The following is a 56,033-nucleotide window of genomic DNA, read 5'->3' on the forward strand; positions in this document are numbered from 1 at the left end:
CCCCGGGGCCCTGACAGACATCGGGGCAGCCGCGGACGGCACCGTATGGGGCGTCAACTCCGCCGGAAACATCTACCGCTACACCGGCGACCAGGAAGACGGCCCCTGGAAGCAGATCAGCGGTGCGCTCGTGCGGATCTCGGCCGGGTCCAGGACCAATGTGTGGGGTGTCAACGCGGGCGGAAACATCTACCGCTACACCAACAACGACGCCAACCCCTGGGTACAGATCCCCGGGGCCCTGACAGACATCGGGGCAGCCGCGGACGGCACCGTATGGGGCGTCAACTCCGCCGGAAACATCTACCGCTACACCGGCGACCAGGAGGGCGGCCCCTGGAAGCAGATCAGCGGCTCACTCAAGGCGATCTCGGCAGGCTCCCGCACCTCGGTCTGGGGGGCGAACGCAGGCGGGAACATCTACCACTACACCAACAACGACGCGAGTCCCTGGGTGCAGATCCCCGGCGCGCTCACCGATGTCGGGGCAGGAGTGGACGGCACCGTATGGGGTGTCAACGCGGGCGGAAACATCTACCGCTACACCGGGGACCAGCCAAGCTGAGCCGCACCCCGTCGGCGCCCCGCGCCGGGCCCGGTTGCGTCTTCGTGGCGTGACCGGGCCCGGGCGGGATTCTCCGGCCGCGCCCGGCCGCCTGCAGTCGGAATGTGCGGATGGGTTACTCATGATGTCGGCGGGTTGGTTCCCCGGACGACCTGCCAGCGGGAGCCCGGGCTGGCCGACCTGAGGTGCCGGACACCTCGGCCTCGGAGAGTCACGAGCGCGGTGTGGACGGGGTCGAGCTCCTCGACGGAGCGGTGGTGGACGCGGATCTGCGTCAGTTCCAGGTCGATGCCTTCCACGGCATCGCGGATGCGGTCGAAGCGGGCTCCGCGACGAACGGGGCCGAGTATGCAGCGCACTGTGGCGGTGGCCTCGGTCGCGGTCACGGCGGTGACCTGATCGATTTGCAGTTCCACCTCGACCGCGCGCCTGCCCGGGTCGGTGTGCCCGGTCATGCCGCCACCTCGGCACGTTCGACCCTGCCCTCCGCGTCGTGCATCTCCCGCATCACCTCCGTTGCCCCCGGCTGCGCGGACTTCGGCAGACGGTTTGGGATATTCGAGGCCTCGTGAACCCAGCAGCGCCGGCACCGTGCGGCTCGGAACGCCTCGGTCAGAGCCTTCCACGGGCCCGTCCCTCCCGGCACCGATCCACAGGTTCGGAGCAGTCTCACCACCGCTGGTCAACCGGTTGGTCACACCACAGCCCAGAAATGCAAAAGAACCCCAGATGAACTGGGGTTCCTGCTGGTGTCCGAGGGGGGACTTGAACCCCCACGCCCGATAAAGGGCACTAGCACCTCAAGCTAGCGCGTCTGCCATTCCGCCACCCGGACCAGGTGGTCGGCCCCGGTTTCCCGCGGCGACATGGAAAACAATACCAGGGGTTCGGGGTGTCTCTCACCCACGTTTCCGGTGGTCAGTGCGGTGCGGCCGGTACGGGCGGCCCGGTCCCGCGCCGCCGCCTCCCCCGGCGGCACCGTACGCGTTCACGCCACTACGGAGGGTGCTCCGGGGCGGCTCAGTTCAGGATCCCGGCCTGCCGGGCGGCTCGCAGCCAGGACGGGAACTCGGAGAGGACCCGGTCGTAGAGCTCCTGGTCGGCGATCTTCTCGATGTCGTCGACCGCGAAGAAGCCGACGTTGTCGACCCGGCGGCCCGGCATGGTGTCGAACCGTTCCAGCACCCCGTAGTCGGACCGGCCCAGCCCGACGAACTGCCAGAAGACCGGCTCGTCGGCGGCCGCCCGCAGCTCCTGCTCGATCTCGCGGTTGCGGTGCACCCCACCGTCCGAGAAGAACAGCACCAGGGTCGGTTCGGGCAGCGGGTGGGCGCGCACGAAGTCCCGCACCTCGGCGATGACCTTCTGCTCCTCGTTCTGTATTCCGACCGCGCGCATGTCGACCTGGCCGGGCAGGTGGCCCTTGGGCGGCTTCCTGCGGCCGAAGCCGTAGAGCTGCCCCACGCGTACGTGCAGGCGGATCCAGTCGGGCAGTTCCCCGATGGCGAGGTCGGGGAGCCGGGCGGCGTTGCTGGCGAAGGTCCACGCCTGCATCCGGCCGTCGTCGTCGAGCTGGGCCGCGACGGCCACCATCCGTTCGACGACACCGGCCACCGTGCCCCGCCGGTAGAGCCCGCTCATCGAGCCCGAGGCGTCGAGGACGAGGACGACCCGGGCGCTCACCCGCGGCAGGCCGTGCTTGCTCAGGCTGACCCGGACCTGCTCCTTGCGCAGCGACAGGCGCTCCCGCATCTCCACCGGCAGCCTCTCCTCCCCCGGAACTTGCGCCGCGGGGGCGTGCGCCGGGGGCGGGGGGACCTGGGCGGGGACCGGCGGTACGGGGACCGGGGCGGCGGCCGGGGGCGGCGCGTCGTCGACGCTGATCCCGAAGTCGGTCGCCAGTCCGGCCAGTCCGCTCGCGTACCCCTGGCCGACCGCGCGGAACTTCCAGCCGCCGGCGCGGCGGTAGAGCTCGCCGCCGACCAGAGCCGTCTCGGTGGCGGCGGCGATCTCGAAGCGGGCCAGCTCGGCCCCGGACGCCGCGTCCAGCAACCGCAGGCGGAGCCCCGGCACCTGGCCGAACGTGCCGCCGTCGGCGGAGGCGCAGAGCACGACGCGGTCGATCTCCGGCCCCAGCGCGGACAGGTCGACATCGACCGTGTCCGCGCCGGGCCGCTTGCCGGCGTGGGACACGGCGCCCGAGGCGTGCCGGGGCTGGTTGTAGAAGACGAAGTCGCCGTCGGACCGCACCCGGCCGTCACGGCCCAGGAGCAGGGCGGAGGCGTCCACGTCCGGCACTCCGCCCCCTGCCGGCCATTCGAGCACGGCCCGGGTGGCGGTGGCCGTGACCGGTATGTTGGCGCCCTTGCTCAATGTCGTCATACCGGTCAGTCTGCCCTGAACCCTCGGCGGACGCCGCCGACTCCCCGGCAGCGCCCCTGTTCCGGGGTCAGGGGCAGCGGATGACCTGGCCCCCGTACGAGAGGTTCCCGCCGAAGCCGAAGAGGAGGGCCGGGGCGCCGCTCGCCACCTCGCCCCGTTCCACCAGCTTCGACAGGGCCATCGGGATCGAGGCCGCGGAGGTGTTTCCGGAGTCCACCACGTCCTTGGCGACGACGGCGTTGACCGCGCCGATCTTCCGGGCGACGGGCTCGATGATCCGGAGGTTGGCCTGGTGGAGCACGACGGCGCCCAGTTCCTCGGGGGTCACACCGGCCTTCTCGCACACCCTGCGGGCGATGGGCGGCAGCTGGGTGGTGGCCCAGCGGTAGACGGACTGCCCCTCCTGCGCGAAGCGCGGCGGAGTGCCCTCGATCCGGACGGCCCGGCCCATCTCCGGCACCGAGCCCCACAGCACCGGGCCGATGCCGGGCGGGCCGTCCCCGTCCGGCTCCGCGACGACCACCGCCGCGCCGGCGCCGTCGCCGAGCAGGACGCAGGTGGATCGGTCGGTCCAGTCGGCGATGTCCGCCATCTTGTCGGCGCCGATGACCAGGGCGCGGGTCGCCGCCCCGGCCCGCACGGCGTGGTCGGCGGTGGCGAGGGCGTGGGTGAAGCCGGAACAGACCACGTTGATGTCCATCACCGCGGGCGAGCCCATCCCCAGCCGGGCGGCGACCCGGGCCGACATGCTCGGCGAGCGGTCCATCGCGGTCGAGGTGGCGACCAGCACCAGATCGATCTCGCCCGGCGCCACCCCGGCCGCGGCCAGCGCCTTCCCGCCCGCGTACGCGGCCATCTCGTCCACCGGCTCGTCCGGGCCCCCGATGTGGCGGGTCCGGATGCCGACCCGGCTGGTGATCCACTCGTCGCTGGTGTCGACCATCGTGGCCAGTTCGTCGTTGGTGAGTACCCGGGCGGGCTGGTAGTGGCCGAGCGCCACGACACGTGAGCCGGTCATGTACGAAGTCCCCTCGCTACATATAGGGCAGGAACCATCCAGTCTTGGTCGCTACCGTCCAGTACGGGGTCAAGGGTTCCCACAGGAATCACGGCGGGCCGTTGGAGACTTGACAACAGCATGTGCCTGACATCGTCCCTGGTACGGCAGTTCTCGCCGGGTACAGGACAATGGGCACTGCACTCCGGGTTCGCAGGACCGGCCCGGGTACGGGAACAACGTCGGTACGCACAGAGACAGGGATCGGGTTCACCGCCATGGGACGGGCCACCACGCGCCACCGCACCATCCGCATCCGCGACGGTGCCGTATCCACCCGCCCGGACACGCTCGTCGCCGAGGAGCCCCTGGAGATCCGGCTGAACGGCAGACCGCTGGCGATCACGATGCGCACACCGGGCGACGACTTCGCGCTGGCCGCCGGGTTCCTGGTGAGCGAGGGAGTCGTCGGGGACGGCTCCGAGGTCCGGTCGATCGTCTACTGCGCCGGGGCGACCGACGACGGCGCCAACACGTACAACGTCGTGGACGTGCGGCTCGCCCCCGGCGTCCCGGTCCCCGACATCACGCTCGAACGCCATGTGTACACCACGTCGTCCTGCGGGCTCTGCGGGAAGGCGAGCCTCGACGCGGTGCGCACGAGGACCCGGCATCCGGTCTCCGACACGCCCCCGCTGCGGGTCGCGCCCTCCCTGCTCTCCGCCCTCCCCGACCGGCTGCGCGCCGCGCAGCGGGTCTTCGACCGGACCGGCGGGCTGCACGCCGCGGCGCTCTTCTCCGGGACGGGCGAGCTGCTGGACGTCCGGGAGGACGTGGGGCGGCACAACGCGGTGGACAAGCTGGTCGGCCGGGCGCTCACCGACCACCGGCTGCCGCTGTCCCGGGCGATCCTGCTGGTGTCGGGGCGGGCCTCGTTCGAGCTGGCCCAGAAGGCGGTGATGGCCGGGATCCCGATGCTGGCGGCGGTCTCGGCGCCCTCGTCCCTCGCCGTGGAGCTGGCGGCCGAGACCGGACTGACCCTGGTCGGTTTCCTCCGGGGCGCCTCGATGAACGTGTACGCGGGCGAGCACCGCATCGATCTGGACCCCGCCGCCGACCGGGCCTGAGGGCGGCGGCCGCGCTCAGCCCACCGCGGCGGCCGCCCGGGGCCCGGCGCCGCCCGCCGGACCCTGCGCGAGCTCCTCTGCCTCCTCGGGAGCGTCCTGCGCACGGCGCCGGGCGATCACCGCGCACACCATCAGCTGCATCTGGTGGAAGAGCATCAGCGGCAGCACTGCCAGCGACGCCTGCGCCCCGAACAGCACGCTCGCCATCGGCAGCCCCGAGGCCAGGCTCTTCTTCGACCCGGCGAACTGGATGGCGATCCGGTCCGCCCGGCCGAAGCCGAGCCGCTTGGCCCCGTACCAGGTCAGTGCGAGCATCGCGGCGAGCAGCAGCGCCTCGACGACGAGCAGCACCCCGAGCCGGGCCGGGGTGATCCGGTGCCAGATGCCCTCGACCATGCCCTCGCTGAACGCCGTGTAGACGACGAGCAGGATCGAGCCCCGGTCGACGTAACCGAGGACCTTCTTGTGGCGGGCGACGAAGCCGCCGATCCAGCGGCGCAGCACCTGCCCGGCGGCGAACGGCAGCAGCAGCTGGACCCCGATGCGCAGCAGCGCGTCCGCCGAGAAGCCGCCGCCGTCGCCGCCGAGCAGGGCGGCCGCGAGGAGCGGGGTGAGGAAGATCCCGGCGAGGGAGGAGAAGGAGCCCGCGCAGATCGCGGCCGGCACATTGCCCCGGGCGATCGAGGTGAAGGCGATCGAGGACTGGATGGTGGACGGGACGAGGCAGAGGAAGAGGAGGCCCTGGTGGAGATCGGGGGTCAGGGCGTACGGGACCAGCCCCCGGGCCGCCAGCCCGAGCAGCGGGAACACCACGAAGGTGCAGACCAGCACGGTGAGGTGGAGGCGCCAGTGCCGCAGCCCGTCCATCGCCTCGGTGGTGGAGAGCCGGGCTCCGTACAGGAAGAAGAGGAAGGCGACCGCCCCGGTCGAGGCGTCGCCCGCCACCCGTGCTCCGGTGCCCGACGCGGGCAGTATCGCCGCGAGCACCACGGTGCCGATCAGCGCCAGGAGGTACGGGTCGAGCGGCAGCCAGGACGGCGGCTTCGGGATGCGGCGGGTCATCTCTTCCATGTTCTTCCGGTCGCGGTCGGGGTCGCCCGGCCGCCGTCGGTACCTGACGGGCGCGGTCGGGGCCGCCCGGCCGCTGTCGGGTGCGGCCGGGCCCGCCCCATGCTGCTCCGGAACGGTGCGATCGGGAATCCCGTACACCGCTCTCACTGTCATCATGGATCGCGATAGCCTGGCGCCATGTACGACCCCGCGCAGCTGCGTACGTTCCTCGCCGTGGCCCAGACGCTGAGCTTCACCCAGGCCGCCCGGCGGCTCGGGCTGCGGCAGTCCACGGTGAGCCAGCACGTGCGGCGGCTGGAGGAGGCGGCGGGGCGGCAGCTGTTCACCCGGGACACGCACCGGGTCGATCTCACCGTGGACGGCGAGGCGATGCTCGGTTTCGCCCGGACGATCCTCGCGACCCACGAGCGGGCGGCGGCCTTCTTCGCCGGGACACGGCTGCGCGGGCGGCTGAGGTTCGGGGTCTCCGAGGACTTCGTGCTGACCCGGCTGCCGGAGATCCTGGAGGCGTTCCGCCGCGACCATCCGGAGGTCGAGCTGGAGCTGTCGGTGGAGCTCTCCGGGACGCTGCACCAGCGGCTCGCGGCCGGCCTGCTCGATCTGGTTCTGGCCAAGCGGCGCGTAGGCGACTCGCACGGCGAGCTGGTCTGGCGGGACACGCTGGCCTGGATCGGCGCGCCGCAGCTGCGGATCGACCCGGACCGGCCGGTTCCGCTGGTGCTCTTCCCGCCGCCCGGGATCACCCGGGCCCGCGCCCTGGAGGTGCTGGAGGAGCACGGCCGGTCCTGGCGGGTGGCGTGTACGAGCACGAGTCTGAGCGGGCTGATCGCGGCGGCCCGCGCCGGTCTGGGCGTGATGGCGCACAGCCGGGGGCTGGTCCCGCCCGGCCTGGCGCCCCTCCCGGCCCGGGCGGGGCTGCCGGAGCTGGGCGGGGTGGACTTCGTGCTGTCGCACGACCGCCGCCGGGGCGCGGCGCAGGAGGCCGCGGACGCGCTGGCGGCGGCGATCCTGGCCGGTGCCGACCGGCTGGTCCGGGGCGCGGGCACGCTCGGTCCGGCCGACGGCACGGACATCGTCTGACCTCCGCCCCTTCTCCGCTTATGGGGCGAGCGGGAAGATTCCGCCCCGGAACGGGAATGGCCGAGGCGTACAGATTCGGTGGAGATTCCACCTCCCGTCGCTTACGCGGCGGCCTCAGCCGCGCCCGGGCCTTGCCCATCTGGCCGGATTTCGGCGGCCGGGCAGTGCATATGCCACCTTGTCCACCGGTACGGGGCCCTCCCGCCGCGCCGCCGCTTGGGGTAGCGTCACGGCGCTGTGCGGAGCGCCACAAGGAGCAGGTCATTGCGCGAGTTCACTGTCCCCCCGATGGCGGCCGCGCCCCTCGTGGGCGGCCTGGCCGACACCGTGTTCGACCATGCCGAGGAGGATCCGGGCCGGGTCGCGCTCTGCCGCAAGGACGCGCACGGGAACTGGCGGGATGTCACCGCGGCGGCCTTCCGTGACGAGGTGCTTGCCCTGGCCAAGGGGCTGATCGCGCAGGGCATCAGGTTCGGTGACCGGATCGCCCTGATGGCGCGCACGTGTTACGAGTGGACGCTCTTCGACCTCGCGCTGTGGACGATCGGCGCCCAGTCCGTGCCGGTCTACCCGACGTCCTCGGCCGAGCAGGTGCTGTGGATGCTGCACGACTCCGGGGCCTGTGCCGTCGTGGTCGAGCACGAGGACCACGCGATGACCGTCGCCTCGGTGATCGACCGGCTCCCCGGGCTGAAGCGCCTGTGGCAACTGGACGCCGGAGCGGTGGCCGAACTGACCGGGGCGGGGGCCGACGTCGAGGACTCGGTGGTGCACCGGCACCGGCGCGCGGTCACCCCGGACTCCGTGGCCACGGTCATCTACACCTCGGGGACCACCGGACGCCCCAAGGGCTGTGTGCTCACCCACGCCAACTTCATGTTCGAGACGGACACCATGGTGGCCCGCTGGAAGTCGGTCTTCCGGTCCACCCGGGGCGACGAGGCGGCCACCCTGCTCTTCCTGCCGCTGGCCCATGTCTTCGGCCGGATGGTCGAGGTCGCGGCGATCCGGGGGCGGGTGAAGCTGGGCCACCAGCCGCAGCTGTCGGCGAAGGCGCTGATGCCGGACCTGGTGTCGTTCCGGCCGACGTTCGTCCTGGCGGTGCCGTACATCTTCGAGAAGGTCTTCGACGCCGCACGGCGCACGGCGGAGGCGGAGGGGCGGCTCGGGCCGTTCGACAAGGCCGTGGACATCGCGGTGAAGTACGCCGAGGCGATGGAGGCCCGGGCGTTCGGAACGGGGCCGGGGCCGTCCGCCGGACTGCGGATGCAGCACCAGTTCTTCGACAAGGTCGTGTACAAGAAGGTCCGCGACGCGATGGGCGGCCGGATCAGGCACGCCATGTCCGGCGGTTCCGGGATGGAGCGGCAGCTCGGACTGTTCTTCGCGGGCGCGGGCGTCACGGTGTACGAGGGCTACGGCCTGACCGAGACGACCGCCGCGGCCACGGCCAATCCGCCGGAGCGCACCCGGTACGGCACGGTCGGGCTGCCGATCCCGGGGACGACCGTGCACATCGCGGAGGACGGCGAGGTGTGGGTCCACGGCGACCATGTGTTCTCGGGCTACCTCGGCGCCCCCGAGGCCACCCGGACGGTGCTGCGCGAGGGCTGGCTGGCCACCGGGGACCTGGGCGCGCTCGACGCCGACGGCTATCTGACGATCACCGGGCGGAAGAAGGAGATCCTGGTGACGTCGGGCGGCAAGAGCGTGTCGCCGGTCGCGCTGGAGGAGCGGGTGCGGGCGCATCCGCTGATCGCCCAGTGCCTCGTGGTCGGCAACGACCGGCCGTACATCGCGGCGCTGGTCACGGTGGACCAGGAGGCGGTGGACCACTGGCTGGCGATGCAGGGGCGGGCGCTGCTGAAGCCGGAGGAGCTGGTGCGCGACCGGGAGCTGGAGACGGAGATCCGGCGGGCGGTGGTGGCGGCCAACACGGCGGTCTCGCAGGCCGAGTCGATCCGTACCTTCCGGATCCTGGCCCACCCCTTCAGCGAGGAGCACGGCCTGCTCACCCCGTCGCTGAAGCTGAAGCGCCGGGCGATCGAGACGGCGTACGCGGCGGAGGTCGCCGCGCTGTACCGCTGAGGCGACCCGGGCGCCCCAGCGGTACGGCGGTTGCGGCGAGGCCCGTTCTAGCTGATCGAGACCCGGAACAGCTTGTCCGAGCCGGCCGGCTGCTTCCCGTTGTTGTCGCAGTTGGTGGTGGAGAGCCAGAGCCGGTCCGCGCCGGGCACCTTGGTGACCGTGCGCAGCCGCCCGTACGTGCCGACGTAGTAGGCGCTCGGTGTGCCGACCTCCTCGGTGTCACCCGTGATCGGGATCCGCCACAGCCGCTGCCCCTTCAGGGCGGCCATGTAGATGACGTTGCGGACGATGGCGATCCCGCTGGGCGACGCCTCGGCCACCTTCCACGTCTTCTTCGGGTTGGTCATGCCGGCGGTGGTGCAGTCTCCCTCGCAGACCGGCCAGCCGTAGTTGCCGCCCGGCTCGATGAGGTTCAGCTCGTCCTTCTTGCTGTCGCCGAACTCCGCCTCCCACAGCCGTCCGTTGCGGTCGAAGGCGAGCCCCTGCGGATTGCGGTGCCCGTAGCTGTAGACGTAGGTCCCGAAGGGGTTGCCCGGGGCGGGCTCGCCGTCGGTGGTCAGCCGCAGGATCTTGCCGTTCAGCGAGTCCTTGTCCTGGGCGAGGTCGGGGGTCTGCGCCTCGCCGGTCGACGCGTACAGATAGCCGTCCGGGCCGAACAGCAGCCGTCCGCCGTTGTGGTACTTGTTCTTCTTGATCCCCTTGAGCAGGACGGTGTACCCGCCGAGCGAGCTTCCGTCGTACGTCATCCGCGCGATGCGGTTGCCCTCGGCGGCGGTGTGCATGACGTACACGTAGTGGTTGTCGGCCCACTCCGGGTCGGCGGCGATGCCGAGCAGCCCGCCCTCGCCACCGGTCGTGACGGCCTCGGGCACGGTGCCGACCTGGGCCTTGGTGCCGTCGGGGGCCGCCTTGAAGACCTTGAAGCTGTCCCGTTCGGTCACCAGCGCGCTCGTGCCGTCCGGCATCCAGTGGATGCCCCAGGGGATGGTCCAGCCCTCGGAGACGGTGGCGACGCCGGACGGAGCGCCGCCGTCGGGGGGCTCCGCCCCGAACCGGGGGGCCGCGGCGGCCGGTCCGGGCACCGCCTGCACCAGTGCGGCGCAGAGCAGCAGGGACAGGGCCGCGGCCACCCTCGTCCGCGCCGCAGCCGACGTTCCGGTCCGCATCCCGGCGCCCGTCACGGGACCCAGTAGTTGCCGGACGCGACGATCATCGACTGGAGCTGGACGCTCCCGCCGTAGTACAGGTCCGGGTCGATCGAGGTGCCGGCCAGCTTCTTCCACAGGGCGTCCAGCCAGGCCTGGGACCCGGAGTCGGTCATCGCGGTGACCACGAACGGGGCGGTGAAGGCCATGTCCTTGCCGCTGTCGAAGGCCGAACCGTTCAGGTGGTACCCGCTGACGATCTTGTCCGGGTTGCCGCCCGTCTTGGTCTTGATCCAGGAGTTCAGCTTGCGGGCCGAGGCGAGCGAGGCGCTGTCGCCGCTGGTGACGGCGTCGGCGCCGATGCGCCACGGGTCACGGCAGGCGTTCCAGGAGTAGTCGCCGTCGTTGGGGCCCTCCAGCACCTCGCCCGGGGCGGGCTTGGCGGTGCCGTTGGTGTTGACGACGAAGTCGGCGAGCAGCCCGGTCGAGGAGGCGTACGAGGACTGCTGGCCGGTGATCAGCTTCTGGTGGGCGGTGCGGACGGTGTCCCAGGTGGAGTCGCCGGTCGCGGCCTTGAAGGCGCGGAAGTGGTCGATCATCCAGTCCGAGGAGCGGGTCATCCAGTAGTGCTCCTCCCCCGAGTCCGACCAGTCGCCGAGGAGCGTCAGACGGGTGGTCGGGTTGATCTCGCTCTTCTTGATGGCGTTGATGTGCTTGACCGCGAGGTCCTTGTAGTTGTACGTGCCGCCGGAGCCCCACTGCCGGTCGGCCAGGAGCAGCCCGTACGCCACGTCCAGGTCGCCGTCGGTCGCCGAGTCGGAGCCGTCGACGCTCTTGCAGGAGGCGTCCTGCTCGGCGGCGAGGAGGTTGGCGTTGTTCACCGAGGGGTGCGCGAGCATGTACTTGACCATGCCGTCGAAGACCGTCTTCGCCTCCGGGTCGGCGCCCGCCATCGTGGCGGTGACGACCATTCCGTAGCCCTGTGCCTCGGCGACGTAGGGGTGGTCGGCGTCCGGCGAGATGACCTCGTACCAGCCGTTGCCGCAGTTCTTCCTGACGAACGCGGCCTTCCAGGCGTTGTAGGCCTTGATCACGGCCTGGTCGAGCGCCGACTGCGTGCCCGAGGGCTTCAGGGTCCCGGCGGCGTAGGGCTTCGTGTGGCTGCCGAAGGGCACCGCGGGGGTGTCGGCGGCGGCCTTCGCGGGGTCGACGGCGGCGGAGGCCGCGTGGGAGCCGAGCAGGGGCAGGAACAGACAGCTGACGCCCGCGAGAGCGGCCGTCAGACGGCGTCGGGGGGTGGCAGGGTGCACAGTGGTCCCTTCCGATCCGGTGTTAGGAAAGGTTCCTAACCGATACAGCATGGGATTCCCTGCGGAGCCTTCTGTCAATGCCTCTCGCGGGCCCAAATCCCAAGTGCCGAGGTGGCGGGGTGCCCTCCGCACACGGTCAATCCCCCGGACGGATGACGCCGGACGAATGATCCCGAGCCGCCGACCGCGGGCCGACGAACCCGGACAGGTGGTGACGGACGGGGGCGGCTTACCCGCGGCACCGGACGGCGGCCCGGCGGGCGGGAATGCTGGGCGGTCGATGATCGTTGGGGTGGTTGAACAAGACCGACGACGTAAGGATCGACCGCTCGTGAGCAAGGTCCCCTCCATCACCCTCAACAATGGCGTCGAGATGCCTCAGCTCGGTTTCGGGGTCTGGCAGGTGCCGGACGACGAGGCCGCGAAGGCGGTCGCCACGGCCATCGAGGCCGGGTACCGGAGCATCGACACCGCGGCGATCTACGAGAACGAGCGGGGCACCGGCAAGGCCGTCGCGGCCTCCGGCGTCCCCCGCGAGGAGCTGTTCGTCACCACCAAGCTCTGGAACAGCGAGCAGGGCTACGACTCGACGCTGCGCGCCTTCGACGCCTCGCTCGACCGGCTGGGGCTCGACTACGTCGACCTGTACCTGATCCACTGGCCGGTCCCGGCCAAGGACGCGTACGTCGACACCTACCGGGCCTTCGAGAAGATCGGGTCCGAGGGCCGGGCCAGGGCCATCGGCGTCTCGAACTTCCTGCCCGAGCACCTGGAGCGCCTCATCGGCGAGACCTCCGTGGTCCCCGCGGTCAACCAGATCGAGCTCCACCCCCAGCTCCAGCAGGCCGACTCGCGGGCCTTCCACGCGAAGCACTCCATCGCGACCGAGGCGTGGTCGCCGCTGGGCCAGGGCAAGGGCCTGCTGGAGGTCCCGACGGTCGTCGCGGTCGCGCGGAAGCACGACCGCTCGCCCGCCCAGGTGGTGCTCCGCTGGCACCTCCAGACCGGCAACGTGGTGATCCCCAAGTCCGTGACGCCGTCCCGGATCAGGGAGAACCTGGACGTGTTCGACTTCGAGCTGGACGCGGACGACCTGGCCGCCTTCGCCGCGCTGGACGAGGGCAAGCGCATCGGCCCGAACCCCGGCGAGTTCAACCTCGGCGCCTGATCGCGCCCGTACACGACAGCGGCCCGCCGCCCGGCCACGGAGCCGGGCGGCGGGCCGCTGTCGCGCTTCGGCGCTCCGTTCAGCCCCGGCGGCCCAGGTGCACGGTGCGCGCGGAGAGCAGGTAGACGTCGGGGCGCAGCCGCAGCCCGGCCGGGTCCTCGGGGTCGAGCAGCCGGTCGAGGGCGGCGGCGTCCTCGGCCGGGAGCTCCTCCCGGAACATCTCGCGCCGCCGGGCGAACTCGACGGTGATGTACTCGCGGGCCCGGTCGTCGAGCGGTGCCGGAAGGTCCAGCAGGAAGCTCCGCACGCCCTGCGGGGTCAGCCCGACCGCGGCGAGGAGCGCGCTCCAGTCCTCGGTCTCCCGCCTGCTGCCGGGCAGCGCCGCCCGCATCTCCTCGAACTGGTCCACGTGGATCGCCTCGAGCCTGGCCTCCAGCCCGGGCCGGCCGAACCCGAGGTCGCGCGGGAGCCGGCGGGGCTGGAGTCCGCCCTCGGCCAGGGCGACGATGCCGCCGGGGCGCAGCAGTCCGGCGAACCCGGCCAGCACGGCGCGCTGGTCGCCGATGTGGTGGAGGGAGTTCCCGGCCCAGATCAGGTCGGCCTCGCCCAGTCCGTCGAGACCGTCCTCCAGGTCGGCGTGGTGGGTACGGAACCGGTCACCGAGGCCGAGGCGCTCGGCGTGGTTCCGGGCGCGCTCCAGGAGCGCGGGGGTGCCGTCGACGGCGACGACCTCCGCGTCGGGGAACACCTCGGCGAGCAGGCAGGTGATCAGCCCGGGGCCGCTGCCGATGTCGAGGATCCGGCGCACCTCCGGCGCCTCGGGGAGTCCGGCTATCCAGCGGGCCGCCTGCTCGTACTGGGGCCTGCTGATCTCGGCCTCCAGTTCCAGCACCGGCCCCATCACGTCCCAGTCGATGTCACCCGCGTCCTGCTGGTGACCGTGGTGGTGGCCGGCGTGGGCGGCGCCGTGGTGGTGGCTGTGCGCGGTGGATGCGCGGGGTCCGTGTCCGGTGTCCTGGCTCATGGCAACCAGCGTCACCGCGGGCCCGGAGTACGGCAAGTTTTGTTGCCGGTTCGGCAACCGACTGTTTCCGGACGTACGCGGCCGTCCGGCACCGGCCGACTCCGGGGCGTATCTCACGCAATGGACACCTGCATATTGCCGGTAGGCCTCCGGGCCCATAACTTGCGTTTATGGAGCTGGAGTTGCGCCATCTGCGAACCGTACGTGCCATAGCCGACACCGGCAGCCTGACCAAGGCCGCGGCAGCGCTCGGGCTTGCCCAGCCCGCGCTCAGCGCGCAGCTGCGCCGGATCGAGAAGGCGCTCGGCGGTCCGCTCTTCGACCGCGACCACACCGGGGCCCGGCCCACGATCCTGGGCGAGCTGGTGCTGGAGCGGGCCCGGGTGGTGCTGCCGGCGGTCAGCGAGCTCCAGGAGGAGGCCGTCCGCCTCGCCAACGCGTGGGGGGCGATGGAGCGCTTCCGGCTCGGCGGGACGCACGGTCCGCTGCTGGGCGGTCTGGTGGACCGGCTGGTCTCCTCGCACCCGGCGGCCCCCGTGTCGACGTACACCTCCTGGTCGGTCACGGAGATCGCCGCCCAGCTGGTGGACGGGCGGCTGGACTTCGCGCTCATCGGGACGTGCGGGGAGAGCCCGCCGCCCGCCCACGACCGGCTGACCTGGCAGGTGATCGGCGTCGACCCGGTCTTCGTGATGCTGCCGGAGTCCCACCGGCTCGCCGGGAGGACGGAGCTCGACCTCGCCGAGCTGGCTCGGGAGTGCTGGGCGGACGTGCCGGGCGAGGGCTGCTTCGCCGACTGCTTCGTCGGTGCCTGCGCCCGGGCAGGCTTCAGCCCCGTCTCGGTGTACGAGACGGACACCGCGTCCGTCGTCCATCTGGTGCAGGTCGGGCGGGCGGTCGGGCTGTGCCGGGCGACGTTCCCCCCGGCTCCGGGGGTGGTGACCCGGCCGATCACCGGCTCGCCGCTGAGCTGGCGCCATCTGCTGGGCTGGCATCCGCGTTCGGCGGCGGCCGGTGCGGCGGCGGGCTCGGTGAGCGGGTACACCCGGGCGGCGTACGACGAGGCGGTGCGGCGCAGCGGGAGCTACACCGACTGGCTCGCCGCGCACCCCCGCTTCGGCCCGGCGGCGTGACGCGGCGCTACCGCGCGCCGTGGGCGGGGGCGATCGCCGCCACCCGTGCGGCGAGCTCCAGGTCGTGGGCGGTGACCGCGCCGCCCGCGTCGTGCGTGTTCACGGAGAGGGAGACGGTGTTGTAGCCGAGGGCCAGGTCGGAGTGGTGGTTGAGCTCGTTCTGGATCGCGGCGACGTGCTGGACGAACGCGGCGGCGGCGATGTGGTCGCCGAACCGGTAGGCGCGGGCGATCCGGTCGCCCTCCAGCGACCAGCCGGGCAGATCGCCCAGCCGGTCCTCGATCTCCTGCCGGGACAGCGGTACGGCGGGCATGGGGCGGCTCCCTCTTCGGTATTCGGTTCGGTCGGCGGTGCCGGTGACGTTACGGTCTGGGTATGACGACTGTCGCGCTCGACACGGGGGTAGGGACGCTGCTGCGCAGTTGGCGTGAGCGGCGCCGGATCAGTCAGCTGGAGCTGGCGCTGCGCGCCGATTCCTCGGCCCGGCACATCTCGTTCATCGAGACGGGCCGCTCACGCCCCAGCGAGGAGATGATCCTGCGGCTGGCCGACCGTCTCGACGTTCCGGTCAGGGAGCGCAACGCCCTGCTGCTGGCCGCGGGTTACGCGCCGCACTATGCGCAGACCCCGCTGGACGACCCGGCGTTCGGCCCGCTGCGCGAGGGGATGGAACGGCTGCTGGAGGCGTACGAGCCGTATCCGGCGATCGTCGTCGACGGCACCTACCACGTGGTGGCGGCCAATCGGGGGATGGCGGTGCTGGCGGAGGGGGCGGCCGAGCATCTGCTGACGCCCCCGGTGAACGCGATGCGGCTGACGCTGCATCCCCGGGGGCTCGCCCCGCGGATCCGGAACCTGCGGGAGTGGCGGGCCGACCTGCTCGGCCAGATGGAGCGTCAGATCGCCCTGGTGCGGTCGGCGGAACTGCGTGAGCTGTACGAGGAGGTCGCGGCCTATCCCGTACCGGAGGGCGGCGCCCCGGGTCCCGTGCCGTCGCTGCCCTTCGCGCTGCCCCTGCTGATCGAGCACGGCGGGCGGACGCTCTCCTTCGTCTGCTCGATCGCGACATTCAACACTCCGATGGACGTGACGGTGGCCGAGCTGGCGATCGAGACGTTCCTGCCCGCCGACCGGGCCACCGCCGACCATCTGCGCGCCCTCATGCCCTGACGGCCGCCCTCCGGCGGCCCCGGGGAGCCGGGGCCGTCGGAGGGGGCGCGGTCCTACACGCGTGCCCCGTTGTCGTACGGGTCGCGCTGGGGCTTCTTCGTACCGGAGCGGCGGCCCGGGGACCGCTTGCGGGCGGGCGGCGGGGCCTTGCTGCTCCGTTCCAGGACCAGGGCGGCGGGTACGGCGGTCAGCACCGAGGAGTACGTGCCGACGCAGATGCCGATGAGCAGGGCCAGGGCGAAGTCCGCGAGGGAGTCGCCGCCCAGCACGGCGAGTGCGACGAGGATGAAGAGCGCGCCCATCCCGGTGTTGACCGTGCGCGGAACGGTCTGGACGACGGCCCGGTCCGCGACGACGGGCAGTGGTGTGCGGCGGGCCTTCGCCCAGATCTCCCGCACCCGGTCGAAGACCACCACCGAGTCGTTGACGGAGTATCCGATGACGGTGAGGAGCGCGGCCAGGAAGATCCCGTCGACGGTCCGGCCGAGCCAGGCGAAGGCCCCGACCAGGATGATCACGTCGTGGACCAGGGCAGCGACCGAGCCCAGGGCGAAGGTCCAGCGGAACCGGACGGCCAGGTACGCCAGCTGCACCAGTACGGCGATGGCGAGCGCGATCAGCGCGTTGCGCCGCAGTTCGTCGCCGAGGCTGGGGCCGATGAGCTCGTCGCGGACCTTGGTGGTCTCGCCGCCCTCCTTCGCGAGGGCGGCGCGCACGGCCCGCTCGTCGTCGTTGCCGAGTCCGGCGGTGCGTACGGAGAGGTCGCCCGCGCCCGCCGTGGTGACCTCGGCGTCACCGAAGCCCGCGCCCGCCAGGAGGGTCCGGGCCCGCTCCACGTCCACGGGCCGGCTCGTCGAGTACTCGACCAGGCGGCCGCCGGTGAATTCGACGCCCAGGTTGACCCCGCGCACGACGATGCCGAGGACCGCGACCGCCACCAGGACGGCGGAGACCGTCAGCCAGCGGCGCGGGGACTTCATCAGCCGGGGGTCGCGGCGGGTCAGCCAGGTGCGGACCCGGCCGGGGATCCCGATGCCGTTGATGCCCCGGTAGTCGTTGACGAACCGGGATCCGGTGGCGATCTCGGTGAGCGCGCGGGCGATGACCAGCGCGGAGAACATCGAGGCGAGCACACCGATGGCGAGGGTGACACCGAAGCCCTTGACCGGCCCGGAGCCGAGGAAGAAGAGCAGCCCGGCCGCGATGAGCGTCGTCACGTTGGAGTCGGCGACGGCGCTCCAGGCCCCGCGGAATCCGGCGGTCAGCGAGGAGCGCAGGGTCCGGCCGGGATGCTGGGCGTGCTCCTCCCTGGCCCGTTCGAAGACCAGGACGTTGGCGTCGACCGCCATCCCGATGGCCAGCACGAACCCGGCCAGGCCGGGCAGGGTGAGGGTGACGCCGAGGGCTACCAGGGCCGCGTAGGAGATCAGCCCGTAGGCGGCGAGCGCGACGGCGGCCAGTGCGCCGAAGAGCCGGTAGACGATGGTGATGAAGAGCGCGGTGGCGGCGGCGCCGATGAGGGCGGCGCGGGCGCTGGCGTCGATGGCGGCGGCCCCGAGCGTCGGACCGACGGTCCGCTGTTCGACGATCTCGACGGGCAGCGGCAGGGCGCCGCCCTTGATCAGCAGGGCCAGTTCGCGGGCCTCGTCCGCGCCGAACGATCCGGTGATCTGGGTGGAGCCGGAGGGCAGCCCCGCCTTGCAGGCGACCGAGGGGGAGACCTGCGGCGAGGAGATGATCTGCTGGTCGAGGACGATGGCGACGCGACGGCGCTCGTCCCCCTCCGGGTAGCAGGCCGCCTCGCCGGTCAGCCGGGTCCAGTCCTTCCCGGCCTGCTTGTGGAAGTCGAGGGAGACGGTCCAGCCGGCGCCCTGCTGGGCGTCGAACTCGGCGGCGGCGTCCTTGACGCCCGCCCCGGTGAGCCGGACGGGGCCCAGGTCGAGGGCGCGTCCCTGCTCGTCGCGGAAGGTCGGACCGTCCTTCTTCTCCTTCCCGGCGTCCTTCTCCTTCCCGGCGCCGTCCTCGGTGCCGGGGCCCTGGACCGCGTGGAAGCCGAGCTGGGCGGTGCGGCCGATCACCTCGGCGGCCTTGCGCGGGTCCTGGACGTCCGGGAGTTCGACGATGATCCGGTCCTCGCCGGAACGGGTCAGGGTCGGTTCGGCCACGCCGAGGGAGTCGATGCGCTGGCGCAGCACTTCGAGGGTGCGGTCGGTGCTCTCCCGGTCCGCCTTCGCGGTGTCCGAGTCCTTGGCCTGGAGCACCATCCGGGTGCCGCCCTGAAGATCGAGGCCGAGTCTGGGTGACATGGTCAGCGTGATGAGCACGGAGACGAGCAGTACGGCCGCAGCCAGAACCGCCCGCACCGTGGTGGCGCGAGTCATGGGTTTCCTCCGAGGGGGCGCCGGCCGCCCTCACCTCGGCGGGGACGGAACGGCGGTGCTGTGGGACGGGGCCGGTGGCAGGACCGGTGGACGGTGGACGGCCGTCCTCGGAGGTCCCCGTACGCCGGGGAGCGCGACGCGCGGGCGCCCGGCGGCGCGCGGCGGCGCGGCGGGGGCGGGCTGGTGGAGACGGAGCGGGGGGAGGCTGCCGGGGGTGCCGGGCGGCAGGGCGGCGGGGCCGGGGGGCGGCGGGAGGTGGTGCGCGGTACGGGCCTGGTCGCGGCCGGCCCGGGGCTGCGGGGCGGGGCCGGTCTGCGGGTGGATCGTGTGCCCGGCCGTCGCGGCGGTACGGGCCCGGCGGAGGTCCTGGGCGGTACCGGCGCCGGTGCCGGCGGTGCGGTCGGTGTGCGGGGTGGGCCGGTGGGCCCCGGGGGTGTACGCGGCGGAGGGCGGCACCCCGGCGGAGGGCCGGGCGGGCAGCACGGAGCCGGTGGTGGAGGGGACGCCGCCGGTGACGGCGAGCGCGGTGAGCAGGAGGGCGGCGAGGAGCAGCCGGGCCGCCCGCGCGGCGCGGTGGTGTGCCGGGACGTCCGGCCGTGCCCTCGGGGGCACGTTCCCCGGGGGCGGCCCCGGGAGGGGGGTCACCCGGCTCGGCCGGTCGGGAGGGCGACCGTGGCGGCTTGGCGGAGCACGGAGCTGAGGACCATCCCGGCGCCGCGGACGACGGCGGTCGCCGGATCGTCGGCGAGGCGTACCGGGGTGCCGAGGCGGGCCGCGATCCGGTCGGTGATGTCGGGGCGGGCGGCGCCGCCTCCGGTGAGCAGCGGGCCCTTGCGCAGGGCGCCGAGGACGGCGCCGTGCCGGTCCTGCTGCCACATGTCCAGGACCATCTCCAGAACGGCGTGGACGACGGCGGTGGGCGGCCCGGCCGGGTCGAGATCGCCCAGCCCGGTCTCCGCCTGGCGGGCGTCGCGGACCCGGTCGTCGACGAGGAGGGTCGCCTCGGTCAGCCCGGCGCCGATGTCGACGACGAGCAGCGGGCCGCCGTCCCGGGGCCCGGCCGACGCGGCGGCGGCCCGCGCGCTGTCGAGGGCGATCACCGTGGACGGCCCGAGGGCGGCGAGCAGTTCGCGCGCCGCCGCGCGGTGCCGGGGACCGGTGAGGACGGGGTGGCTGAGCACGATCACGGTGCCGGTGCGGTCCGCACCCAGGGCCGTGTCGGCGATCCGGCCGAGCATCCGGCCGCAGGAGTCGGGGTCGACGATCCGGCCGCGCCGGACCGGGCGGCCATGGCCGGCGCCCGTACCGGACGGGCCGTCGGCGCCGGGGGCGCCGTGGACGTCCGGGTCGGGCAGGACACCGTGCCCGGGTACCCAGACCCGGGTGCGGGAGCTGCCGAGATCGAGGGCGAGACCGCGGGTGGCGCCCCGATGGTCGCGGTGGGCGGACGGGCCGAGCCGCGGTCCGCGGTGCAGTGAACGCATCGTCCCTCCCCCGGCTCGCCCACGCGGCCGCACACACCCATGCGCCCGCTGATTGCGAGGCATGGCCGAGCCCTCACTATGCAATAGGGAGGCAAAGAAAGCCACTCCCGATCAGATTCCAAGGGCTCGGCCGCCCCGTCCGGATCCGGTTCCGCTGCTTGCCCGGCCCCCGTGTGCCGGGCGGGCGTGGGAACCGGACCCGGACCGGCTCACACCGGCTGCGGCAGGAAGTCGGCGATCAGCCCGGCGAACTCGTCGGGCGTGGCTATCCGGATGCCGAGGTCCTCCGCCTTGGTGCGCTTGGAGCCGGCCTTCTCCCCGGCGACCAGGAGCGAGGTGCGCTTGGAGACGCTGGAGGAGGACTTGCCGCCGGCCCGCTCGATCAGCTCGTTCATCTCGTTGCGGGAGAGCTTCTCCAGGGCTCCGGTCATGGCCCCGGTGACCACCACGGTCATCCCGTCCAGCGGCAGCCCCTCCCCGGCCTCGGCGCCTTCGTCCGCCCCGGTCTCCTCCCCCGGCGGGGGCGGCGGCGTGGCACCGGGCTCGGTCATGTTGACCCCGGCGGCCACCAGCTTCTCGATCAGCGGGGCCAGCTCCGCCAGCTCGGCGACGACCCCGGCGGCCTTCTCCGTGCCGATGCCGTCGACCCGCTGGAGCTCCTCGGCGTCGGCCGCCCTGATCCGGTCCATCTCCGCGAAGTAGCGGGCGATCCGCCGGGACATGGAGCGTCCCGTGCCGCGCACCCCGAGCGCGCAGAAGACCCGGGAGAGCGGCTGCGTCCGTGCCGCCCCGATGGCGGCGAGCAGGTTGTCGGTGCTGGTCTCCCCCATCCGCTCCAGACCCAGCAGCTGCTCGCGGTCGAGGGTGAACAGGTCGGCGAAGTCCGTCACCAGGCCGGCGTCGACGAGCTGGACGACCCGGGTCGTGCCGAGGCCCTCGATGTCCAGCTGGTCGCGGCCCGCCGCGTACGAGATCGAGGCGACCAGGCGGCAGGCGCGGCCCCGGACACAGCGCCAGCGCTGCTCGCTGGTGTCTATCTCCGAGCCGCACTGGGGGCAGGCCCCGGGGAACTCGATCGGCTTCTCCTCGCCGGTCCGCAGATGGGCGACGGGCGCCTCGATGCGGGGGATGATGTCGCCCGCCTTGTAGACCATCACCCGGTCGCCCAGGCGCAGGTCACGGCGGGTGATGTCGGCGGGGTTGTGGAGCGTGGCGTAGCTGACGGTCGAGCCGTCGATCTCGACCGGCTCCAGCACGGCGCGCGGCGCGATGATGCCCGTCCGGCCCACGTTCCACTCGACGCCGAGGAGGCGGGTGACCTTCTCGACGGCCGGGAGCTTGTACGCGATGGCCCAGCGCGGGGCCCGGGTGCCGGAGCCCGCCTCGCGCTGGTCGGCGGCGAGATCGGCCTTGATCACGATGCCGTCGATGCCGAACGGCAGGGTGGCGCGCCGGGCGGCGATCTCCTCGACCCCGCTCTGCACCTCCTCGACGGTGGCGACCGTGCGCGGCGCGACGTCCGTGTCCGCGGCGGTGTGCACGCCGAGCCGGGCGACGTGTCCGAGGACCTCGCTGTGCGGGAGTTCGGCGAGGGTGTCGGCCAGCTCGCCGGACCCGGGCAGCGGCAGCGCGCCGTAGGCGAAGAACGTCATCTCGACCGTGTACGCCCGGTCCTTGGCGCGCAGGGTGCCGGCGGCGCCGTTCCTCGGGTTGGCGAAGGGGGCGCCGCCGTGCTCGGTGCGGACGGCGTTGGCCCGCTCGAACTGCTCGGTGGTCATGAGGATCTCGCCGCGCATCTCGATCGTCACCGGCTCGGCGAGCTGCTCGGGCAGGCCCACCACCGTACCGATCGCGTGCGAGACGTCCTCGCCGGCGGTGCCGTCGCCGCGGGTGATCAGCTGTTCCAGGCGGCCCGCCCGGTAGCGCGCCGCGACGGCCAGCCCGTCGAGCTTCGGCTCCACGCTCCAGGCCGCGACGGGCCTGCCTATCCGGCGCTCCAGCGAGGCCGTCCACGTGACGAACTGCTCGGCCGAGAAGACGTTGTCCAGGGAGAGCATGGGCACCGTGTGCGGGACGTCGCCGCTCGCGGCGCCGCCCGCCACCTTGCCGGTGGGAGAGGCGTCGAGCACCTCCTGCGGGTGCTCCTGCTCGTAGGCGGCGATCCCCCGCACCAGCCGGTCGTAGGCGTCGTCGTCGAGGGTGCTCTCACCCGCGGCGTAGTACGCGGCGGCGGCCCGCGTCGCCTCCTCGACCGCGGCGGCGTAGGCGGCGGTGTCGGCGAGCACAACAGCTGAGTTCGTCATGGCCCCCATCCTGCCGTCCACCACTGACAACGCCCCTCGGCCGCCCGTCAGCCGGCCGCCCGGAGCGGGGGCTCCCCCTCGTCCTCCTCGTCCGGGACCAGCGGGACCTGCGGGCCCGAGCACTCCCGCAGCCAGCGCCGCAGCACCCGGTGCACCTGCTCGGCGCCGACCAGCTCCTCGCCCGGGGCGACCGGCGCGGACAGGACGGACGGCCACAGCAGGAAGGGCCGGGACTGCTCGCCGCCCAGGCCGCCGTGCGAGCCGATCTGCTCCTCGAAGGCGTGGACGCGGCCCGTGGCGCCGTCGTACATCGAGTTGACCATGATGTCGGCGACGTGCGGGAAGGTGTCCGTGCGCCGCACCGCGTCCGCCGCGCCGGGGCCGAAGGGGGCCAGCGGGCCCTCGCCGTCCACCAGCTCCGCCACCGGGACCTCGAGGCCGCCGCGCGCCAGCACCACCGACCCGTGGCGCTCGCTGCGGACCAGCAGGAAGCCGATGCCCGGATGGTTGGCCAGGGTGCCGAGCAGGGCCGGGCGGCTCCGGTCGAGCTGTTCGCGCGAGGCACGCCCCCGGATGTCGGGGAAGGAGATCAGGCCGAGGTTCCCGGAGGCGAGGACCACGGGGTCGGACGGCTTGGCGAAAGGTTCCGCCACGCCTTCGTCGACCGGCCGGTGCAGAGCGATCCGTACCGCGTCGCGCGCCTCGGACGCGCTGTGGGTGCGCTGGGCCCGGCGGGGCACCGGCAGCCCGCAGCCCGCCCGCACCAGCTCCTTGAGACTCAGCCCGTACGCCCCCTCGAAGGTCTCCCCGGGGCTCTGCCCGTGGTCGGAGAGGAGCACGATCCGGTAGGTGCGCGGGGTGTGCTCGGCGACCTTGGCGATCAGCGCGAGCGAGCGGTCCAGCCGGGCGAGCACCTTCTCCGCGTCGCGGCTGTGCGGTCCGGAGTGGTGCGCGACCTCGTCGTACGCGACCAGGTCGGCGTAGACGGCGGTGCGTCCGGCGAACATGTCCCCGATGACGGCGGAGACGACCACGTCGCGTTCGACCACGGTGGCGAAGGCCCGGATGAAGGGGTACAGGCCGCCGCGCTTGACCCGGGGGGTCACCTTCCGCATCCGGGCCCGGGTCGACTGGCCGATCTCCCGGCCGACCTCGGCGGCGAAGGAGAGCGCGGTGCGCACGGCGTTGGCCGGGTCGGAGAAGTACGCGAAGTACCCGGCCCGGGAGCGGCGGCCCTTGCCGAACCGGGCCGCCATGGACAGGACGAGGGCCAGCTGGTCGGCGCCGCCGCTGAAGAGGTTGCCCCGGCTGGCCCCGTCCAGGGTGAGCAGCCCGCCGTCGCGGGTGCGCTCGACGGCCCGGCGCTGGAGCTCCAGGGCGCTGGCGGGGCGGCTGGAGACCATGACGTCGCCGGTCTCCTTCTCGTACCAGCGGAAGGCGGGGACGTCGTGGTTGCTGCCGTGCAGGATGCCGAGCTGGCTGGCACCGGTCTGGCTGGACCAGTCGGTGCGCCACGGGGTGAGCCGGTGGCCCTCCTCCTTGTCCGCCAGCCAGAGGGCGACGGTCGGCATCAGCCCCGTCCCGGCGGCGTGGGTGAGGGCCTCGTGGCCGACCCCGTCGAGCTGGAGGAAGACGGTGCCGGGCGGGCCGCTGCGCCCGCCGTCCGCTCCGCTGCGCCGTCGGCGCCGGTCGGCCAGCCGGGAGAGCCTGCGCCGGTAGGCGTTGTCGTCGCGGACGGCGAGTGCGGTGGAGGTGGCGGAGGCGACGGCGGACATCACGGCGGCGACGACGACCGCGGTCTCCGGGTTGGCGGCGCCGCGCCCGTCCGGGATGAGGCGCAGGGCGAGCAGCAGCAGCGAGCCGTTGAGGAAGAAGACGAGCAGGCCGAGGACGAGCGCGGGCACGATGAGCAGGGCCCTTACCAGGACCGGCCAGACCAGGGCGGAGAGGAGGCCGAAGGCCCCGGCGCCCCAGGCCGCGGTGAACGCGGTCTTGGTGATGCTGTCGCCGTCGGCCGACTGGAGGTGGAAATCGGGCAGGATCCCGGCGAGCACCAGCATCGTGAGCGTCGATGCCGCCCACACCAGGACCACGCGCATCAGGGCGCTGCCGGCCGTCCGCCATCGCCCGTCGACCACGCCGCTCCACCTCTTGTCCGGACCCCGCTGTTCCGGGCCCTGGGCCCCCAGCTTTTCACAGCGGGTCGGCGGGGTGCCGGGCACGGCGGCCGGTGGTCCGGTCAGCAGCCGTCGTAGCCGGCCGTCGGCATGGAGAGTCTTCGGTGCACGTTCGCCTTGGTGCGGGGGGTGTAGCGGGGCTCGTCCAGCCCCGCGATCTCCAGCCCCACCCCGCGCCGCTCGCACTCGGCGGCGAACTCCGGCACCGAGGTGACCGCGCGGGCCAGGACGCGGTCGCTGGCGGCGACGAAGAGCTCCACCTCGCCGCTCTCCACGTCGGTCCATAAGGCGTGGTGGTCGGGGCGCAGCCCGTAGAAGCGCAGCTGGCGGGTGACGACGTACCCCTTGTCCGCGGCCCAGCGGGCGCACATGTCGTGCTGGCCGCGGGTGTCCACGAGGAACGGATCGTCGTCGAGCTCCTCCAGCGGCGTGAGGCTGGCGATGGCCGCCACCCGTACGTCCGTCCTGTCCCCCATGGCCGTCCCCCCTGCTGAGCCCTGTCGGCGACCCTACCGTTCGCACGGCGGCGCAAGAAGGCGCGTGCCGGGACCACGGGGAGGTGCGGGGCGCAGGCCGGGAAGGCCTCCGTGCGCCCCCACCCGGTTCGTTAGGCTCGACAGCAGGACACGGCGGGAACGGCCCGGGAGCGAGGAGGCGGCACGTGCCGGTGGAAGTCACCTGGTGGGGTCATGCCACCTGCACCATCGAGGACTCCGGGGTGCGGGTGCTGACCGATCCGCTGTTCGCGCGGCGCTTCGCCCATCTGCGCCGCCGCCGCGGTGAGCTGCCGGGTCCGGAGGCGGCGGTGGCCGATGCGGTGCTCGTCTCGCATCTGCACTCCGACCATCTGCATCTGCCGTCGCTGGCCCGGCTCGCCCCGGGCAGCCGGCTGGTGGTGCCGCGCGGCGCGGTGCGCGCGGTGCCGGGGCTGCGGTCGCTGGGTACGGCACTGGAGCTGCGGATCACCGAGGTGGTCCCGGGCGACACGGTCCGGCTCGGCGAGGTGCGGGTGCGGGTGGTTCCGGCGCTGCACGACGGGCGGCGGCTGCCGGTGGGCCGGCACCGCTCCCCCGCGCTCGGTTTCGTGGTCGAGGGCGAGGCGCGGACGTACTTCGCGGGCGACACCGGGCTCTTCGACGGGATGGCGGACGCGGTCGGGCCGGTGGACGTGGCGCTGCTGCCGGTGGGCGGCTGGGGCCCGTACCTGGGCCACGGCCATCTGGACGCGGGCCGGGCGGCGCAGGCGCTGGCCCTGCTGTCGCCCCGGTCGGCGGTGCCGGTGCACTACGGCACGTACTGGCCGATCGGGATGGACGGGGTCCGGCCGCACGAGTTCCACGCCCCGGGTGACGAGTTCGTCCGGAAGTCGGCGCTGCTGGTTCCGGAGGTGGCGGTGCACCGGCTGGCGCACGGCGAGCGGATACGGCCGGAGGCCGCCGGGTGATCGCGCAGGTCGTGGGGCAGCTGCCCCCGGAGTCGACGCAGCAGGCGGTCGGCTATCCGTCCCTGTTCCTGCTGGTGTCTCTGGGTGCGCTGGTGCCGGTGGTGCCCACGGGGGCGCTGGTGAGTTCGGCCGGGGTGGTGGCGCTCCACCAGTCGTCGCCGTTCTCCCTGCTGATCGTCTTCCTGGTGGCCTCGGCGGCGGCGTTCGTCGGTGACCTGTGCCTGTACTGGCTCGGTCAGCGCGGGGTGCGGTCGCGGAACGGGTCCCGCTGGCTGAACACGATCCGGGACCGGGCCGCCCCGGAGCGGCTCGCGCAGGCGCAGCGGAAGCTGGACGAGCACGGTGCGATGGTGCTGGTGCTGTCCCGGCTGGTGCCGGCGGGCCGGATACCGGTGATGCTGGCCTGCCTGCTGGGCCGGATGCCGCTGCGCAGGTTCGCCCGTGGCGATGTGCCGGCGTGTCTGGCGTGGGCGGCGACGTATCAGTTGATCGGGATCCTGGGCGGTTCGCTCTTCCCCGAGCCGTGGCAGGGCGTGGTCGCGGCGGTCGGGCTGACGCTGCTGGTCAGCGGCGGTCCGGCGGTGTGGCGGCGGACGCGGGCCCGGTTCGGTCACTGACCGGCGACGGCTCCGGGCCGAGGATCCGCGAGGCGCCGACCGGGAGGTCCCAGAGCAGTTCCCGGGGGTGGCCGGCCCGTTCCCAGGCGGTACGGAGCCGGGCCAGCGGTTCGAGCACGGGCTCCGCGGAGAGCAGGAAGGTGGCCCAGTGCATCGGCGCCATCGCCCGGGCGCCGAGGTCGCGGTGGGCCAGTACCGCCTCCTCGGGGTCCAGGTGCACGTCGCCCAGCCACCAGCGCGGCTCGTACGCCCCGATCGGCAGGAGGGTCAGGTCGATCCCGGGGTGGCGGCGGCCGATCTCGGCGAACCAGTGCCCGTATCCGGTGTCCCCGGCGAAGTGGACGCGCCGGCCGCCGGGGGCGCCGATGATCCAGCCGCCCCAGAGCGAGCGGCAGGTGTCGGTGAGGGTGCGCCGGGACCAGTGGTGGGCCGGTACGAAGTCGAAGCGGACGCCGCCCAGTTCGACCGCCTCCCACCAGTCGAGTTCGGTGACGCGGGTGAAGCGGCGCCTGCGGCACCAGCGGCCGAGCCCGGCGGGGACGAGGAGCGGGGTGTCCCGGGGCAGCCGGCGCAGGGTGGGGGCGTCGAGGTGGTCGTAGTGGTTGTGGCTGATGACGACGGCGTCCACCGGCGGCAGGTCCTCCCAGCGGACGCCGACCGGGGTGATCCTGGCGGGCGTGCCGAGGATGCGCCGGGACCAGACGGGGTCGGTGAGGACGGTCAGCCCGCCGGTGCGGACGATCCAGCCGGCGTGCCCGGCCCAGGTGACGCAGGTTCCGCCGGCGGGGACGGCCGGGAGGGGTGCGGGGGCGTACGGGAGGTGCGGGATGCCGCGCCGTCCCTCGGCGTCGGGCCGCAGGGCGCGCTCACGGACCAGCCGGGACATGGCCATGACACCGGGGAGGGGTGCGGTGAGCCGGTCGGCGAAGCTCCGGGGCCAGTGCCGGATCTCGCCGGGCGGGCGCGGGGCGGTGCGCGGGAGCGTGGTCGCGGCGCGGGGGCGCCCGGTCCGTTCCGCCATCGGTCGACTCCCGTCTCGCGGTTCCCCGCCCGGAACCGCCCGGCGGATCGTCAGCGCAGTTCGGCCAGGGCCGTCCCGAAAATGCTCAGCGCTTCGGCCACGTGCGGCAATTCGAGGGGCGCCACAGCGGTGAGCGACTCCCGCTGCCGTTCCGGCGTCGTCCCGAGCAGCGGGCCGGTGCCCAGCCGTACCCGCAGCGCCCCCAGTTCGTCGCCGAACCGGTGCCCGCCCGGGGTCGGGGTGGAGAGCCGTTCGGTCAGGTACTCCTCCAGCTCCAGCGAGTCCGTGACGCCGCGTTCGGCCAGCCGGGCCCGCAGCGGCCCGAGGTCGGCGTAGAGGTGGCGGCCCGCCTGCGGGGGTCTGGCCAGCGCGCCGGAGGCCAGGACCGCGCGGTGCGCGGCGGCGGCGACCTGGGCCTGGAGCGCGGCGGCCCGGCGGACCCGGTCGGTCACGGCCTCCGGTTCGCGCAGCGCGTGGGCGGCGGCCCGGGCGACCGGTCCGGCGACGTGCGCGCCGAGCGCGGTGAGGATGTCGAGCGTACGGGCGTGGCGCAGCGCGGCCCGCGCGGTGCCCGGGAAGCGGGCGACCGCGACCGGCCAGGCGGCGGGGGCCAGGGCACCCGCCAGGTCGCAGAGGACGGTGACGTCGTCGGGGAACATCTCGGCCGGGCTGAGCAGAACGGTGTCGCGCGGCCGGTGCAGGGTGTCGCGCCAGGTCTCGTCGCTGATGACGTGCATCCCCTCGGCGATCGCCGCCTCGCACGCCTCGCTCACCAGCTCGGGCGGGGCGACGGTGGCGGTCGGGTCGTCGACGACGGAGACCAGCAGCAGCCGGGGCCTGCCGCCCTCGGCGCGCACCCTGCGCACGGTCTCCAGGAGCGCGTACGGGTCCGGCACTCCGCCGCACTCGGCGGGGGTCGGCACCTGGTAGGCGGGCCTGCCGAGCAGCCGGGCCTGCGGGATCCAGCTGGCCGGGCAGGGGCGCGGTACGAGCACGTCGCCGCCGTGCGCGGCGATCAGGGCGAGCAGCAGCGGCGAGGCGCCCGGGGCGGCGGCGACGTGCTCCGGACCGCCGTGCAGTCCGCGCCGCCGCCAGTAGGCGGTCGCGGCCTCGCGCAGGGGCGCGCCGCCGCCGGTCGGTTCGGGTGCGCCGGAGTCGGCCGCCGAGGCGAGCACCGCGGCCAGTTCGGGCAGGACGGGCAGGCCGGGGTCCGGGGCGGGCGGCCCGTAGCGGACCGGGCCCCGGTCCTCGCGTACGGAGCGGTCGTCGGTCCGCCCGGTCGGCCGCCGCGCCATCCGGTCCTCCTTCGCCGCCGCGCCGTCACGTCAGGCCCTTCACACGTCAGGCCCTTTATACGAGGGATCGGGCGGGCGCGCCCGGTGGCGTCAGCCCGCGAAGGCCGCCTGGGGCAGTCCGCGCCCCGCGTCGGGCAGCACCAGCAGTGCGCCGGAGAGCGGGTGCGGTGCGGTGAGCCCGGTACGGGCGGTCGAGATGTAGAGGTCGCGCAGGCCGGCGCCGCCGAAGGCGCAGGCGGTCGGGCGGCGCACCGGCAGCGGGACGACCCGGTCCAGGGCGCCGTCGGGCGTGTACCGGCGCACCGCGGCGCCGTCCCAGAGGGCGACCCAGACGGCGCCCTCGGCGTCGACGGTCAGCCCGTCGGGGAAGCCCGCGCCCTCCTCGACGGTGGCGAACGGGCGCCGCCGCACGGCGTGCGGGCCGTCGACGTCGAAGACGTCGATCCGGCGGGTGGGGGTGTCGATGAAGTACATCAGCCGCCCGTCGGGGCTCCAGCCGATGCCGTTGCCGCAGGACACGGCGGACAGTACCTCGCTCACCGTGCCGTCGGCCGCGAACCGGGCGAGGTTTCCGCCGCCCTCGGCCCCGTCGTACCGCATGGTGCCCGCCCAGAGCGATCCGTCCGGGGCGACCGCCGCGTCGTTGCCCCGCCGGCCCGGCACCGGGTCGCGGACCAGCCAGCGGAAGGCCCCGTCGGGGTCGTACAGGCCGATGCCGTCGCGCAGATGGACCACGAGCCCGCCGCCCGCGCGGGGTTTGGCCGCGCCGACGTGCTGTTCGGTGGCGAGCACCGTACGGCGGTGGCTCGCCGGGTCGTAGGTGTGGACGCGTGCGGAGAGGATGTCGACCCAGATCAGCCGGCCGGTGGCGGCGTCCCAGGTCGGGCCCTCGCCGAGCTCGGCCCGTTCGGGCACGGCCACGTCCAGGTGCGGTGCGTTCACTTCTGCCTCTCGTGCGGTGCGGGGCGGCCGGAGCGCCGAACCCAGCGTAGTCAGCCGCCTTCTGACCCGGCAACGGGCCGCCGTCCATATGACAAGACACGCATCTCACCATGCGACCCCTCGGCGTACGGTGGACGCACCGATCGGCGTTCCGCCGTCCGTGCCCCGGCCGTCGTGCGCCGGGACACGCCCGCCCACGTTCCGGAAAGGACGTACGGCCATGCCCGAGGAGACCGCCGTCTACACCCACGGCCACCACGAGTCGGTGCTGCGCTCGCACCGCTGGCGCACCGCCGCCAACTCGGCGGCCTATCTGATCGACCGGCTCGCTCCCGGCCTCTCCGTACTGGACGTCGGCTGCGGCCCCGGCACCATCACCGCGGACCTGGCCGCCCTGGTCGCCCCCGGCCGGGTGACCGCCGTGGACACCTCGGCCGAGGTGCTCACCGGGGCGGCCGCGGTGGCGGCCGAACGCGGCCTGGAGAACGTGGAGTTCGCGACCGCCGACGTCCACGGCCTGGACTTCCCCGACGACTCCTTCGACGTCGTCCACGCCCATCAGGTGCTCCAGCACGTGGGCGACCCGGTGCGGGCGCTGCGCGAGATGCGGCGTGTGTGCCGCCCCGGCGGCATCGTCGCGGCCCGCGACAGCGACTACGCGGCGATGAGCTGGTACCCGGAGGCGCCCGGCCTGGACGACTGGCTCGCCCTGTACCGCCGGGTCGCCCGGGGCAACGGCGGCGAGCCGGACGCGGGCCGCCGGCTGCTCTCCTGGGCCCGGCAGGCCGGTTTCACCGACATCACCCCGTCCGCCGGGAACTGGTGCTTCGCCACCCCGGAGAGCCGGGCCTGGTGGAGCGGTCTGTGGGCGGACCGCACGGTCGGCTCCTCGTACGCGGAGCGGGCCGTCACCGGCGGCTTCGCGAGCGCCGGGGAACTGGCGGCGATCGCCGACGCGTGGCGCGCGTGGGGCACCCGGGAGGACGCCTGGTTCATGGTCCCGCACGGCGAGGTGCTCTGCCGGGCCTGACCGGGCCGGAACCGGCCTCACCGGATGACACCTGCAACTACCCTTGGCCGCATGGATATTCAGGGAACCACGCTCCGGATCTGCGTCGACGACCTGGAGGCCGCCACGGCCTTCTACCAGGAGCTCACCGGCAGTCCCGCGCTCCGCTTCGAGCGCGGCGGGGTGTCGGTCGCCGCGATCGGCTGCTTCCTGCTGATGAGCGGCCCGGAGTCGGAGCTGGAGATCCTGCGCAAGGTGACGGCGACGATCGCGGTGAAGGACGTCGACGAGGCGTACGCCGACCTCACCCGGGTCGGCGCCCGCATCCTCGCCGGGCCGGTGCCGACGCCGGTGGGCCGCAACCTGATCGCCGTCCACCCGGACGGCTCGGTCTTCGAGTACGCCGACCGCAACCCGGCGCCCGACGGGGCCCGCTGAGCCCAGCCCCGGGCCGGTCCGACCGGCCCGGGGCTCCGCGTTCAGCCGCCCGGGCGCATCCGGAAGTCGTACGCGTCCGGCAGCGGCTCGTCGGTGATCCGGGCCCACACCTCGCCCAGGATCTCCGCGCCCTCGCGCAGATCGGCGACCTCGAAGCCCGCGTCGAAGACGGCCCGGGCGGCGCCCCGGTCGCCCTCGGCGATCAGCAGCCGGGCCTCCAGCAGCCGGAAGCGGCCGCGGCTTCGGACCTCCGGGGGCAGCGCGTCCCACACGGTCCGGGCCGCCGGGGCGCGCCCGGCCGCCAGCAGCGCCTCGACCGCCTCCCGGCCCAGCGCCGCCGCGGCCGCCGTCCACTCCTCGCCGCCGTCGCGCCGCGCGCCCAGGTCGTCGAAGGCCTCGGCCAGCAGATCCGCCGCCCGCTCCCCCTGCCGCCCGTCCCCGGCGGCGACGGCCAGGCACCGCAGCAGCGGCCAGCGGGACGGGGCCGTCGCCAGCCCGCGCTCCCAGCTGCGCACCGCCTGGGCTCGGTCCCCGGCGTGCCACTGGGCGATGCCCAGGTGGTATTCGGTCAGCGGGTCGGCCGGGGCCGTCTCCAGCATGTCGCGCCAGTGCGGGGAGACCAGGGAGGGCCCCGGCGGGACCGTCCGGTCCGGCTCCGCGAAGGCGCCCCGGTCCAGCAATTCCAGCCAGGGGCGCTGCTGTTCGCCGAGGGTGGACTCGGCGAACGGGGTGCCGGGCAGCTCGTACCCGCCGCGCCGGACCTCCAGCGCGCCCCAGCCGGAACCGGTGGCGAGCGACTCGCCGGGGGCGGTGTCGGCACAGCGCCGCCAGGCGGCGTACGCGGCGTCGACATCGGCGCGCGGCAGCGCCTTCGCGAGCCGTCCCTCGGCCTCGGCACGGGCCGCGGCCCAGTCCTCGCCGTGCACGGTGTCCGGGTCCGCGGAGAGCGGGCCGTACGACTCCAGCCAGCTGAACTCGCCGCCCGGCTCCAGCGGTACGTGCTCCAGCTGGGTGCGGGCGAGCCCGGCCTGGATCTCGGCGTAGCCGACGGTGCCGGGTTCGGTGAGCCACTCCTGCCAGCGGCGGCCGCCCGCACCGCCGCCCCAGACGAACAGCTTCCGGCCGCGCAGCAGGTCGGTCGAGGTCTGGACGAGCCCGTGGCCGTGCTCGTCGAGCGAGGCTATCCAGCGGCGGGCGCCGTCGGGGACCTCGTAGAAGTAGTCGGCGGGGAAGTCGCCGCGCAGCGGGTACGTGCGGTCCACGGAGCCGGAGACCGGGACCGGCACCCGGGTCAGGGAGCGTTCGTACCCGAAGTGCCACGCCTCGTCGGCGGGGGCCAGGACGCGGGTGCGGTCCCCTTCGGGGACGGCGATGTTGGACCACCAGTACACCGGTGCGGTGTGCTCGTGCGGATTGCGGACGCGGACCCCGACGTGCAGGAAGTCGGAGTCCTCGGGGAGCCACAGGTCGACCTGGAACGGCAGGTCGCGCAGGCGCTCCCACTCCCAGAGGCGGACCATCTCGCCGCCGTCCGGCGCGGGGACGCGGGCCGCGTGGACGGGGGCGCAGGAGAGGGTGGTGTGGCCCGTGGCGCCGATGTTCCACTCGATGCCGCCGGAGAACCAGGCGCCGTTGAGCGCGAAGTCGGCGGGTTGGAGGACCGGGTTGGTGTAGAGGAGTTCCCGGCCGGTGGGTTTGTGGTGGAGGGAGTGGATCCGGCCGCCGAGGCCGGGCAGCACGGTGGCGCGCAGCCGGTCGTTCTCGATGACGATCGTGTCGATCGCGGTGGGGGTGCGCTCGCGGCCGTAGCCGTCGAGGACACGCACCGGCAGTACGGTGGTCAGGGGCCGGTAGCCGATCTGGCGGGCCATGTCGCGCGGCAGTGCGGCCCGTTCGCGTTCGTCGATGATGTGCATCTCGTCGAGCGGCCGCAGCGCGGGCAGCGGATTCTCCGGGCCCAGCGGTGCGGCGGGCAGGGTCAGTACGGCACGTCGTACGGTCGTGGCCAAGGCAACCTCGTTCCCTCACGCGGGCCGCCGCGGGTCCGGGCGCCCGATGACCATGGAACACGCTCGGCAATTCCCTGACCAGGGGCGCCGCTGTCAGACTTCGGCAAAAGCGGCCGCCGCCTACGGCGCCCGGAAATTCGGATGCGCCGCGCCCGTACCGCCGTACCCTGGCCCCGACCCCGCCCGCGCCGCGAGCGGCGCGGCACATGCACCGGAACGCGGAGTGGAAGACGATGAGCACGCAGCACACCTACCGAGTAATCGTGCGCGGCACCTGGGACGGGCTGACGGACACGGCGCGGGCCCGGCTGCTCGCCGAGGTCGACGAGCACGGGCTGACCGCGATGCGCTTCACCGAGGAGGGCACGCTCGCCTACGACCGGGTGCTCAAGCACTTCAGCTTCCGCTACGTGGTCGTCTCCGACGCCGAGGACGGCGAGGAGATGGCGGGTGCCATCGCCGAGGACCGCGCGGAGACGTATCTGGACGGGCAGGGGTACGGCCACGGCCCGCTGCGCTCCACGGTGACGGACATGGACACCATGAAGGTCAACCACAAGGGCAGGCGGGCGCCGGGGGCGGCGTGACGGCGGGCCGGGGAGCGGCCGGGCCCGTCCCCGCACGCCCACCGGCGGGCGTGCGGGCTCCCCGGGTCACGGAGCAGGGGTCCCGGAGGGCCGCTGCGGTGAGCGCAGGACCAGCAGGGTGATCTCGCTGGGCGCGAAGACGCGGAACGGCGGGCCCCAGAAACCGGTACCGCGGCTGGTGTAGAGCAGTGTGCGGGCGCCGTGGCGGCTGAGGCCGGCGACGGCCGGCTGGTCGATGCGGACGAGGTGGTGGAAGGGCCAGATCTGGCCGCCGTGGGTGTGGCCCGACAGTTGGAGGTCGATGCCGGCCGCGGCGGCCCGGTCGATGAACTTCGGCTGGTGGGCCAGGAGCAGGACGGGCAGGGCGGGGTCGGCGCCGTCCAGGGCTCCGGCGAGGTGGGCGCGGTGACCGGCCAGGCCGGAGGACTCGGCGGTGACGTCGTCCACCCCGGCGACCACCAGGGTGTCGCCGCCGCGTTCGAGGAGTACGTGGCGGTTGCGCAGCGGCTCCCAGCCCAGCTCGTCCATCAGGTCGACCCAGCCCTGGGCCTCGCTGTAGTACTCGTGGTTGCCGGTGACGTAGACGCGGGCGCGGGTGGCCCGCACGGTGCCGAGCGGGGCGGCCTGGGCGCGGCGGCGGGCGGCGGTGCCGTCCGCGATGTCGCCGGCGTGGCAGACCAGGTCGGCCTCCAGGGTGTTGACCGTCTCGCAGACCCGTTCCGACCAGCGGACGCGGTCGAGCGGCCCGTAGTGGGTGTCGGTGACGAGGACGACGCGGGTGCCGTCCAGTCCCGCCCCCAGGCGCGGGAGCGGTACGTCGATCCGGCGTACCCGTGGCACCCGGCGGGCCTCCGCGTACCCCCAGACGAGCAGTGCGGCGGTCACGCCGAGGACCGCCCAGGTGACGGCGCGGGCCCGGTCCTGCCCGTCGCCCATGTCGGCCGCGCCCAGGGCGGGGTACAGCACGACGCCGAGCAGGACGGACCAGGTGAACAGCACCCAGATCGCCCCGAGAAGGGTGTCCCCGACGATGGCCGCCCGGTCCTGCTGCCGCCCGCCGTGGCCGCGGACCATCGCGAGCGGCATGACGGCCAGCCCGAGGACGAACAGCGCGCTGCCGCCCACCCGCACGAGCGGCGGCCAGTCCTGGCCGGCGTGCAGCAGCACCCAGCAGGGCACGGCCCACAGCAGCACGGGGGCGATCAGAGGGACGTAGCGCATGAGGCGGCGCAGCCGGTTCGCTTCCGCCGCGCCGTCCGTGGGCCGGGCCTCGCTGGTGTCGGTCACGCTTCCCCTCCCTGGAACAACCGGACTGCCGCCGCGCGCACTGTACCCGCTGGGGTGTCCCGGCCGGATCGCGCCCGGACGGCGTCACGGGCCGTACGCCGCCCGGCGGAGGGGCGGACCCATCCGTCAGGAGAGCGGGTAGCCGACGATGCTGTGGGTGGCGGCCGGGCTGTCCTCGGTCGTGTAGTAGTGGCTGACCCGGCCGTCGAAGCGGGCGCTGTCCCCGGCGTGGAGCTCGTGGGGCACCTCGTCGACGACGAGGGTGACCCGGCCCGAGACGACCATGACGTACTCCACGGATCCCGTGCCGTGCGAGCTGATCTGGCTCTGGGCGTGCGGGTGGAGGCGGGAGCGGTAGACCTCGAAGCGGCTGTGGCCGTGCGCGGCGAAGAGGAGGTTGACGGCGCTCTCGCCGTCGGGCTCGTCGATGTCGCCGGCCCGCAGGATCTCCGGTTCGCGCAGCGATCCGCGCAGCAGGTCGGCGGGGTCGGTGCGCAGGACGGCGGCTATGCGGGTGACGACGTCCAGCGTCGGGTTGGCCTCGCCGCGTTCGATCTGGGAGAGCAGCCCCTTGCTGATCCCGGTCTCGGCGGACATCTCGCGCAGGCTCCAGCCCCGGGCGAGACGGCGGCGGTTGAGGTTGACCGACAGCGCGGTCCGGACGACGTCGCCGGTCGCGGGGCGGTTCGTCGCCGGGGTGCGGGCGGGTGCGGCTGCGGGCGGCGGGCCTTCCGGCACTGGCATCGCGGACGTCTCCTTCGGCCGGGCGGCGGTCCCGGTGGGCGGCGCCCCTGCTCCTCCGGCTCGGCGGTGCGGTGGCACGGGCCTGGGCGGGCGTCAGTTTAGGACGGGGACACGGACGGGTCCAAGCCCGGTACGGCGTCCAGCATCCGGCGGGTCCACGGATGACGTGGGTCGTCCAGGACCTCGGACACCGTGCCGCGTTCGACCAGCTCGCCCCGGACCATGACCGCGGCCTCGTCGGCGATCTGGCGCACCACCCCCAGGTCGTGGGTGATGAACAGCACCGCGAACCCTTCGGCGCGCTGCATGTCGGCCAGCAGGTTGAGGAGTTGGGCCTGGACGGACACGTCCAGCGCGGCGACCGCCTCGTCGCAGATCAGCAGCCTGGGCCGGACGGCGAACACGCGGGCCAGGGCGACCCGTTGGCGTTCGCCGCCGGAGAGCGCGGCGGGGCGCCGATCGGCGTAGGAGCGTTCCAGGCCGACCTGGTCGAGCAGCTGCCCGACGAGTTCGGTGCGCCGGGCGCGGCGCGCGGCCGCCGAGTCGCCGGTGATCCGGCCGGCGGCGGTCAGTGCCTCGGCCAGGGTGGCTCCGACGGTGCGCAGCGGGGGCAGCGAGGAGAACGGGTCCTGGAAGACGATCTGCACCTGCGGGGCGAGCCGCGCCCGCTCCGCCCGGGTGGGCAGCCGTCCGGCGGTCAGCGGGACGGGGCCGACGTCCACCCGGCCCTCGTCGAAGGTCTCCAGGCCGGCGGCGATGCGGGCCAGGGTGGTCTTCCCGGAGCCGGACTCCCCGACCAGCGCGGTGATCCGCCCGGCGGGCACGGTCAGGTCCACGTCGCGGACGGCGGGGTCGCCGCCGTCCCGGAAGGTGCGGCGCACTCCGCGTATCCGCAGGGCCGGTACGGCGTCCTCGCCCTCGTCCTCGTCCTCGTCCACGGCGGGGACGGTGCCGGTGGCGGCCGGTACGGGGGACGGCGGGGTGAGGTCGGCGCCGATCCCGGCCAGCCGTACGCAGGCGGAGAGCCGTCCGCCGCTGTCCGGGCGGCCCGGGAGCGGGGGCGGCACCCGGAGCGTGACGGCGGTGGTGCGGCATTCCGGGGCCGCGTGCGGGCAGCGGTCGGCGAAGGGGCAGCCGCCGGTCCGCCGCCCCGGCGGGGGTACGGAGCCGGGGACCGTGGGCAGCCGTTCGTGCCGTACGTGGGCCGAGGGTTCGGCGGCCAGCAGCGCGGCGGTGTACGGGTGGCGGGGGGCGCGGCGCAGGTCGGCCGCCGGGCCCTCCTCCAGGACGGTCCCGGCGTACAGGACGTAGACCCGGTCGCAGGTGGCGAAGGCGACCGAGAGGTCGTGCGTGATGAGCAGCAGCCCCATGCCGCGCCGGTCCAGCAGGCCGCGCAGGAGTTCCAGGACGGCTCGCTGGTTGGCGGCGTCCAGGGCGGTGGTGGGTTCGTCGGCGACGAGGAGTTCCGGGTCGCCGGCGAGGGCGGCGGCGGTGGCGACGCGCTGGCGCATGCCGCCGGAGAGTTCGTGGGGGTAGCGGTCGGCGACGTCCGGCGCGAGGCCGACCTCGGCGAGCCGGCGTACCGTCTCGGCGCGCAGGGCCGCGCGGCGGGCGCGCCGTCCGCGGGCCGCGGCGAGGGCGGGCAGGTCGGCGCGGAGCCCGTCGGCGATCTGCTGTCCGCAGGTGAGCTGCGGGTGGAGCATGGTGAACGGGTCCTGCATGAGCAGGGAGATCCGGCGGCCGCGCAGGGCGTGCCGTTCGGCGCGGGGCAGCTGCCCGACGTCCTGGCCGGCCAGCCGGACGGTGCCGCCGGTGACGGCGACGCCCTCGGGGAGCAGTCCGGCGACGGCGCGCACGGCGAGCGACTTGCCGCTGCCGGACTCGCCGACGACCGCGACGCACTCCCCCGCCGCGACGGTCAGGGCGATCCCGTCGAGGACGGTGGCGGGTCCGGACGCGGCCCCGGTCGTGGCGATCCGCAGGCCGGTGACCTCCAGGAGGGGCGCGGTGGCGGTGTGGTCCTCGGTCATCAGGGCCTCCGGTCGGAGAAGTACTCGAACAGCCGGTCGCCGAGGAGGTTGACCACGACCGCGGAGACGATCACGGCGACGGCCGGTGCCAGGGCGGCCGCCGGGTTGTCGTACAGGAGGGTGCGGTTCTCCGCGAGCATCCGGCCCCAGTCCGGGGCCCCGGGCGGTACGCCCAGGCCGAGGAAGGAGAGCGAGGCCAGGGCGACGATCGCGCCCGCGAAGTTGAGCATCGTGTTGGCCACGACGACCGGGAGCACGGTGGGCCAGATGTGCCGCACCATGATCGTCCGGGCGGGCAGGCCGAGGGTCCGGGCCGCTTCCACGTACGGGCGGTGGCGCTGCTCCAGGACGGCCGACCGGACCAGCCGGATGTCCCCGGGCGAGGTCAGCACGATCAGGACCCCGACCGCGAGCGCGTACCCGCCGCCGCCGATCCCGGCGACGACGATGGTGACGAGCAGGGCGGGCAGGGCCAGCAGCAGGTCGGCCAGGCGGCGTACGGCGGTGTCGGCGGGGCCGCCGAAGTAGCCGCCGGCCAGGCCGAGCAGGTTGCCGATGAGCATGGAGCCGACGGCGACCAGGGCGGCCCCGGCCAGGGTGCTGCGCGCCCCGGCGATCAGCATGTGCCAGATGTCCCGGCCGAGCTCGTCGGTGCCGAGGAGGTGTCCGTCGCCGGGCATGGCGCCGGTGGCCAGCAGGTCCTGCCGGTTCCAGTCGGGGAACAGCCACTGTCCGGCGACGGCGGCGGCGACCAGGAGGGCGGCGGCCACGGCGCAGACGGTGGTGAGCGGGCCGAACAGGCGCCGCCCGGTCCGCTTCGCGGGCGTGGTGGCGACGGTGGCGGAGGGGGTGGTCATGCCGTCACCTCGGCGGGCTCGTCCGGTGCGGTCCGGCCGGGGGCGCGGCGGGGTTGGCCGGTGCGCAGCCGGGGGTCGACCAGGGGGTGGGTGAGGTCGGTGGCGAGGTTCGCGAGGCAGATCAGGGCGGCGAGCAGGAGCGCCTCGGCCTGGACGACGGGGATGTCCTTGAAGGTCACCGACTGGACGAGGAGCTGTCCGAGCCCCGGCAGCGCGAAGACCTGCTCGACCAGCACGGTGCCGGCCAGCAGATACGCGAGGACGAGTCCGATGCCGGTGGTGACCGGCACGGCGGTGCCCCGGAGCACGTACCGGACGAGCACGGTGCGGGTCGGTACGCCGCGGGCCAGGGCGAACGTGACGTGTTCCCGGGCCAGTTCGCGGATGACGGCGGCCCGGACGAGCTTGATCAGTACGGCGGTCACGGCGAGGCCGAGGGTGATGCCGGGCAGCAGCAGATGGAGCAGCCGGTCGGTGCCGCCCGCGCCGGGCCCGTACGCGGGCAGCCAGCCCAGCATCAGGGAGAAGACGTAGATGAGGAGCAGGCCGCCGGCGAAGGCCGGGGTGGACAGGGCGAGGACGCCGAGGCTCTGTACGGCGCGGTCGACGGGCCGCCGGGCGCGCAGCCCGGCCAGCACGCCCAGCGGGAGCCCCAGCAGCAGGGCGACGGCGAAGCCCGCGAACACGAGCTGGCCGGTGAGGGCCAGCCGTTCGCCCAGTGCTGCGGCGACGCTCTCGCCGGTACGGATGGAGGTGCCGAGGTCGCCGCCGAACGCGTCGGTCAGCCAGCGCGCGTACTGCGTGAGGAAGGGCTCGTCCAGGTGGTGGGCGGCCCGGACGGACGCCAGCGCCTCGGGGGTGGCGCTGCGGGTGCCGAGGAGCGTACGGGCGGGGTCGCCGGGGGCGAACCGGAGCAGGGCGAAGACGGCCAGCGAGAGGACGAGCAGCAGCCCGGCGGTGCCCGCGAGCCGCCGCGCGACGTGGCGCAGGGGCAGGGCGTCGCGCAGCCGGGTGTGCCAGGGGGGCGGCGGGGCGGCCGGGGGGAGGCCGGTGTCGGTCACGGGGTGTCCTTCGTGCCGTGGCGGGGCGCCGCCCCGGGGGCGGTGTGCCGGGCGAGCCACTGCTCGGCGCGGGCGGTGGCGTCCAGCAGGTGGGCGGGGTCGGTGAACTCGTGGCCCTCGGCGGGGTAGACGTGGAGCTCGACGGGGGCCCCGGCGCGGCGGGCCAGGGCGCGGTACAGCTCGTGCGCCTGGCCGGGCGGGGTGATCCGGTCGTGCTCGCCGTGCAGGACGAGGACGGGGGTGGCGCCGCCGCCCTCGGCGAAGAGCGGGGAGCGGTCGAGGAGGGCGGTGCGGCCCTCGGGGGTGCGGGCGTCGCCGATGGCGTACGTCTCCTCGTACCCGCCGCCGATGACGGAGGTGTGGGCGAAGCTCAGCCAGTCGGTGGGGGCGGAGACCACGACGGCGGCTTGGAAGGCGCCGGTGCGGGCCGCGGCGAGCGCGGCGAGGAAGCCGCCGTAGCTGTGGCCGAGTACGGCGGTCCGGCCGGGCAGTGCCTCGCCCCCGGCGACCAGGTGGGCGACGCCGCTGAGGACGTCGTCGAGGTCCGTCTCGCCGCAGGCGCCCACGACGGCGCGGGCGTGGTCCAGGCCGTAGCCGCTGCTGCCGCGCGGGTTGGGCAGGAGCACCAGCCATCCGGCGGCGGCCAGGGCGGGTGCCAGGCCGAGTACGTCGGCCGGGGCGTATCCGGCGGACCACTGCCAGGACGGGCCGCCGTGCAGCACCACGGCGAGCGGGCGCGGGCCGGGCTCCGGGGCGGGGGCGTCGAGCAGCAGGCCGTGTACGGGGGTGCCGTCCGGGGCGGTCCAGGCCGTGTCGCGGGTCCGGATCCGGGCGAGGTCGCCGTGGCCCCCGTCCCGGCGGGCGGCGGCCGGGTCCGGGGCGGTGACGGGCCGCCAGGTCCAGGCGTCGGGGCCGGAGGTGGGTGCGACGACGGCCCGGGGCGGTTCGCCGGGGGCCTCGCGCACGGTCGCGGCGGTCCGGCCGTCGGCGCTGAGGCTGAGGGCGGGCTGGGCGCCGGCCCCGCCGAGCACGGCCCGCTCCTGGTGGAGCACGGTGACCCTCCCGGCCCGGATCTCCGCGATCCGGCTTCCGGTGCCGCTCCATCCGGCGGTCAGGAGCCGGTCCTCGTCGTCCGGGCGGAATCCCGTCCAGGTGACGTCGTCGGCGCCGGGTGTTCCCGCGGCCGGGGCGGTGGGGTCGTCGAGGTCGAGGAGGAGCGGGCGGCCCGCGACGATGGAGATGCCCTCGGCGACCGCCGCACGGCGGCCGTCCCGGGCGAGCGCGGGCGCCGCGAGCTGCCCCAGGGGTTCGTGGAGGGTGACGGCCGAACCGTCGGCGAGGTCGATCCGGGCCAGCCGCGCGTGGTAGTAGCCGGCGGGCAGCGGTTCCTCGGAGACGGTGGCCACGGCGGTGCGGCCGCCGCGCCAGGCGGCGTTCCAGACGGTCAGCCCGGCGGGGCCGGCGTCCCGCAGCTCGACGGGCGCGGGCAGTCCGGATCCGTCGGCGGGCCGGAGCGGGGCGTGGAGCAGCCGGCGCCGTCCGGCGTCCGGGTGGTGGGAGACCGGTGCGGGGGCCGGGCCGAGCCGGACCGGCAGCCCCAGGTTCATCCCGTCGCGCTCGGCCCCGTCGTCGGCGGCCAGCAGCAGGATCTCGGTTCCGTCGTCGGAGACGTACAGCTCCTCCACCGCGCCGGGGACGGTGGCGAGTTCGCGGTGTTCGCCGGTCCGGGTGTCCCAGGCGGTCAGCACCGGGGGGCCGGGCCGGACCGGTTCGGTGACCAGCAGGACCGTCCGGGAGTCGGGCAGCCAGCGCGGGGTGTGCCGGGACCGTCCGGCGGGGTCGGACGGGGCGGTGGGCAGCGGGAGTCCGGGGCCGTCGGCCGGTGCGATCAGGACGTCGCTGCCCCAGGGCCCGTAGACGGTGACCGCCACTCCGCGTCCGTCCGGGCCGATCCGGCTGTCCGACGGCACGGTCTGCTCGGACATGGCCGTACGGACACGGCGGACGGCTGCGGCCGGTTCCCCGGCGGTGCCGGGTACCGGGAGGGCGGAGGGCATGGGCGTTCCGTTCGTGCTGCTACGGGCTGGGGGCGGACCGGCGGTTCCGGAGGGGTGCGTACCGGGCGGGCTCGGGGGAATTGAGGGGGTTCCCGCCCGGCACGCGGTCTCAGGCGGCCGCCTTCTTGACCCGGGTGGCCCAGGGGCCGACGAGGGCGAAGGGGCCGGGCTCCTCGAACACGAGGTCCTTGGAGAAGGCCGTCGCGGTCTGCGCCCACCACAGCGGCAGGTAGGGCAGATCGGCGGCGGCGGCCGTGACGGCGGTCATCAGCTGGGCGCCGCGCGCGGCCGGGTCGACGGTCTTCCGGGCGGTGGCCAGGGCCTTGTCGACGGCCTTGTTGGCGTAGTGCGGCAGGTTGGTCGGGGTGGCCCCGCTGTCCAGATAGGCGTTGGTCAGCTCCGCCGGGTCGCCGGTGACGGGGTAGTACCAGAGGAACTGGAGGGGCTTCTTGCCGGGCACCAGATCGGCGATCCACTGCTCCAGCGTGGTCTCCTTGACGTTCAGCGTGATGCCGAGTTCCTTCAGCGAGGCCGCCAGCGCCAGGGCCGCCTTGCCCAGCTGGGGTCCGCTGCTCGGGTACGTGAGGTCGACGGTGAAGCCGTCCTTGTGGGCGGACTTCGCGAGTTCCGCCCGGGCCAGGTCGAGGTCGAAGTCCCAGGCGGGGAGCTTGTCGTAGGCGGCCCCGACCGCGTCGGCGGTGAGCAGGTCGCCCCACATGTCGGGCGAGACGAGGGTGGCGGCCACCTCGGCCTTGCCGTGCAGGATGCCCTTGGTCATCCCGGCCCGGTCGGCCGCGTGGGCGAACGCCCTGCGCACGTGCACGTCGTCGAAGGGCGCCCGCGCGGTGTCGAAGGCGAGGGCCACCACGGAGCGGTCGCCGGTGTAGGTGACCCGGGCCTCGCGCTCCCAGCTGCGGGCCTCGTCGGACGGCAGGCTCAGCGCGCCGTCGACCGAGCCGGACTTCATGGCGACGAGCCGGGTCCCGGCGTCGGGGACGAACGACAGCTTCAGCGTGCGCACCGAGGGGCGGTCGCCCCACCAGTGGTCGTTGCGCTCCAGGGCGACGTGGTCGTCGGCGGCGAAGGACGTCACCCGGTACGGTCCCGACCCCAGCAGCAGCGTCTTCGGGGTGCCCACCTTGCCCTTGTTCCGGGTGAGGAACGCCTTGCTGCTGATCAGCAGGGTGCCGGGGGTCGGCGTCCAGGCGAAGGCCGCGTCGGGGTGCTTCAGCCGTACGGTGATCTCGCGGGCGCCGGTCGCCCGGACGGAGGCGACGTCGGCCCAGGCGTAGGCCAGTCCGCTGCCGGTGTCCCGGGCGGCGTCGACGGAGGCGAGCACGTCGTCGGTGGTGACCGGGGTGCCGTCGGAGAACTTCGCGTCACGGCGCAGGGTGTAGACGTACGTCGTGGCGTCGGGCTGCTTCCAGCTCTCGGCGAGACCGGGGCCGAGCTTGCCGGTGGGCCCGACCGAGAGCAGCGACTCCTGGGCCAGGCAGGCCACGACGTAGTTGAGGATGCCGGACTCGCGGCTGACGTCCAGGGTGGAGAGGGACGAGGGCAGCGCCAGGGTCAGCGTGCCGATCGGGGTGTCGGAGCCCCGGGCCGCGGTTCCGTCGGCCGGTTCCCCGCCCTCGGGCCGCTGCGGTGCACAGGCCGAGAGGATCGCGGAGAAGGCGAGCACACCGGCGCCCGCTCCCGCCGCGCGGAGCACTCCGCGCCGTCCGATCCGACCGTACTGTCCTGCGGGTTCCGCATGCATGGGAACAGCCCCTTCGTCCACATCGAGCGTCCACTGAGGACACCCAACTGGGCATGGAAGGTATACGCGAAACTTTGAGAGTGTCAAAGGAGTCCTAGGATTCGATCGAAACAGCCCCCTTTGATGTCTATTTGTCCGCTCTTGTCGGGGGCGGTGTCTCCCCTCGGCCGTCACCGCCCCCGATCCGGCCAAACTCCCGGCACACCGGGGTCCGCCCGGCCCCGCTCTGCGACCATGACCGGCGACCACCCCTGCCGAGGAGCGCAGCGTGCCCAAGCCCCACGTGAGTTCGGCCGTCATGACCCATCCCGTACGCCTCGCACAGGCCCAGGACCTCGCCACCCGGCTCCGGCTCGACGGCCTCGCCCTCGACCCGGACCCGCAGGGGCAGCCCTCCGCCCTGCGGACCGCCCTGGTGGCCTGGGCGGCGGTGGCTCCGGGGGCCGGCCACCACCTGGTCGTGCAGGACGATGTCGACGCCCCGGCCGAACTGCTGGAGATCGTGGGCCGGTCCGCCGCCCGGTTCCCCGACGAGGCCCTGGTCTTCTACACCAACTGGCACGCCCGCAACGGCGCCGCCGCCCGGCTCGCCGCCCTCGCGGGCGCCTCCTGGGTACGGGCCGTGCCGGACGAGTTCACGCCGTCCCTCGCCCTCTGCCTGCCGGTCGAAGGCGCCGCCGCGTTCCGCGCGTACGCCCGCGACAGCGCCGAGCGCCACGACGACGAACTGCTCTCCGCCTTCTTCCGGGGGCGCGGCCGGATGAGCCTGCTCGCCGTGCCGAACGTCGTCGAGCACATCGGCACGACGAGCATCAACGACCACGCGGCGCAGGGCATCCGGCTCGCCGCCTGCCCCACCTCCGCCGCCGACGCCGCACCGCTGCTGGACCGGGGGCGGGTCCTGGAGGAGCCGGGCTGGATCCCGTACATGCGGTACGGCGAGGGGTACGTCCGGCTCGTCGGGCAGGAGAACGGCGCCGACGGCGGACGCGGCCACCACCGCTGGCGCGACGCCCTCCCCGCGACCGGCCTCACCGAGGAGGCCGTACGGGCCCCGCGGATACCGAAGGACCTCGCGACGGAGGTGGCCCGGACCTTCGGCGACGCGTTCGCCGAGGAGCTGTGGATCCACTGCCTGCTCCTCGGGCGGCAGGCGGCCCGCGCCGCCCGAAGCCTGGGGCCGCTACCGGACGGTGTTCCCCCGGACGCGCTGGAGCGGCTGCGGCACTCCGCCGTCGCCACCGCCGGCCCGGCCGGCCTCCCGCCCGAACGCCGCCCCGAGGCGGGCCCGGACGAGGCCCGCGCGATGACCGCCCTGGCCTGGGCGGGCGTCCGCGCGGGCGAGTCGGTGGGTTAGCCGCCGGTCGCATCCCGGCGGACACGGCCCCGGACGCGTCCGCCGGGATGCGGGCTCGGGGTGTCCGGCGGGACGCGGGCTCGCCCTCGAACGCGACGCGGCACTCGAAGCCCTTGAGCCGACCGGCCGTCCGCCCCGTTCGCGCGGCGCCCACGGACATCCCCGGACGCGCCCGCGCGGCCGCCCGCACCGCTCAGGCCAGTTCCCGCAGGAGCGGCTCCGGGTCCGCGAGCAGGAACAGGTGACCGCCGTCGGGGACGGTACGCAACTCGGCCCCGGGGATCTGCGCGTGCGCCCAGCGCGCCACCTCGACGGGGACGTTGCCGTCCGCCTCGCCGTGGAGGAGGAGCGTCGGCACCGAGACCGAGCCCAGCGGGTCCGGCAGCGGACGGGAGTAGCCGGCGAGGTCGGTGACGGCCGCGTCCGCCCCCTGCCGCTGCCCCTCGGCCGTGTCCACCTCGGACAGCGCCCGGCAGGCGGGGTCGGCCATGATCAACCGGTCGGAGCGGGGCCAGGCGTCGAGGTTCGGCTCGTTCCTCGCCCTCCTGAAGACACCCTTCCCCGCGAGCATCCGCCGGGCGACCGCCGGGGCCCGGACGGCGACCAGGTTCACCAGTTTGACCAGCGGGATCCGGCGCGCGTACGCCTCGCGCGGAGCTCCGGGAACGGCGGCACAGGCGAGGATCAGCCTCGTCACCCGCTCGGGGAGCCGCTGGGCCGCCGACAGTGCGTACCCGCCGCCGCCCGAGATCGCCACGAGTACGGCCCGCTCGTGGCCGAGGTGGTCGAGCAGGGCCACGAAGTCGTCGTTCCAGCGGTGGAAGCCGCGACCGGGCACCGGGTCGGTCTCGCCGTACCCCGGACGGTCCGGGAAGACCAGGCGCACGCCCGCGTCCCTCGCCGCCTGCCACAGGGCGAGGCCCTCGTAGCGGCTGCCGGGGCTTCCATGGAGCACGATCACGGGCGGCGCGGCCGGGTCGCCGTAGGAGCAGTACGCGATGCGGCGCCCGCCCGGAACGGTCAGGTGGTGCGTCTCGGGCAGGTCGACCCGCGGCAGGTCGGCCGGGGAGGGGGTCATCGCCGGTCCTCGTGGGACACGGGGGTCGCGGCAGCGGCGGCGATTCCGCCGATGACGACGTCGAGGCCGAAGGCGAACCGGCGGTCGTAGTCGTGGTGATCCGCGAACACCGACGCGGCCCGGTGTTCCGGCGGAAGGTGGTGCAGTTCCAGATCGCCGCGGCCGAGACGGATCGCCACATGGCCGGTGACGAAGTCGTGCACGGTGCCGTACGCGTACACGGCGGCTTCCTCGTCGAGCCCCGCACCGCGCAGCGCCGCCACGAGCCGGAACGCGGTCTCGTCGGCACCGGGCCCGACCAGCGGGGCGCGGCGGTGCGCCTCAAGGATGACGGGGTGCCGCATGAGCAGGTCGTGGAGCGTGTTCGCGAAGACCCGGACGGTGCCGCGCCAGTCCTCCGGCCAGTCCACCGCCCGGGCCGCCTCGCCGACGATGCGGGACACCAGCGCGTGCTGGAGCGCGTCGACGCCTCCCGCCGTGCGGTGGATCGCCATGGGCGACACGCCCAACCGGTCGGCCAGCGCGCGGAAACTCACGGCGTCGAGCCCCTCGTCGTCGGACAGTTCGGTCGCCGCGTCCAGGATCGCGTCGAGTGTCACCGCCCGGGGGCGGCCGTTCTTCGGGGTGCTTGCCCTCTCGGTCACCATGCCCGCATCATATCGATACGCGTAACGAAACTTCAACGGGAGTACGGATGACGGAGTTGCACGACCTCACGGCCCTGGAACTGGCCGCCGCCTACGCACACGGCGACACGAGCCCCACCGAAGTCGTGGAGCACCTGCTGACCCGGATCGGCGACGGCGACCGGGTGGGAGCGTTCACCACCGTGTCGGCCGACCGGGCCCGTGCCGCCGCGGCCGAGGCCGAGCGTGTCCTGCGGTCGACGGATCGCGCCGGGCTGCCGCGCCTGTTCGGCGTGCCCACCGCGGTCAAGGACCTGGAAGCCACCGCGGGCGTGCGCACCACGCTGGGTTCCGCACTGTTCCGCGACTGGATCCCGGAGCACGACGACGAGATCGTCGACGTCATGGCCGACGCCGGGCTGATCAGCCTCGGCAAGACCACGGTTCCCGAGTTCGGGGCCGCCTGCTACACCGAGCCCGAGGTGTCCGCCCCGACGCGCAGCCCGTTCGATCTCAGCCGCAGCGCGGCGGGCAGCAGCGGCGGCGCGGCGGCCGCCGTCGGGGCCCTGTTGGTCCCGATCGCGCAGGGCAGTGACACCGCCGGTTCGATACGTTCACCCGCGAGTGCCTGCGGTGTGGTCGGCCTCAAGCCCAGCCGGGGACTCGTCACCGCGGGCCCGGCGGGCAACGACGGAATGGGCCTCTCCGTACGGGGGCCGATCGCCCGAACGGTACGCGACACCGCGGCGTTCCTCGACGCCCTGACCGGCCGCACCGGGGCCGGTACCGTGCATCCGCCCCGCTGCGACAGCTACGAGCGCGCGTGCGACGCGCCCGTACCACGGCTCCGGATCGCGCTCGCCCAGGGATCGGTCTCGGGCGGTCCCGTGGACCCCGAGGTCGCCGCGGCCGCGGAACTCACCGCCCGCACACTGGCCGGGCTCGGACACGACGTCTCCGCCCGGGACCAGGCACCGGACCCCGAGCTGACCGAGGCCTTCCAGATGATGTTCACGGCACTGGTCGGATCGAGGACCATGGCGCTCGACGCATCGTCCCTGCGGCCGATCGTCCGCCACCTCCGTTCCCGCTCGCAGGAGTTCACCTCGGGCGAGCTGGCCGCCTCGATCGGCACCGTCCAGGCCCGCGCCCGCGCCTGGGCGCTCGCCCACGCCGACGCGGACGTCGTGATCACTCCGACGGTGACGAACCCGCCGACGCTCATCGGCCAACTCCGCGACGACGCGGACCCGGCGGCGGAGCTGGCCGCGATGACCGCGTTCACGGGCAACACCGTCCTGGCGAACGCCACCGGCTTCCCGGCCATCAGCCTTCCGCTGGGCTGGAGTTCGCAGGGCCTGCCGCTCGGCGTCTCACTGACGGCCGACTGGGGGCGCGAGGACCTTCTGCTCGGCGTATCGGCCTCACTGGAGGAGGCCCTGCCCTGGGCCCACCGCTACGGAGAGCACGGCGTGGCATGAACCTCGACGGCGGACCGGCCCCGGCCCGTCCGGGAGCCGACTCGACCGGACGCCTTCGGACCGACAGAGGTGTTGTGCTGCCCGGATCGCACCGTCCAGCCCCCTCCCGCCCTTCCGGTCCGGCGGAACACGCCCTGGCGTGACGCTCACTCAAGTGCCAGGTACTCGGACGACGGGCTGCCCAGGTCGGGGCGCTCGGCCGCGTACCGGTCACCATGGATCGCGAGCATCGCCCAATGCCACGCCTCGTCATGGAAAACGAGCCCGCGGTACGGAGCGCCGGGGGCCTCGTACGGGTACCGGTCCAGAGCCGCCACCTCGGCCTGCTCCCGTGTCAGACCACCATGACGCCGCATCACCCACGCATAGCCGCGCCGCTCGGACCGCAGGCAGTCGAGATACTCCACCTCGTCCCACTCCACCCACCCCATGGCCCGCACCTTAGGCGGACTGCTCCATGAGGCGGAAACGGGATACGTCACGGACTGCGGGAGCCCGCGAAACCCCGATTCCGCCGTCGAGGGTTCGCCCGCAGGTCAGGGACGCGGGACGCTTCCCATGAAACCCTGAGCAGGGCAACGAGGTTGGACGACCACTGGTCAGCCAACGCAGAAGCTGCACACAGCCCTCGGGGGCGTACCAGAACTTTCCTGCCATTCGAGAGGGAGAGATTACGACGCTTATTTCTCGTATGACGGATTCAACGAAGTTGGACCAGAACAGCATCCTCGCTCGATAAACTCGCAGGTCACGAAGAGTGTTCCCCGCGCGTGCGGGGGTGGTCCCTTCATATCGTCGTCCTTAGAGCAGAGGGTTGATGTGTTCCCCGCGCGTGCGGGGGTGGTCCCCACCGGCCGTTGACGGCCCGCTCCACCGTGGAGTGTTCCCCGCGCGTGCGGGGGTGGTCCCCAGGCGGCCAGGTCCCCGCCGGCCTCGGCCGCGTGTTCCCCGCGCGTGCGGGGGTGGTCCCCAGACATACGCCAGCTTTAGCTCGGATGCCTTGCGTTCCTGCGCGTGCGGGGGTGGTCCGCGAACCGCCGACGTCGCATCGCAGCACCGCCTGGTTGCCGCGACCTCGCGGGACCGCCCCCGGCCCCGCCTACCGGACGGTGTGGGCGATCCACACCCCCGGCTCCCAGTACGCGGCGATGTCCCGGTCCCGGTCGACGTGGAGGGGGGCGAGGCCGCCGGGGAAGGTGTACTCGCCGGTCTCCGGGAGCGGCAGGCCCGTCCAGCTCTCCCATTCGGCGACCGTGCCGGTGATCCGGGAGGAGTGTGCGGAGGCTCCCGCGAGGGTGCCGCCCGCGCCGATCTGGGTCCGGATCCAGGGGTCGAACGGGGATCCGTCGTCCCGGGTCCATGACGCGTACCGTTCGATCGGCACCAGGGGGTAGCGGTCCTTCCAGGTGGGGCGCACCGGCACCAGGACGGTCCCGAGCCCGGCCCGCCGCGCGGTCTCCGTCATCGCGTCGAGCAACACCTTGGACAGGCCGCGTCCCTGGTGGTCCTCGGCGACCTCGATGCCGAGTGCGACGAGCGCGTCCGGGGCGCGGCCGGCGTCGCGGTCGGCGAAGGCGCGGGCGATCGAGTCGTCCAGGCCGGGGCCGAGGTCCGCCTCGGTGCCGTCCCAGGTGCGGGGCAGCGAGCGGCCGACGCCGGCGATCGCCTCGTGCTCGTCGTCGTACAGGAGGAACTGGAACTCCGGGAAGTCCTCGAACAGCCGGTTCCAGTAGTCGCCGTTGATGTCACCGTGCAGGTTGTACTCGGGCACCACTCCGGCGAACCGCTCGGGGATGCGGTCCCACAGTTCGGGCCGCTGCGAGTGGCGTACCAGGTCCAGGGGCATGGGTCCTCCTCAGCTGGCCGGGACCTCGACGTCCCAGACGACGACGATCGGGAGGCCGTCCCAGGCGGCGCGGGCCGCGTCCGCGATGAACTCCTCGTAACCGCCGGGCGCCAGGCTTCCGTTGAACAGGGGCTCGCGGCAGCCGCGCACCCGCAGCCCGGCCCGGCCGAAGGCGTCCAGGTAGTGGCTCGGCAGGTGGACGTGGTTGCGGACGAAGGCCAGTTCCTCGGAGCCGTGCACGAAGAGGCACTGGCCCTGGAGCGCGATCACGAAGGGGTGCAGGTCCGTGACGACGATCCGGCCGCCCGGCCGGACCACCCGGGCCAGTTCGGCCACGGCGGGGGCGATGTCGGGGAGGTGGGTCATCGCCAGCGAGCAGACGGCGAGGTCGACGGAGTCGTCGTCGACCGGCAGCCGCTCCAGGCGGCCCACCCGGTACTCGGCGTCCGGGGTGTGCTCGCGGGCCTTGGCGATCATGTGCGGCGACTGGTCGACGCCGATGACGCGGTGGCCGCGCGCGGCCAGGGTCCGGGTCTGGCGGCCGGTGCCGCAGGCGGCGTCGAGCGCCGTACCCGGTGCGAGGCCGTCGAGGATCGCGGCGACGACCGGCTCCTCCACCTCGATGTACGAGCTGGGCAGCGAGTCGTAGACCGCCGACCACGACGCGTACCCGGCGGCCGCGTCCAGCTCGCTGACCCGGGCGCCGCCGTCCGGAAGCTTCTCCCCGTCGGCGGCGAAGCGGCGCATGTCGGCGACCCGTTCGCGCAGGAAGGCCTCGTCACCGTCCACGGCGTTGCGCAGCAGCGCCAGCCCCTCGATACCCAGCACCAGTTCCCGTACACGGAATTCACCGCGGAATTCTTCACCCATGCGAGCCCCTCAGCGGTCGACGGACGGCCGTGTCATTTCCGGATTCCGCCCTACCCAGAAGAGCGGACGGAAAGTCCCGCCCCGCCACGCGTGACCGAAAACAGTGGATCGGGTGGCCTGTTGGCGGTGGCGTTGTCGGTCTCGGGGCGGCTGCCTAGCATGGCCGGCATGATTGAGGGATATCTCGGCCGTGAAAGTGTCACCGTCGGCGATGAAATGACGTTCCATCTCTCCACCGACGCCCCCCGATTCCGCCTCCGTTTCTACCGGCTCGGCAGCGAACTCGTCCTTGTCGGGGAATCCGGGGAGTTTCCCGGCTCCCGGCACGAGCCGCCCGCCCATCCCGACGGATTACCCGGGCTCGCCTCGCCCGCCGACGACTGGGGATGGCCGCCGCTCACCCTTCCCGTGCCCGGGGACTGGGAGCCGGGAATCCACCTGGTCGAATTCGTCGCATGCGGGCCGGGCCGCCCGGAGAGTCCGCCGCTTCTCGACCTCGCCGGGCTGGAGGGGCCCGCCCGGGAGTTCTTCGTCGTACGCCCCCGGGCCCCCGCCGGCCGCTCCCGCATCCTCTACAAGAAGTCGACCTTCACCCGGCACGCCTACAACCGCGCCGACCTGCCGGGGGCGGACCGGGGCGCCAGCCTCTACGACCATCCGGTGCACCGGGCCGGTGGCGGCGGCGAACCCCGAGGCCACAAGGTCGGCTTCCACCGCCCGGGGGGTGTGATCGACCTCGCCTACTGGGACGCGCCGTTCATCGGCTGGCTGGAGCGGAACGGCTACCCGGTCGAGTACTGCACCGACCTCGACCTGCACGAGGACCCCGCCCTGCTCGACTCCTACGACCTCCTGCTCAGCGTGGGCCACGACGAGTACTGGAGCGCGGAGATGCGCGAGCACGCCGAGCGGTTCGTCCGGGGCGGCGGGAACATCGCCTTTCTCAGCGCCAACACCTGTTGGTGGCGGGTGCGTCCGACGGACGGGAACACCGCTTTCGTCTCCGACACCGATCACCATGTCGGCGAGGAATATCCGCACCTGCCGGCCACCGACCAGTGGTGGGTGCCCGCTCCGGACGGGGTCGGCCGCCCGGAGAACACCCTGACCGGGGTGAGTTTCCGCAACGGCGGAATGTGGCCCGCCACCGAATGGCCGGGCGACCGGCCGCGCGTCGGATACACCGTGCAGCACGCCGGTCACTGGCTCTACGAAGGCACCGGCCTGCGCGACGCGTCCGGCGGCGGAACACCGGACCGGCTGGGGGCCGGAACACCGCTCATCGGATACGAATGCGACGGAGCGGCGTACTTCCGCGACGCGGACGGAATAGCCCGCGCCACCGGCGAGGACGGAACTCCCGAATCCTTTCTCATTCTCGGGATATACGTCCTCGATCCGGTGCACGGGAATTTCCACGACGGCAAGCCGGGGCACTGGAACGTTCCGGTGCGCGAGCCGTCCGTCCGCAGCCCGCGCGCCGCCACCATGGGCCTCTACACCGCGGGCGGCACCGTCTTCACCGCGGGCACCACGGACTGGCCCGTGGTCTGCGGGCACGAGCAGGACCCGGCCGTCGTGCGCGTCACCCGCAACCTCCTGGACCGGCTGCGCCACCGGGGTCCAGCAGTGGAATGAGGCCGGGCAGCGACGTGATCCGCGCCGCCCCTTCGGGCAGGGGCGGCGCGGCCTCCCGTACCGCCCGGTCGGGCCGGTGCAGATGGACCGCGCGCATCCCCGCCGCCAGCGGGCCGAGCACATCGGGCGTCCACATGTCGCCGACGAACAGCACCCGTCCGGGCGGCAGCCCGCACCGCTCGGCCACGGTGCGGTAGATCAGCGGGTGCGGTTTGCGGGCGCCCGTCCGCGCGGAGCCCACCACCACGTCCACCAGACCGTCGATGCCGGTCTCGGCGAGGCACTCCTCCAGGTTCCAGAACCAGTTGGAGCAGACCCCGACCAGCAGCCCGCGCTCCCGCAGCCGGGCGAGAACGCCGGGCACGTCCGGGTAGAGCGCGAGCCGGACCGCCTTCATCGCCGCGTCCAGCTCGGCGACCAGGCCGTCCAGCTCCCCCTCCGGCACTCCGCAGCCCCGGGCCCGCCGCCGCAGCCGGTCCCGCTCCCAGGTGACGTACGCGGTCTCGTCGGCCGAGTGCGCCAGATGCTCCTCGCCCTCGGCGGGGCCCACCGACCACTGGTCGCCCCAGAGTTCGCCCTGTTCGGACAGGCCCCGGCGGGCGAAGATCGCGCGGTGGTCCGGCGGGAGGGGCTCGACCATCCGCACCAGCGTCCCGTAGAAGTCGAGGACGACCGCCCCGGTCCCGCCCCCGCCCGCCGCCGCCATCCCTAGAACCGGCCGTACCGGCGCGGGAAGTAGTCCTGGAGGGAGCCGTCCCGTTCGATGTCGACGGTCGCGCAGTGCAGCCCGCCGCCGAACGGGCCGACCGCCCGGAACGGCACCGGCACGATCTCGAAGCCGTAGGAGGAGAGCTGCTCGGCGAGGCGCACCTCCTTCTCCTCCACGCACAGGGTGTTCTCGTCGAGGTTCAGCATGTTCCCGGCGAGCCAGGGGCTGCAGAACGACAGCTTCGGCGGGTGGTCCCAGCTGGCGGGCTGCACCGCCTCCACGATCTCCCAGTCGTTCAGCTTGAAGAACTCCATCAGCTCGGCGTCGGCCAGCCGCTCCCCGCAGTGCAGCACCAGACCGGGCCGCAGCGGCACCCAGGTCGCGTCGATGTGCAGCGGATGGGTGTTGGTCGAGGTCACCGCGTGCACCCGGTGGTCGGGGAAGTGGCGGCGCAGCCAGTCGTAGCCGCTGCGGTTGGTGACGAACGACAGCTGGACGAAGAGGTCCTTGCCGAACCGGGCCACGTCCGCGGCGTCGAAGAGCGGCTCCGCCTCGGTGAGCACCAGGTCGTAGTCGCGGACCCGGGCCAGCTGCACCTCGGTGGGCAGCTCGTTGTACGTGTCCCAGAACCCGGTCCTGTACGAGGCGTCCGTGAGCCGGGGTTTGGGCGCCGCCTCCCAGCGCATCCGGTCGTCGGCGTCGAACAGTTCCTGGAGCAGCGGCCGGTAGCAGAGGTACTCGAACCAGCGGCTGCGGTACGACATGGTCGCTTCGAGGACCTCGTTGCCGACGGTGAGCAGGAGGTCCCTGGGCGGCATGCAGCCGAACATGGAGTCGTGCTCCCACTCCGGCGTGGAGACCCGCTGGGTGAAGTCGACCGGGGTGGGGCGGTCCACGCGGATGCCGCGCCGTCGCAGCATCTCGGAGAAGTCGTCGAGCTGCTGGTCGGCCTCGGCCACCATGTCCGCCGGCATGGGGCCGTGGGTGCCGAGCGGGAAGCCGTCGTCGGGGTAGTCGCGGCGCACCGCGTGCTCGGGGGCCTGCACCACGGTGCCCTCCGCGCGGCCGACGATCACATGGCGCAGGGGGTCCCACCCGTTCCAGGCGTTGACCCGTACGGGGCGTTCGGAGCCGGCGGGAGCGGTGGCCCCGGAGGAGGCGGGGTCGGTGGACGCGGTGGTGCTCTGCTCGGTCACGTACAAGCCCTTCGATCGGGGTCGTGGGGTGCCGCAGGGGCCAAACTGCGGGCATCGCGCCGTCACCGTCAAGAGCCGTCCGGCTACCGAACGTGCCATTCGCGTCAACGTGGCCGGAGTACGGCTGTCGCCGCCGGGGCGGGATTCGGCATCGGCGCAGCACAGCCGGGGAGCGCGCGGTCCTCCGCTCGGGGCGCACCGTTGTCTTCCGGCCGAAACTCCGCGCCGTGGCGGGGTGTCCCGGTCGCCGGGGTAGTGATGAAGACCGTCGCAGCAGTCCCGTACGTCCCCCACGAATCCCGCACGGAGGAACTCATGACATCGCGTCTGCCCCGCCGATCCGGGATTCTGGGTGCATTGTTGCTGTTGGCGCTGACGGGCTGTTCCTCGGGCGGGGGCGACTCCTCGGGAGGGTCAGGGGGCGGTGGTGGTCTGACGGTGTGGCTGACCGTGGACGCCAAGGAGAGCTGGCCGGAGATGGTCGCCGACGCCAACCGGCGGTTCACGGCGAAGCACCCGGGCGTGAAGGTCGCCGTCCAGTACCAGCAGTGGACGACGAAGAACCAGAAGCTCGACGCCGTCCTCGCCGGGCGAAACGTTCCGGACGTGGTGGAGATGGGCAACAGCGAGACCACCAACTACCTGGTCAACGGGGCGTTCGCGTCGCTGGACCCGAAGTCGTTCGAGCGGTCCGGGCAGTGGCTGCCCGCGCTGGCCGACGCCTGTCGCCTCGACGGGAAGACGTACTGCGTGCCTTACTACGCGGGGGCGCGCGTCGGGGTCTACCGCACCGACTACTTCAAGGCGAGCGGGATCACCCGCGCCCCGCGCACCTACCCGGAGCTGATCTCCGACCTGGACCGGCTGAAGGCGAAGTACGGGGCCGACGACCCGCGTTTCTCGGCGCTCTACCTGCCCGGCCGGTACTGGTCGGCGGCGATGGCCTTCGTGAAGGACGCGGGCGGCGAGATGGCGGTGGAGAAGGACGGCCGCTGGCAGGGGGCGCTCTCCTCGCCCAAGTCGGTCGCCGGGCTCACCACCTGGAAGAAGCTGATGGACGACTACTACGTCGGCGACCGGGCGAAGGACAACGGCGACGAGCCGGCCGTGGTCGGGCAGGGCAAGGTCGGGGTCTTCTACGGGAACACCTGGGAGGCCGAGGCCGCCGCCGACGCCCGCTCCGGGGGCGATCCGGCCCTCAAGGGCAAGTTCGCCACCTTCGCCTTCCCCGGCCCGTCCGGGAAGCTGCTCCCGCCGTTCCTCGGGGGCTCCACGCTGGCCGTCCCCGCGAAGTCGAAGAACCAGGAGCTGGCCGCCGAATGGATCCGGCTCTTCACCGACGGCGAGTCGCAGCGGAAGCTGATCGCCGCCAACACGCTCCCGAACAACACCGTGCAACTCGCCGACGTGGCCGCCGGGGGCGTCAACGGCCCGGCCGCCCAGGCGGCCACCCGCGGCTGGGTCACCCCG

Annotated in this window: 48 protein-coding genes, 1 tRNA gene and 1 CRISPR repeat array (1 of these 50 cut by a window edge); of the genes, 16 read left to right on the plus strand and 33 right to left on the minus strand. The window is 73.8% G+C overall.

The annotated features are described in order from the left end of the window. Window positions 1-565, plus strand: a 565-nt coding sequence (locus tag ACIQGQ_RS22645) for a tectonin domain-containing protein (protein WP_402398434.1), incomplete at its 5' end; no start/stop codon positions are given. A 119-nt stretch (window positions 566-684) separates the two neighbouring features. Here ACIQGQ_RS22645 and ACIQGQ_RS22650 read toward each other — a convergent pair. The 4 genes from ACIQGQ_RS22650 to ACIQGQ_RS22665 form a co-directional block, all read right to left on the minus strand. After that, a complete protein-coding gene (locus ACIQGQ_RS22650) occupies window positions 685-1,020 on the minus strand; it encodes a hypothetical protein (RefSeq protein ID WP_402398435.1) in 336 nt (111 codons plus the stop codon). A 292-nt stretch (window positions 1,021-1,312) separates the two neighbouring features. After that, window positions 1,313-1,400: transfer RNA gene (locus ACIQGQ_RS22655), tRNA-Leu, on the minus strand. 185 nt (window positions 1,401-1,585) lie between these two features. Continuing rightward, window positions 1,586-2,947, minus strand: coding sequence for a VWA domain-containing protein (locus ACIQGQ_RS22660; RefSeq protein WP_402398436.1), 1,362 nt, complete (start codon window positions 2,945-2,947; stop codon window positions 1,586-1,588). Between the two features lie 67 nt (window positions 2,948-3,014). Then, complete coding sequence (locus tag ACIQGQ_RS22665; RefSeq protein ID WP_352281095.1) at window positions 3,015-3,965, minus strand: beta-ketoacyl-ACP synthase III; 951 nt, start codon at window positions 3,963-3,965, stop codon at window positions 3,015-3,017. A gap of 257 nt (window positions 3,966-4,222) precedes the next feature. On the opposite strand from ACIQGQ_RS22665, the gene fdhD reads away from it, so the two are divergent. Further along, window positions 4,223-5,071, plus strand: coding sequence for a formate dehydrogenase accessory sulfurtransferase FdhD (gene fdhD, locus ACIQGQ_RS22670; protein WP_402398437.1), 849 nt, complete (start codon window positions 4,223-4,225; stop codon window positions 5,069-5,071). Window positions 5,072-5,086: 15 nt separating this feature from the next. Here the strand turns inward: fdhD and ACIQGQ_RS22675 are convergent, their stop codons facing one another. After that, complete coding sequence (locus tag ACIQGQ_RS22675; protein WP_402398438.1) at window positions 5,087-6,133, minus strand: bile acid:sodium symporter family protein; 1,047 nt, start codon at window positions 6,131-6,133, stop codon at window positions 5,087-5,089. A 186-nt stretch (window positions 6,134-6,319) separates the two neighbouring features. Here ACIQGQ_RS22675 and ACIQGQ_RS22680 point away from each other — a divergent pair, with 186 nt between their 5' ends. After that, window positions 6,320-7,222: a LysR family transcriptional regulator gene (locus ACIQGQ_RS22680; RefSeq protein WP_402398439.1), complete on the plus strand. Its 903-nt coding sequence runs from the start codon at window positions 6,320-6,322 to the stop codon at window positions 7,220-7,222. 288 nt (window positions 7,223-7,510) lie between these two features. Next, on the plus strand, window positions 7,511-9,310 hold the full coding sequence (locus ACIQGQ_RS22685; RefSeq protein WP_402398534.1) for an AMP-dependent synthetase/ligase: 1,800 nt from the start codon (window positions 7,511-7,513) through the stop codon (window positions 9,308-9,310). 47 nt (window positions 9,311-9,357) lie between these two features. Here the strand turns inward: ACIQGQ_RS22685 and ACIQGQ_RS22690 are convergent, their stop codons facing one another. Further along, window positions 9,358-10,476 carry a PQQ-dependent sugar dehydrogenase gene (locus ACIQGQ_RS22690; protein ID WP_402398440.1) on the minus strand — a complete coding sequence of 373 codons (1,119 nt, stop codon included), beginning with the start codon at window positions 10,474-10,476 and terminating at the stop codon, window positions 9,358-9,360. 11 nt (window positions 10,477-10,487) lie between these two features. Continuing rightward, entirely contained in the window at window positions 10,488-11,765 is a 1,278-nt protein-coding gene (locus ACIQGQ_RS22695) for a glycosyl hydrolase family 8 (protein ID WP_402398441.1), read from the minus strand. A 331-nt stretch (window positions 11,766-12,096) separates the two neighbouring features. Between ACIQGQ_RS22695 and ACIQGQ_RS22700 the strand changes: the two genes are divergently transcribed. Then, window positions 12,097-12,933: an aldo/keto reductase gene (locus tag ACIQGQ_RS22700; RefSeq protein WP_402398442.1), complete on the plus strand. Its 837-nt coding sequence runs from the start codon at window positions 12,097-12,099 to the stop codon at window positions 12,931-12,933. 79 nt (window positions 12,934-13,012) lie between these two features. Here ACIQGQ_RS22700 and ACIQGQ_RS22705 read toward each other — a convergent pair whose 3' ends face one another. Then, on the minus strand, window positions 13,013-13,957 hold the full coding sequence (locus ACIQGQ_RS22705) for a class I SAM-dependent methyltransferase (protein WP_402398443.1): 945 nt from the start codon (window positions 13,955-13,957) through the stop codon (window positions 13,013-13,015). A gap of 170 nt (window positions 13,958-14,127) precedes the next feature. Between ACIQGQ_RS22705 and ACIQGQ_RS22710 the strand changes: the two genes are divergently transcribed. Continuing rightward, complete coding sequence (locus ACIQGQ_RS22710; protein WP_402398444.1) at window positions 14,128-15,090, plus strand: LysR family transcriptional regulator; 963 nt, start codon at window positions 14,128-14,130, stop codon at window positions 15,088-15,090. Between the two features lie 7 nt (window positions 15,091-15,097). Here ACIQGQ_RS22710 and ACIQGQ_RS22715 read toward each other — a convergent pair whose 3' ends face one another. Then, window positions 15,098-15,403 carry a 4a-hydroxytetrahydrobiopterin dehydratase gene (locus ACIQGQ_RS22715; protein ID WP_402398445.1) on the minus strand — a complete coding sequence of 102 codons (306 nt, stop codon included), beginning with the start codon at window positions 15,401-15,403 and terminating at the stop codon, window positions 15,098-15,100. Window positions 15,404-15,465: 62 nt separating this feature from the next. Between ACIQGQ_RS22715 and ACIQGQ_RS22720 the strand changes: the two genes are divergently transcribed. Then, window positions 15,466-16,260: a helix-turn-helix domain-containing protein gene (locus ACIQGQ_RS22720; protein WP_402398446.1), complete on the plus strand. Its 795-nt coding sequence runs from the start codon at window positions 15,466-15,468 to the stop codon at window positions 16,258-16,260. 53 nt (window positions 16,261-16,313) lie between these two features. Here ACIQGQ_RS22720 and secD read toward each other — a convergent pair whose 3' ends face one another. From secD to ACIQGQ_RS22750, 6 genes are all read right to left on the minus strand, one after another. Then, complete coding sequence (gene secD / locus ACIQGQ_RS22725) at window positions 16,314-18,641, minus strand: protein translocase subunit SecD (protein ID WP_402398447.1); 2,328 nt, start codon at window positions 18,639-18,641, stop codon at window positions 16,314-16,316. Window positions 18,642-18,671: 30 nt separating this feature from the next. Continuing rightward, window positions 18,672-19,253, minus strand: a complete 582-nt coding sequence (locus ACIQGQ_RS22730; protein ID WP_402398448.1) for a hypothetical protein — start codon at window positions 19,251-19,253, stop codon at window positions 18,672-18,674. Between the two features lie 29 nt (window positions 19,254-19,282). Beyond that, entirely contained in the window at window positions 19,283-20,125 is an 843-nt protein-coding gene (locus ACIQGQ_RS22735; protein ID WP_402398449.1) for a rod shape-determining protein, read from the minus strand. A gap of 209 nt (window positions 20,126-20,334) precedes the next feature. Then, a complete protein-coding gene (ligA, locus tag ACIQGQ_RS22740) occupies window positions 20,335-22,437 on the minus strand; it encodes an NAD-dependent DNA ligase LigA (RefSeq protein ID WP_402398450.1) in 2,103 nt (700 codons plus the stop codon). A gap of 38 nt (window positions 22,438-22,475) precedes the next feature. Continuing rightward, complete coding sequence (locus ACIQGQ_RS22745) at window positions 22,476-24,527, minus strand: phage holin family protein (protein ID WP_402398535.1); 2,052 nt, start codon at window positions 24,525-24,527, stop codon at window positions 22,476-22,478. A 140-nt stretch (window positions 24,528-24,667) separates the two neighbouring features. Beyond that, window positions 24,668-25,081, minus strand: coding sequence for a hypothetical protein (locus tag ACIQGQ_RS22750; protein ID WP_402398451.1), 414 nt, complete (start codon window positions 25,079-25,081; stop codon window positions 24,668-24,670). Window positions 25,082-25,266: 185 nt separating this feature from the next. Between ACIQGQ_RS22750 and ACIQGQ_RS22755 the strand changes: the two genes are divergently transcribed. Beyond that, window positions 25,267-26,049, plus strand: coding sequence for an MBL fold metallo-hydrolase (locus tag ACIQGQ_RS22755; protein ID WP_402398452.1), 783 nt, complete (start codon window positions 25,267-25,269; stop codon window positions 26,047-26,049). Next, entirely contained in the window at window positions 26,046-26,666 is a 621-nt protein-coding gene (locus ACIQGQ_RS22760) for a DedA family protein (RefSeq protein WP_352280682.1), read from the plus strand. Before ACIQGQ_RS22755 ends, ACIQGQ_RS22760 begins: the two co-directional genes overlap by 4 nt. Here the strand turns inward: ACIQGQ_RS22760 and ACIQGQ_RS22765 are convergent. From ACIQGQ_RS22765 to ACIQGQ_RS22775, 3 genes are all read right to left on the minus strand, one after another. Further along, window positions 26,614-27,687, minus strand: a complete 1,074-nt coding sequence (locus ACIQGQ_RS22765) for an MBL fold metallo-hydrolase (RefSeq protein WP_402398453.1) — start codon at window positions 27,685-27,687, stop codon at window positions 26,614-26,616. The genes ACIQGQ_RS22760 and ACIQGQ_RS22765 overlap by 53 nt on opposite strands. A gap of 50 nt (window positions 27,688-27,737) precedes the next feature. Continuing rightward, a complete protein-coding gene (locus ACIQGQ_RS22770) occupies window positions 27,738-28,982 on the minus strand; it encodes an aminotransferase class I/II-fold pyridoxal phosphate-dependent enzyme (RefSeq protein WP_402398454.1) in 1,245 nt (414 codons plus the stop codon). A gap of 90 nt (window positions 28,983-29,072) precedes the next feature. Continuing rightward, window positions 29,073-29,924, minus strand: coding sequence for an SMP-30/gluconolactonase/LRE family protein (locus tag ACIQGQ_RS22775; protein WP_402398455.1), 852 nt, complete (start codon window positions 29,922-29,924; stop codon window positions 29,073-29,075). A gap of 220 nt (window positions 29,925-30,144) precedes the next feature. On the opposite strand from ACIQGQ_RS22775, the gene ACIQGQ_RS22780 reads away from it, so the two are divergent. Both ACIQGQ_RS22780 and ACIQGQ_RS22785 read left to right on the plus strand, forming a co-directional pair. Beyond that, window positions 30,145-30,954, plus strand: coding sequence for a methyltransferase domain-containing protein (locus tag ACIQGQ_RS22780; protein WP_402398456.1), 810 nt, complete (start codon window positions 30,145-30,147; stop codon window positions 30,952-30,954). Window positions 30,955-31,005: 51 nt separating this feature from the next. Further along, window positions 31,006-31,371, plus strand: coding sequence for a VOC family protein (locus ACIQGQ_RS22785; protein ID WP_402398457.1), 366 nt, complete (start codon window positions 31,006-31,008; stop codon window positions 31,369-31,371). 41 nt (window positions 31,372-31,412) lie between these two features. Here the strand turns inward: ACIQGQ_RS22785 and ACIQGQ_RS22790 are convergent, their stop codons facing one another. After that, the gene (locus tag ACIQGQ_RS22790) at window positions 31,413-33,380 is read right to left on the minus strand and encodes a DUF5107 domain-containing protein (RefSeq protein WP_402398458.1); all 1,968 of its coding nucleotides are present in this window, start codon (window positions 33,378-33,380) and stop codon (window positions 31,413-31,415) included. A gap of 233 nt (window positions 33,381-33,613) precedes the next feature. Here ACIQGQ_RS22790 and ACIQGQ_RS22795 point away from each other — a divergent pair, with 233 nt between their 5' ends. Then, window positions 33,614-33,967, plus strand: a complete 354-nt coding sequence (locus tag ACIQGQ_RS22795; protein ID WP_402398459.1) for a DUF6204 family protein — start codon at window positions 33,614-33,616, stop codon at window positions 33,965-33,967. A gap of 66 nt (window positions 33,968-34,033) precedes the next feature. Here the strand turns inward: ACIQGQ_RS22795 and ACIQGQ_RS22800 are convergent, their stop codons facing one another. The 7 genes from ACIQGQ_RS22800 to ACIQGQ_RS22830 form a co-directional block, all read right to left on the minus strand. Further along, window positions 34,034-35,254 (minus strand): metallophosphoesterase, encoded by a 1,221-nt coding sequence (locus ACIQGQ_RS22800; protein WP_402398460.1) that lies wholly within the window; start codon window positions 35,252-35,254, stop codon window positions 34,034-34,036. Between the two features lie 126 nt (window positions 35,255-35,380). Then, window positions 35,381-35,998, minus strand: a complete 618-nt coding sequence (locus ACIQGQ_RS22805; protein WP_402398461.1) for a helix-turn-helix domain-containing protein — start codon at window positions 35,996-35,998, stop codon at window positions 35,381-35,383. A 98-nt stretch (window positions 35,999-36,096) separates the two neighbouring features. Beyond that, complete coding sequence (locus ACIQGQ_RS22810) at window positions 36,097-38,028, minus strand: ABC transporter ATP-binding protein (RefSeq protein ID WP_402398462.1); 1,932 nt, start codon at window positions 38,026-38,028, stop codon at window positions 36,097-36,099. Next, window positions 38,028-38,885, minus strand: coding sequence for an ABC transporter permease (locus tag ACIQGQ_RS22815; protein WP_402398463.1), 858 nt, complete (start codon window positions 38,883-38,885; stop codon window positions 38,028-38,030). Before ACIQGQ_RS22815 ends, ACIQGQ_RS22810 begins: the two co-directional genes overlap by 1 nt. Continuing rightward, window positions 38,882-39,946 (minus strand): ABC transporter permease, encoded by a 1,065-nt coding sequence (locus tag ACIQGQ_RS22820; protein ID WP_402398464.1) that lies wholly within the window; start codon window positions 39,944-39,946, stop codon window positions 38,882-38,884. The genes ACIQGQ_RS22815 and ACIQGQ_RS22820 overlap by 4 nt, the downstream gene beginning before the upstream one ends. Next, a complete protein-coding gene (locus tag ACIQGQ_RS22825) occupies window positions 39,943-42,003 on the minus strand; it encodes an alpha/beta hydrolase family protein (RefSeq protein WP_402398465.1) in 2,061 nt (686 codons plus the stop codon). Before ACIQGQ_RS22825 ends, ACIQGQ_RS22820 begins: the two co-directional genes overlap by 4 nt. Before the next feature lie 109 nt (window positions 42,004-42,112). Beyond that, window positions 42,113-43,762 carry an ABC transporter substrate-binding protein gene (locus ACIQGQ_RS22830; protein ID WP_402398466.1) on the minus strand — a complete coding sequence of 550 codons (1,650 nt, stop codon included), beginning with the start codon at window positions 43,760-43,762 and terminating at the stop codon, window positions 42,113-42,115. A 268-nt stretch (window positions 43,763-44,030) separates the two neighbouring features. Between ACIQGQ_RS22830 and ACIQGQ_RS22835 the strand changes: the two genes are divergently transcribed. Then, window positions 44,031-45,119: a hypothetical protein gene (locus ACIQGQ_RS22835; protein ID WP_402398467.1), complete on the plus strand. Its 1,089-nt coding sequence runs from the start codon at window positions 44,031-44,033 to the stop codon at window positions 45,117-45,119. 193 nt (window positions 45,120-45,312) lie between these two features. On the opposite strand, the gene ACIQGQ_RS22840 is transcribed toward ACIQGQ_RS22835, so the two are convergent. Then, window positions 45,313-46,197 (minus strand): alpha/beta fold hydrolase, encoded by an 885-nt coding sequence (locus ACIQGQ_RS22840; RefSeq protein WP_402398468.1) that lies wholly within the window; start codon window positions 46,195-46,197, stop codon window positions 45,313-45,315. Further along, window positions 46,194-46,844, minus strand: a complete 651-nt coding sequence (locus tag ACIQGQ_RS22845) for a TetR/AcrR family transcriptional regulator (RefSeq protein WP_402398469.1) — start codon at window positions 46,842-46,844, stop codon at window positions 46,194-46,196. Before ACIQGQ_RS22845 ends, ACIQGQ_RS22840 begins: the two co-directional genes overlap by 4 nt. A 47-nt stretch (window positions 46,845-46,891) precedes the next feature. Here ACIQGQ_RS22845 and ACIQGQ_RS22850 point away from each other — a divergent pair, with 47 nt between their 5' ends. Next, window positions 46,892-48,304 (plus strand): amidase, encoded by a 1,413-nt coding sequence (locus ACIQGQ_RS22850; protein WP_402398470.1) that lies wholly within the window; start codon window positions 46,892-46,894, stop codon window positions 48,302-48,304. A 146-nt stretch (window positions 48,305-48,450) separates the two neighbouring features. Here ACIQGQ_RS22850 and ACIQGQ_RS22855 read toward each other — a convergent pair whose 3' ends face one another. From ACIQGQ_RS22855 to ACIQGQ_RS22865, 3 genes are all read right to left on the minus strand, one after another. Beyond that, window positions 48,451-48,735, minus strand: a complete 285-nt coding sequence (locus ACIQGQ_RS22855) for a hypothetical protein (protein ID WP_402398471.1) — start codon at window positions 48,733-48,735, stop codon at window positions 48,451-48,453. A gap of 326 nt (window positions 48,736-49,061) precedes the next feature. After that, window positions 49,062-49,335: direct repeats of the CRISPR family, unit length 31 nt; unit sequence GTGTTCCCCGCGCGTGCGGGGGTGGTCCCCA. Window positions 49,336-49,403: 68 nt separating this feature from the next. Beyond that, complete coding sequence (locus ACIQGQ_RS22860) at window positions 49,404-50,150, minus strand: GNAT family N-acetyltransferase (RefSeq protein WP_402398472.1); 747 nt, start codon at window positions 50,148-50,150, stop codon at window positions 49,404-49,406. A 9-nt stretch (window positions 50,151-50,159) separates the two neighbouring features. Further along, complete coding sequence (locus ACIQGQ_RS22865) at window positions 50,160-51,020, minus strand: class I SAM-dependent methyltransferase (protein ID WP_402398473.1); 861 nt, start codon at window positions 51,018-51,020, stop codon at window positions 50,160-50,162. A 168-nt stretch (window positions 51,021-51,188) separates the two neighbouring features. Between ACIQGQ_RS22865 and ACIQGQ_RS22870 the strand changes: the two genes are divergently transcribed. Further along, complete coding sequence (locus ACIQGQ_RS22870) at window positions 51,189-52,658, plus strand: N,N-dimethylformamidase beta subunit family domain-containing protein (protein ID WP_402398474.1); 1,470 nt, start codon at window positions 51,189-51,191, stop codon at window positions 52,656-52,658. Here the strand turns inward: ACIQGQ_RS22870 and ACIQGQ_RS22875 are convergent. Both ACIQGQ_RS22875 and ACIQGQ_RS22880 read right to left on the minus strand, forming a co-directional pair. Beyond that, window positions 52,606-53,364, minus strand: a complete 759-nt coding sequence (locus ACIQGQ_RS22875; RefSeq protein ID WP_402398475.1) for an HAD family hydrolase — start codon at window positions 53,362-53,364, stop codon at window positions 52,606-52,608. The two genes, ACIQGQ_RS22870 and ACIQGQ_RS22875, sit on opposite strands and share 53 nt — an antisense overlap. A 2-nt stretch (window positions 53,365-53,366) precedes the next feature. Continuing rightward, window positions 53,367-54,563 (minus strand): serine/threonine protein kinase, encoded by a 1,197-nt coding sequence (locus tag ACIQGQ_RS22880; protein WP_402398476.1) that lies wholly within the window; start codon window positions 54,561-54,563, stop codon window positions 53,367-53,369. A gap of 438 nt (window positions 54,564-55,001) precedes the next feature. Here ACIQGQ_RS22880 and ACIQGQ_RS22885 point away from each other — a divergent pair, with 438 nt between their 5' ends. Next, on the plus strand, window positions 55,002-56,033 hold the 5' portion of the coding sequence (locus ACIQGQ_RS22885; protein ID WP_402398477.1) for an extracellular solute-binding protein. 141 nt of this gene lie beyond the right edge of the window; only the first 1,032 of its 1,173 coding nucleotides appear in the window; it begins with the start codon at window positions 55,002-55,004; its stop codon lies beyond the right edge, outside the window.

Origin of the sequence: Streptomyces sp. NPDC092952, from assembly GCF_044754785.1 — a bacterium.
In the GTDB taxonomy this organism is placed as follows: domain Bacteria; phylum Actinomycetota; class Actinomycetes; order Streptomycetales; family Streptomycetaceae; genus Streptomyces.

Excerpts from the sequence above, each read along its gene's own strand:
- ACIQGQ_RS22650 (WP_402398435.1), bottom strand. The coding sequence starts at position 1,020 with ATGACCGGGCACACCGACCCGGGCAGGCGCGCGGTCGAGGTGGAACTG.
- ACIQGQ_RS22660 (WP_402398436.1), bottom strand. The coding sequence starts at position 2,947 with ATGACGACATTGAGCAAGGGCGCCAACATACCGGTCACGGCCACCGCC.
- ACIQGQ_RS22665 (WP_352281095.1), bottom strand. The coding sequence starts at position 3,965 with ATGACCGGCTCACGTGTCGTGGCGCTCGGCCACTACCAGCCCGCCCGG.
- fdhD (WP_402398437.1), top strand. The coding sequence starts at position 4,223 with ATGGGACGGGCCACCACGCGCCACCGCACCATCCGCATCCGCGACGGT.
- ACIQGQ_RS22675 (WP_402398438.1), bottom strand. The coding sequence starts at position 6,133 with ATGACCCGCCGCATCCCGAAGCCGCCGTCCTGGCTGCCGCTCGACCCG.
- ACIQGQ_RS22680 (WP_402398439.1), top strand. The coding sequence starts at position 6,320 with ATGTACGACCCCGCGCAGCTGCGTACGTTCCTCGCCGTGGCCCAGACG.
- ACIQGQ_RS22685 (WP_402398534.1), top strand. The coding sequence starts at position 7,511 with ATGGCGGCCGCGCCCCTCGTGGGCGGCCTGGCCGACACCGTGTTCGAC.
- ACIQGQ_RS22690 (WP_402398440.1), bottom strand. The coding sequence starts at position 10,476 with ATGCGGACCGGAACGTCGGCTGCGGCGCGGACGAGGGTGGCCGCGGCC.
- ACIQGQ_RS22705 (WP_402398443.1), bottom strand. The coding sequence starts at position 13,957 with ATGAGCCAGGACACCGGACACGGACCCCGCGCATCCACCGCGCACAGC.
- ACIQGQ_RS22710 (WP_402398444.1), top strand. The coding sequence starts at position 14,128 with ATGGAGCTGGAGTTGCGCCATCTGCGAACCGTACGTGCCATAGCCGAC.
- ACIQGQ_RS22715 (WP_402398445.1), bottom strand. The coding sequence starts at position 15,403 with ATGCCCGCCGTACCGCTGTCCCGGCAGGAGATCGAGGACCGGCTGGGC.
- ACIQGQ_RS22720 (WP_402398446.1), top strand. The coding sequence starts at position 15,466 with ATGACGACTGTCGCGCTCGACACGGGGGTAGGGACGCTGCTGCGCAGT.
- secD (WP_402398447.1), bottom strand. The coding sequence starts at position 18,641 with ATGACTCGCGCCACCACGGTGCGGGCGGTTCTGGCTGCGGCCGTACTG.
- ACIQGQ_RS22735 (WP_402398449.1), bottom strand. The coding sequence starts at position 20,125 with ATGCGTTCACTGCACCGCGGACCGCGGCTCGGCCCGTCCGCCCACCGC.
- ligA (WP_402398450.1), bottom strand. The coding sequence starts at position 22,437 with ATGGGGGCCATGACGAACTCAGCTGTTGTGCTCGCCGACACCGCCGCC.
- ACIQGQ_RS22745 (WP_402398535.1), bottom strand. The coding sequence starts at position 24,527 with ATGCGCGTGGTCCTGGTGTGGGCGGCATCGACGCTCACGATGCTGGTG.
- ACIQGQ_RS22750 (WP_402398451.1), bottom strand. The coding sequence starts at position 25,081 with ATGGGGGACAGGACGGACGTACGGGTGGCGGCCATCGCCAGCCTCACG.
- ACIQGQ_RS22765 (WP_402398453.1), bottom strand. The coding sequence starts at position 27,687 with ATGGCGGAACGGACCGGGCGCCCCCGCGCCGCGACCACGCTCCCGCGC.
- ACIQGQ_RS22770 (WP_402398454.1), bottom strand. The coding sequence starts at position 28,982 with ATGGCGCGGCGGCCGACCGGGCGGACCGACGACCGCTCCGTACGCGAG.
- ACIQGQ_RS22780 (WP_402398456.1), top strand. The coding sequence starts at position 30,145 with ATGCCCGAGGAGACCGCCGTCTACACCCACGGCCACCACGAGTCGGTG.
- ACIQGQ_RS22785 (WP_402398457.1), top strand. The coding sequence starts at position 31,006 with ATGGATATTCAGGGAACCACGCTCCGGATCTGCGTCGACGACCTGGAG.
- ACIQGQ_RS22795 (WP_402398459.1), top strand. The coding sequence starts at position 33,614 with ATGAGCACGCAGCACACCTACCGAGTAATCGTGCGCGGCACCTGGGAC.
- ACIQGQ_RS22805 (WP_402398461.1), bottom strand. The coding sequence starts at position 35,998 with ATGCCAGTGCCGGAAGGCCCGCCGCCCGCAGCCGCACCCGCCCGCACC.
- ACIQGQ_RS22810 (WP_402398462.1), bottom strand. The coding sequence starts at position 38,028 with ATGACCGAGGACCACACCGCCACCGCGCCCCTCCTGGAGGTCACCGGC.
- ACIQGQ_RS22815 (WP_402398463.1), bottom strand. The coding sequence starts at position 38,885 with ATGACCACCCCCTCCGCCACCGTCGCCACCACGCCCGCGAAGCGGACC.
- ACIQGQ_RS22825 (WP_402398465.1), bottom strand. The coding sequence starts at position 42,003 with ATGCCCTCCGCCCTCCCGGTACCCGGCACCGCCGGGGAACCGGCCGCA.
- ACIQGQ_RS22830 (WP_402398466.1), bottom strand. The coding sequence starts at position 43,762 with ATGCATGCGGAACCCGCAGGACAGTACGGTCGGATCGGACGGCGCGGA.
- ACIQGQ_RS22840 (WP_402398468.1), bottom strand. The coding sequence starts at position 46,197 with ATGACCCCCTCCCCGGCCGACCTGCCGCGGGTCGACCTGCCCGAGACG.
- ACIQGQ_RS22845 (WP_402398469.1), bottom strand. The coding sequence starts at position 46,844 with ATGGTGACCGAGAGGGCAAGCACCCCGAAGAACGGCCGCCCCCGGGCG.
- ACIQGQ_RS22850 (WP_402398470.1), top strand. The coding sequence starts at position 46,892 with ATGACGGAGTTGCACGACCTCACGGCCCTGGAACTGGCCGCCGCCTAC.
- ACIQGQ_RS22855 (WP_402398471.1), bottom strand. The coding sequence starts at position 48,735 with ATGGGGTGGGTGGAGTGGGACGAGGTGGAGTATCTCGACTGCCTGCGG.
- ACIQGQ_RS22860 (WP_402398472.1), bottom strand. The coding sequence starts at position 50,150 with ATGCCCCTGGACCTGGTACGCCACTCGCAGCGGCCCGAACTGTGGGAC.
- ACIQGQ_RS22865 (WP_402398473.1), bottom strand. The coding sequence starts at position 51,020 with ATGGGTGAAGAATTCCGCGGTGAATTCCGTGTACGGGAACTGGTGCTG.
- ACIQGQ_RS22870 (WP_402398474.1), top strand. The coding sequence starts at position 51,189 with ATGATTGAGGGATATCTCGGCCGTGAAAGTGTCACCGTCGGCGATGAA.
- ACIQGQ_RS22875 (WP_402398475.1), bottom strand. The coding sequence starts at position 53,364 with ATGGCGGCGGCGGGCGGGGGCGGGACCGGGGCGGTCGTCCTCGACTTC.